Below are 57075 nucleotides of genomic sequence, written 5' to 3'. Positions count from 1 at the left end.
CGAGTTAGTGCACGAACCGATGAACACGCGATCAAGCTGGATATCGGTAATCGCCTGATTGGCGGTCAAACCCATGTACTTCAGCGCACGGGTGATCGAGTCACGCTTGACCAGATCAGCTTCAGCTGCCGGGTCCGGCACATTCTGATCAACAGCCAGGACCATTTCCGGCGAAGTGCCCCAGCTGACTTGCGGCTTGATGTCTTCGGCACGCAACTCAACCACGGTGTCGAAGTGAGCGTCGGCGTCGGAGACCAGATCGCGCCACTGCGCCACGGCCTGCTCCCACTGCGCGCCCTGTGGCGCGAATGGACGACCCTGAACGTACTCGATGGTCTTGTCGTCGACCGCCACCATACCGACGCGGGCACCCGCCTCGATCGACATGTTGCAGATGGTCATGCGGCCTTCCAGCGACAAGTCGCGGATGGCGCTGCCGGCAAACTCCAACGCGTGACCATTGCCACCCGCGGTGCCGATTTTGCCGATCACGGCCAACACGATGTCTTTAGCGGTAACGCCGAACGGCAATTTGCCTTCAACGCGCACCTGCATGTTCTTCATTTTTTTCGCGACCAAACACTGTGTGGCCAGCACGTGCTCGACTTCCGAGGTACCGATACCGTGCGCCAATGCGCCGAAGGCACCGTGAGTCGAGGTGTGCGAGTCACCACAAACCACAGTCATGCCTGGCAAGGTAGCGCCCTGCTCCGGGCCTACAACGTGAACGATGCCCTGGCGAATGTCGTTCATCTTGAATTCAAGAATCCCGAAATCGTCACAGTTCTCATCCAGTGTTTGCACCTGAATGCGCGACACTTCGTCGGCAATCGCCTCAAGACCGCCCTGACGCTCGGCCTTGGTGGTTGGCACGTTGTGATCCGGCGTCGCGATGTTGGCGTCGATGCGCCACGGCTTGCGGCCAGCCAGACGCAAACCCTCGAAGGCCTGCGGAGAGGTCACTTCGTGAAGGATATGGCGGTCGATGTAGATCAGCGACGAACCATCGTCACGGCGTTTTACCTCGTGCATTTCCCAGAGTTTGTCGTAAAGCGTTTTGCCGGCCATCAGCGTGTTCCTCATCAGCATATTTCTGTGCTTCAGGAGTATCCCTTTAGCTTATGTGGCCAATTTTATGGGGTTGGTTTAAATTACTCAAATTCATATTTTTCATCGATTGGATTACTAGCAGGAATACTTGAATGGACCTGGCCGCGCTTAATGCCTTTATCGCCATCGCCGAATCAGGCAGCTTCTCCGAGGCCGCCGAGCGCCTGCATTTAACCCAGCCCGCCGTGAGCAAGCGCATTGCCAGCCTGGAGCAGCAACTCAAGGTGCGCTTGTTTGATCGCCTGGGCCGTGAAGTGAGCCTGACCGAGGCCGGCCGGGCCCTGCTGCCGCGTGCCTATCAGATTCTCAACGTACTGGAAGACACGCGCCGCGCCCTGACCAACCTGAGCGGCGAGATCAGCGGTCGCCTGACCCTCGCCACCAGTCACCACATCGGCTTGCACCGCCTGCCGCCGCTATTAAGGGCTTTTACCCGCAGCCACCCGAAAGTCGCGCTGGATATTCAGTTTCTCGACTCCGAGGTCGCATACGAGGAAATTCTGCACGGCCGCGCAGAAGTGGCGGTCATCACCCTGGCCCCGGAAACGCAGGCGCCCGTGCAGGCTGTTCCGGTCTGGGACGACCCTCTCGATTTCGTCGCAGCACCCGAACATCCACTTGCCGCTAAACCCGCGATCACTCTTGCCGATATAGCGGATATTCCGGCGGTATTTCCGGGCGAAAACACCTTCACTCATCACATTGTCCGGCGCTTGTTTGAAGCTGAGGGCCTGACCCCAAACATCGCCATGAGCACCAATTATCTGGAGACAATCAAAATGATGGTTTCTATTGGGTTGGCCTGGAGCGTACTGCCACGCACGATGCTGGATGATCAGGTGACACGCTTACCGCTGCCGGGTATCCAGTTATCCCGAAAACTAGGCTACATCCTGCACACCGAGCGCACCCGTTCCAACGCGGCACAGGCATTCATGAATCTTCTCGATGCCCAGCGGGACGGTGTTGCATAATCATTCAGCGAACAGCTAACGTTGCTAAAAATTTGTGAACAATAAATTGGTGCATATGCCCAAACACCCTCTCTTCCTTCGGCAAACCGGGCAGCACAACTCCCCTGTAAAAGGCGGTCTATGAGCAACCGCCCCGATATCGAATACCCGGACCCCTTCTTTGAGCCACTGAATGACGGCGAGTTCGAGAGTACCTGGGAACAATTTCCGCACCTGCTCAAGGCGCTGAATAGCGCACACATGGGTGCGTGGCACTGGCACGTAAACAGCGGCCGGATCACCGGTTCGCGCGCCTCACAGGCGATCTTCGGGATTGACACCGACAAGCAGCGACGCAAACGAATCGACTACTTCAGCCTGGTGCCGCAGGCGGATCACAAGCACATCAGAGCTCTGTTCACTGATATCTGCCGGGGTAATCTCAGCGAGCAGACCGTGCGCCACCGGATCATGTGGCCCGATGGCAGCCTGCATTGGCTGGAGATCAACGCCAGCCTGAAACGCGACGAAGATCAAATCGCCCTTTTCGGCGTGGTGCGTGACATCACTCATCAGCAGGAACAGGCACATGCACTGGCTGAATCCTCAAGAAGTTTTGACAGCCTGTTTCAGCTGAGCCCGGACTCAGTCGCACTGGTGCGCAAAGCGGATTCGGTCATCACCGCGGTCAACCAGCACTTTGAAAACAGCTTTGGCTGGACGAGCCAGGAGATATGCGGCCAGTCCACCATTGACGCGAAGATCTGGACCGAACCCAATGACCGCGACACGTTGCGTGACGCACTCGAATCAACCCTCGAGCCGCTGAGCAAGAATGTCACCCTGCGTCGCCGTGATGGCAGCCTGACTGATGGCATTCTCAGTGTTCAACTGATCGAGATTGATCAGATCGACTACGTGCTGTGCACCTTCACTGACACCTGCGAAAAAAAGCGCACCGAACAAGCACTGCGCTTCAGTGAAGAAAAGTTCGCCAAGGCGTTTCAGTACAGCCCGGACGCGGTGGTAATCAGCGAGAAATACAGCGGCAAACTGATTCAGGTGAACCCGAGTTTCGAGCGCCAGTTCGGCTGGAGCAACGCCAATGCCATCGGCAAAACAGCCAGCCAACTCGGCGTCTGGCAGCACCCACAAGACCGCATGAGAATGATCGAAGCACTTGAGGCGAACAGCCTGCAAGAGTTCGAAGTCGAGCTATGCGACAAACAAGGCAAGCCGAGCACCAAGCTGCTGTTCGGCGATGAAATCGAGCTGAACAATCACGACTGCCTGATATTGACCATTCGCGATATCAGCCGGCAAAAAAGCCAGGAACGCGCCCTCAAAGACAGCCAGGCGCGCCTTGATCTGGCGCTGGACTCGGCCAACCTTGGGACCTGGGACTGGCATATTCCGAATAAAACCCTGTTTGGCTCGCAACGCGCCGCGATGCTGCACGGCCTCCCGGCAGAGGAATACCAGGGTCCGTTCAGCACATTCTTTTCTCACGTCCATGCCCAAGACCAACAACGCATGTACCAGGACTATCGCGCGTTGCTGGCGAGCGATCAGCCGACCTATCAACTGACATACCGCTCGCAACTGCCCGACAGTTCCACGCGTTATCTGGAATGCATCGCCCAACTCAGCCGCGACGCAGCTGGCAATCCGCTGCGCCTGACCGGCGTGGTGATGGATGTTACCGAGCGCACGTTGCGTGAGCAGACACTCGCCGCATCAGAGGAGAAATACTCCGCACTGTTTCAGGCAAGCCCGGAGCCGATCTGCGTATCGCGGGCGGAAGATGGCACGATGATCGAGGTCAACCCCAGCTTTTGCAGGACATTTGGCTGGAGTCAGGCTGAGCTGATTGGCAGCAAAAGTACCGACCTGAAGATCTGGCGCAGCCCCGATCAACGCATTGAACTGCATGAGCGATTCATGCGCGACCATGAACTGAACAACGAAGTCGTTCAGTTCATTACCCGCTCAGGCAAAGAGTTGACCTGCATTCTGTCGAGCCGACTGATCACGGTCGACCAACATGAATGTATCACCACCACTTTCCGCGACATTACCGATCAACAGGCCGCAGAAGCCGCGCTTGAAGCCAGCCAGGACAAGTTTGCCAAAGCGTTCCATTCAAGCCCGGACGCCATCACCATTACCGAGCGTGCGACCGGTCGCTACATCGAAGTGAATGAAGGCTTCCACCGCCTGACCGGGCATCGCAGTGAAGATATTATTGGCCTCACCGCCAACGATATTAATATCTGGGAAAGTCAGGCAGAGCGTCAACGCGTGCTCGACAGAATCCAGAACGCGCGCAGCACCGTGCACATGGAAATGCGCTGCCGCCATCGTGACGGCAACATCATCCCGGTCGACATCTCGGTTCAGACCATCGAGCTGAACAATGTGCCTTGCCTGCTGATGACGGTACGCGACCTTTCCGAGCTCAAGGAAGCGCAGGCTCAGGTCCAGCATCTGGCTTACCACGACTCGCTGACCAACTTACCCAACCGCGCATTGCTGATGGATCGCCTGAGCCAGCAAATTGCCCTGCTCAAACGCCATGACTTGCGCGGCGCCCTGCTGTTTCTCGACCTTGATCACTTCAAACACATTAACGACTCTCTCGGCCATCCGGTTGGCGACAGCGTGCTGAAAATGGCCACTGCGCGCCTTGAAGCCAGCGTGCGCATGGAAGACACCGTGGCGCGACTCGGTGGTGATGAGTTCGTGATTTTGTTGTCTGGCCTGGAAGGCGATATGAGCCGCGTAACCGAGCTGGTTTATCGCCTGGCCGATGGTTTCCGCTCTCTGCTGGCCGAGCCGATGCTGATTGACGGACACCGGCTCCAGGTCACACCCAGCATCGGCATGGCGCTGATTCCGGATCACGGCCAGACCCCGGCCGATTTGCTCAAGCGTGCCGACATTGCCCTCTATCGCGCCAAAGACCTGGGGCGTGACACCGTGCAGATGTTCGACGCCTCCATGCAAGAAGTTGCCAGCGAACGTCTGCGCCTTGAAAGTGATTTGCGTCTGGCCTTGCAGCGCTCCGAGTTCGAGCTGTACTTCCAGCCACAGGTGGACGCACTGACCAACCAGATCATTGGCGCGGAAGCATTGCTACGCTGGAATCATCCGGTACTGGGCGCTCAGTCTCCTGCCCGGTTCATTCACATTCTCGAAGAAAGCGGGTTGATTCTCGAAGTGGGCAGCTGGGTTCTCAACGAGGCCTGCGCCAGCTGCGTGGCGTTGATCGAGGAAGGCCTGATCGCGCCCGAGAACTTCAGCCTCTGCGTAAACATCAGCCCCCGCCAGTTCCGCCAGAAAGACTTCGTCCAGCGTGTCGAGAACTGCCTGCGCCAAAGCAGCTTGCCGATGCTCAAGCTGGAGATTACCGAAGGGATTGTGATTCAGAACATCGAAGACGCGATCGCCAAGATGAATAAGCTCAAGAAGCTGGGCATCAGCTTCGCAATGGACGACTTTGGCACCGGCTACAGCTCGCTGACCTACCTCAAAAAGCTGCCGGTTGATGTGATCAAAATCGACAAGTCGTTCATTCAGGACTCGACCAGCGACCCGAACGATGCAGAGATTATTCGCGCCATTATTGCCATGGCTCACAGCTTGGAGCTGACCCTGATTGCCGAAGGTGTTGAAGAACAGGAGCAACTGGACTTCCTGCTCAAGCAGAACTGCAACCTGTATCAAGGTTACCTGTTCAGCAAGCCACTGCCACTCGACGCATTCCGTCAGCTGTTACGCGACGCGCAAAACACGCTGATTCACTAAGCAAATCCCTCTCACGAAAACGCCCCCGACAATGCGGGGGCGCTGCTTTGCCTGAGTGCCTCAGACGCTTAGCTGTTCAGCGCTTGAGTCGCACTGTTGATGGCGATGCGCTTGGGCTTGGCTTCTTCTGGCACAACACGGACCAGGTCAATATTAAGCAAGCCGTTGATCAGGCTCGCCGAGCGTACTTCAATGTGGTCCGCGAGACGGAACGGCAACTTGAAAGCCCGTTGGGCAATGCCCTGATACAGGTAGCTGACACTCTCGGTTGGCGCTTCACGCTTGCCACCGGTTACTGTCAGCACACTGCGCTCTACCTGCAACTCGAGGTCTTCATCTTGAAAACCGGCTGCGGCAACCACAATTCGGTATTGATCTTCACCGTGCTTTTCAACGTTGTACGGTGGGTAGCTGCTCCCGCCTTCATTGCGCATGGCCGACTCAAACAAATCATTGAAGCGGTCAAAGCCAACGGACTGACGCAGCAGCGGGGTCATGGAAAATGCAGTGCTCATGTGTTTCTCCTGATATTCAGCGAGGGTGATCAATTAACTGCTTGCACCCACAAAAAAGTGGCTTTAGTACAAGCTGACGAGACCCGACTTCGGCATCTCTCAGGAATAAAAATGTGGACGGCAAAATCATTTTCAAGAGCTGGCTGTAAAATTTTTTACCTAGACTGTTTGCTCACTCAACCGCACAAGGAGGCTTCATGCACAGCAAAGTCATGTTGATTACCGGGGCCAGTCGCGGCATTGGCGCCGCCACTGCAAGGCTCGCCGCCGCGCGGGGTTACGCCGTGTGCATCAACTACCGGCAACAGCAGGACGCAGCAACACAACTGGTTGCTGAGATCCGCGCAGACGGCGGCGAAGCATTTGCCATCCAGGCTGATATCAGTGACGAGAACCAAGTTGCGGAGCTGTTCAAACAGTTCGACCAGCAGTTCTCGCGGCTCGATGTACTGGTCAACAACGCGGGCATGCTGGAATCGCAAAGCCGCCTCGAAGCGATCGACGGAGCGCGTCTGCAGCGGGTGTTTGCCGCCAATGTTTACGGCAGTTTTTACTGCGCACGCCAAGCCATCCAACGCATGTCGACACGCCGTGGCGGTAATGGCGGCGCGATCATCAACCTGTCGTCTATTGCCGCCAAACTTGGCGCACCAGAGGAATACATCGACTACGCCGCCGCCAAGGGCGCGATTGACAGCATGACCGTGGGCCTGGCCAAAGAACTGGCCGCTGACGGCATTCGGGTCAACGCTGTTCGCCCCGGCGTGATCGACACCGAGATTCATGCCAGCGGCGGCGAGCCGGGACGCGTTGAGCGTGTCAGCAAGAGCATCCCGATGCAGCGCGGCGGCCAACCCGAAGAAATCGCCGAGGCAATTTTGTGGCTGGCCAGCGATGCGGCGTCTTACACCAGCGGGGCGTTACTCGACGTAGCCGGCGGGCGCTAGAAATCGCCGAAAACCTGACGACTCAAGGCTCTATGCGCATTGCGCCTGGGCTTGCAGTGCATGCTGCGCGTGCAGGAAGCGTTCGCGGTCGAGCTGTACCGCGAACAACTGATCAATGCGCTCGCAGTCCGTCTCGCGGCGCAACACGTTGAACAGCTCGACAGCTTCGGGATAGGTTTTAGTGAGCAACGCCAGCCATTGCTTGAGCCGCCCCGGCGCCGAGCGCTGGGTCATTTTGTAGCGCGCCTGCACCCAGAAATCGGTGAGTAACGGCATGAACTCGGCCCAGCTCATTTCGGTGACCGGCAGGCCCGCGCGCACCTGAGAAATCTGCCGGGCCAAATCCGGGCGCGCAACGAGCCCGCGACCCAGCATGATGTTATCGACACCACTGATCTCACGGCAGCGCTGCCAGTCTTCAAGACTCCAGACTTCGCCATTGGCAAACACCGGCACGCTCACGACATCCTGCACGCGCGCCACCCATTCCCAATGCGCCGGAGGTTTGTATCCTTCGACCTTGGTACGGGCGTGAACAACGAGCTGTTCGGCGCCACCCTCGGCGAGTGCACGCGCGCAGTCCATAGCGCCATCCTTGTGCTCGAAACCAAGGCGCATCTTGGCGGTGACCGGAATGTTCGCGGGCACGGTTTTACGCACCTCGCACAAGATCTCGTGAAGCAACTCCGGCTCTTTCAGCAGCACCGCACCGCCACGGGATTTATTGACTGTCTTGGCTGGGCAGCCGAAGTTCAGGTCGATCACCGGAGCGCCCAACTCGCAAGCCAGCGCGGCGTTATCAGCCAGGCATTTGGGATCGGAGCCCAACAATTGCACCCGCAGCTGGGTGCCCGCTGCCGTGCGCGAGCCGTTGTGCAATTCTGAGGCGAGCTTGTAGAAGGTCGCCTCCGGCAACAGGCGCTCCGTGACACGGATGAATTCAGTCACACACCAGTCGATACCCCCGACGCGCGTCAGCACATCGCGCAGAATATCGTCAACCAACCCCTCCATGGGCGCCAAAGCGATTTGCATAGCTGTACTCTCAAGAACCTGTCGCGCCTTGCGCTGCGCAGCAGGGGCGTATTGCGTTAAATGACAACTCTGCGGAGCAATTCCACGGACTTATCGAAGCGAATGCTGCACACTAACCCGACGCTGATCCCGGAGGATATTTATGCGTTTATCGCTGCTGCCTGTATGCCTGCTCACCCTGATGGTCAGCACGGCTGACGGCGCCCAAATATTCGAGCAACCTGGCCTGAAACCCATGCCCAACAAAGCTGCGCACGTCGTGTTCAGTCGCGACCGAAATGCGCCCACAGCCTGCGACGTAGCCATTCTGGTCGGCGGTTTGCACGGCGCCGAACTGGGCATCGGCGAATCGGTGACCCTGAACATTGAAGCCGGCGAGCAAAACATCCTGATGATGACCTCACCTGCCGGCTACTGCGGCAATCTCAATCTGCGCAACAGCCAGTCGCTGATCATTGCGCCGGGAGAAACGCGCTACTTCCAGATCAAGGTCACCAACGACTCGATCTTCATCGCGCCAGAAACGCAGTAAACGCGCGCTTACAACTCCAGAGGATAAGGCTGGCGCAGTGCCTTGCCGTAGCCCTCGATAAACTCGCGCGGCATGCGCTTGGGCTTACCGCTCGACAACTCGATGCAGACAAAAGTGGTCTTGCCGCGCAGCAGGGTCATGCCGTCTTCGGGGCGCACGATCTGGAACTGACGGTCCATCTTCAAACGCTGGTCAGACTCCACAATCCACGTCGCGACCTGCAGCTGCTGATTCTCATAGGCACTGGCCAGGTAATCGATCTCGTGCCGCACCACCGCCATTGCCCGGTTCAAGCGCTGGTACTCAACCAGATCCAGCCCCAGATACTGCGTATGGCGCCACGCGCAGCGCTCCATCCACGTGATATACACCGCGTTATTGGCGTGCCCCAGACCGTCGATATCATCGGCGGTTACCGCAATATCGATCACGAACGGATTATCAAGATCCCAATTCATCCCTGCCTCCCTTCTCGCCCTTCACGCTCAGCGCTGCGGCCCACAAAGAGGCCTCTACGCATGAGCGCTGCATGGACACGATAGCTTCACAGGCATGTGCCTGCACCTACGCGCAACACTGCCAGAGCCCTTGTACCAGCACAACTGCGATATGTACGGGGATAAAAACAGCAGACAAACAAAAGGGCCATTCCGTTAAGAATGACCCTTTAAAAAACCCGCACAGCGGGTAAAAATTGGCGTCCCCTAGGGGACTCGAACCCCTGTTACCGCCGTGAAAGGGCGGTGTCCTAGGCCACTAGACGAAGGGGACAAAACCTTCGAAACCAAGCCAGCTAATCGCTGACTCGTGGCAGTTAGCAAATCAAATGAATTGAACCGCTAAAAAATTGGTGGAGATAAACGGGATCGAACCGTTGACCTCTTGCATGCCATGCAAGCGCTCTCCCAGCTGAGCTATACCCCCAGATTTATCGCCTCTCGGCTCACAACACCTTGCGGCACTGCGTTTTAAAATGGCGTCCCCTAGGGGACTCGAACCCCTGTTACCGCCGTGAAAGGGCGGTGTCCTAGGCCACTAGACGAAGGGGACAAAACCTTCAAACTCGACCCGTTCAATGAACCGATCGTGGCAAGCCTTACGGCTTTAAAGAGATTGGTGGAGCTAGACGGGATCGAACCGTCGACCTCTTGCATGCCATGCAAGCGCTCTCCCAGCTGAGCTATAGCCCCATCTCAAGGACGGGGCGCATATTAAGTGCGCCCCCGCCTACTGTCAACAAAATTTTAGACCTTTTGAAGATTCTTTATGCTGACAGAACAACCACTTACCCGCTTTTAGCAGTTTCAGCGATAAACCTTCCGCGCCGCATGCCTTGTCAGGCAATGTTGCTCAGAAGCTTTTCCCACTCTTTGTTTTCTTTTTTCGACACGCCGCCCAGCAACTCAATTGCCTGACGCAGGCGGAAGCGAGTCAAATCCGGGCCGAGAATTTCCATGGCGTCGAGTACAGAAACCGAGCTGCTCTGGCCGGTAACGGCGGCAAACATCAGCGGCATGGCATCGCGCAGTTTCAACTCAAGCGACTCGACCACGGCCTGAATGCAGCCCGTGATGTTGTCCTTTTGCCACTGACGCAGCGCTTCCAGCTTCCACAGAATCAACTGCATAAGCTGACGCACCTGATCGGCCGAGAGCTTCTTGTGCTCGAACAGCTTGGCATCCAGATTAAGCCCGCCCGAGAAGAAGAAAGCTGCCAGCGGCGCAATCTGACTGAACGTCTCGACGCGGCCCTGAACGTGCGGGGCAATCTGCATCATGTAATCGGAGTTGAATGCCCACTTCTGCGCGCCTGCCGCAAAATCCTCGACGCTCAGCTCACGCATCCACTGGCCATTGAGCCAGGACAGCTTCTCCAGATCGAAGATTGGCCCACCGAGCGAAACCCGCTGAATGTCGAAATTGGCGATCATCTCGTCCAGCGAGAATTTCTCGCGCTCATCCGGCATCGACCAGCCCATGCGGCCGAGGTAATTGAGCATCGCCTCTGGCAGGTAGCCCATGCGCTCGTAGAAGGTGATCGAGGTCGGGTTCTTGCGCTTCGAGAGCTTGCTCTTGTCCGGGTTACGCAGCAGCGGCATGTAGCACAGTTGCGGCTTTTCCCAGCCAAAGTATTCGTAGAGCAGAATCAGCTTGGGCGCCGATGGCAGCCATTCCTCACCCCGCAACACGTGCGTGATGCCCATCAGGTGGTCGTCAACCACGTTGGCGAGGAAGTAGGTTGGCAGACCGTCTGTCTTCATCAGCACCTGCATGTCCATGCGGTCCCACGGAATCTCGACTTCGCCACGGAGCATGTCCGGCACCACGCACACGCCTTCAGTCGGCACTTTCATGCGCACAACATGCGGCTCACCGGCTTCGATGCGCGCCTGCGCTTCGGCATTGGAAATGTGCATGCAGTGGCCGTCATAACGTGGCGTCTGCTTGGCCTCCACCTGTTCAGCACGGACCTTGTCCAAACGCTCGGCACTGCAAAAACAATTGAACGCGTGGCCCTGGTCGATCAGCTGCTGGGTGTATTGCTTGTAGATATGCCCACGTTCGCTCTGCCGATACGGGCCATGCGGGCCACCGACATCCGGGCCTTCGCTCCATTCAATACCCAGCCAACGCAACGCATCGAAGATCTGCTGTTCGGATTCGCGAGTTGAACGCACCTGATCGGTGTCTTCGATACGCAGGATGAATTCGCCGCCATGCTGGCGGGCGAAACACAAGTTGAACAGCGCGATATAGGCAGTGCCTACGTGCGGATCGCCGGTGGGGGATGGCGCAATACGGGTACGAACGGTGGTCATAGCGGCTCTCGGGGGATAAACGCAAGAAGGTGCAATGGGTTGAATCACAGAGGCGCGCCCTGCTCAGCCAGAAACAGCCAGCAGCGCAGCGCTTAACCGTTGCGCGGCAAGCCAGCCGCGCACAGGGACTCAACAACCTGAATCAAGGCTTGGATATTAACAGGCCGGGGGGCTTGGGCTCCAGTTCAAAGCCATCAAGCGCTTGCAGCGCATTGATCAGAAAGTCGAGAAAGGCTTTGACCTTCATCGCCTGAAACCGCCGCGACGGATACACCGCATACAACTCACCCACGGGCAATTCCGCTTCCGGCAATACCTCGACCAGTCGCCCTTCGGCGACTGCCTGCGCGCAGATCATGTCCGGTAAACCGGCAATCCCGGCACCGGCAAGCACGGCCTCGCGGGCGAAGGTGATGTTGTTGCAGGTCATCACACTGTGGCAGGCAATGCTTTGCCCCAGCAGCGGCCAGTAGCGCGGTGAGTCATGACCGAGCACGATGGCCCGGTGTGATGCGAGATCACTCACCGTTTGCGGCACACCATGAATGGCCAGGTATTCGGGACTGGCGCACAGACTTCTCGGCGTTTCCAGCAGCTTGCGGGCAATCAGGGTCGAGTCTTGCGGCTGACCGACCAGCAAGGCGATATCGACGCCCTCCTCGACCGGATCGACATAACGCGCAGTCAACTCCACTTCGGCGGTGATCTGCGGATACTGGCGCATGAATGCACCAATCGCATGCGCCAGAAACAGTTGTCCGAACTCTATCGGCGATGAAATGCGCAGCAAACCGGAAGGCTCGCGCTGCAACTGCATGACTGCCTGCTCAGCCTCGGCGAAATCAAACATGATCTGCCGGCAACGGTCGTAATAAGCCTGGCCCACCTCGGTGAGACGCAATTTACGCGTGGTCCGGTTGAGCAGACGCACGCCCAACCGGTCCTCTAGCAACGCCAGACGCCGACTGACAGTCGACTTCTGCATGCCCAACCCTTTCGCGGCCAGGGTAAAACTGTGGCACTCCACAACGCGCGTGAAGATCAGAGCATCATCGAGCCCCATTATTGTTCCCCATAAGCAACAAAGTTTCTGAATTCTACCCGCTACAGCTTCTTAAGGAACACTGTTAGATTCTAAGAACTAATACCTATAACTTGAGTTTGTTCATGCCTGCCCAGCTAAAACGTCGCTTATCCCTGTTTGTATTGTTGGTTGCCCTGATAGCTGCGGCGCTTCTGGCTCACTGGTTGCTGATTGGTCGATACGTCGAGTCAACTGACAACGCATATGTACAAGGTGAAATCACCCGCGTCTCCAGCCAGCTCAACGCACGCATTGATCAAGTACTGGTAAAAGACAATCAGCACGTCGAAAAAGGCCAACTGCTGGCCGAGCTTGATTCCAGCGATTTCGAACTTGCCCTCACCCGCGCCCGCGCCGCCCTTGCAACCCGCGAAGCACAACTGGCGCAAACCCAGAGCACGCTCAGCCAGCAGTCGAGCATGATCGCTGCCAGCGCTGCCGAGGTGGCCTCGACGCAAGCCTCGCTGAGCCGCGCCAAGGTTGACTTGTCCCGCGCTAAAACCCTGCGCAAGCCTGGTTATGTGTCTGAGGAACGGGTCACCACACTCGACGCCGACCAGCGCATTGCCAGCTCACAAGTCACCAAGGCCCAGGCAGACCTGCAAGCCCAGCGCCAACAGGTGAATACCCTACAAGCCGAGATCAAGAGCCTCAACGCACAAATCTCCAGCGCCCGCGCCGACATTGCGAAAGCCGAACTCGACCTCAAGCGCACCAAGATCTACGCCCCCATCAGCGGCTTTATCGGCCAGCGGGCAGCGCGCAACGGCCAATACACTCAAGTGGGCGGCTATCTGCTGTCGATCGTGCCGGATCTCGACATCTGGGTGCAGGCCAACTTCAAGGAAACCCAGATTGGTCACATGCAGGTTGGCCAGCAGGCCGAACTGGTGTTCGACAGCTTCCCCGATACGCCGATCGAAGCCACGGTACAAAGCCTGTTTGCCGCTTCCGGCGCTCAGTTCAGCCTGCTACCGCCAGACAACGCCACCGGTAACTTCACCAAGGTTGTGCAGCGCATTCCGGTTAAGCTGACATTCGCTGCACACAATCCGCTGCAAGGCAAAATCCGCCCCGGCATGTCCGTTGAAGTCAAAGTAGACATCAAGGCAGACGTGCAACATGGCGGGTGATCAGCTGGTTCGCCCTACCGGCGAGCCGAGCAGGCGTGACTGGATTGCGGTAATGAGTGTGATGCTCGGCGCGTTTATGGCGGTGCTGGACATTCAGATTACCAATTCCTCGCTCAAAGACATTCAGGGCGCACTGGCAGCCACGCTGGAAGAAGGATCGTGGATTTCCACCTCGTATCTGGTGGCCGAGATCATCATGATCCCGCTCACAGCCTGGCTGGTGCAATTGCTCTCGGCGCGGCGTCTGGCCATCTGGGTTTCAATCGGCTTTCTGTTCTCGTCTCTGCTTTGCTCGATGGCGTGGAACCTCGAAAGCATGATCGTGTTCCGCGCCATGCAGGGGTTTACCGGCGGCGCGCTGATCCCGCTCGCCTTCACCATGACCCTGATCAAACTGCCGGAACATCACCGTGCCAAAGGCATGGCGCTGTTTGCCATGACCGCGACCTTTGCGCCCTCCATCGGGCCGACACTCGGCGGCTGGCTGACCGAGAACTTCGGCTGGGAATACATCTTCTACATCAACGTGCCGCCCGGCCTGTTGATGATTGCAGGCTTGATGTACGGCCTGGAAAAGAAAGCGCCGCATTGGGAACTGCTGAAAAGCACCGATTATGCCGGCATCGTCACCATGGCCATCGGGCTCGGTTGTTTGCAGGTATTCCTCGAAGAAGGCCACCGCAAAGACTGGCTGGAATCCAGTTTGATTGCAGGTTTGGGCGCTACCGCCAGCATCAGCCTGATCGCGTTTGTGATTTTGCAGTTCTCCAAGCCCAACCCGCTGATCAACCTGCGCGTGCTCGGCGAACGCAATTTTGGCCTCACCAGTATTTCCAGCGTCGGCCTCGGTATGGGCCTGTATGGCTCGATCTACGTTTTGCCGCTGTATCTGGCGCAGATACAGAACTACAACGCGCTGCAAATTGGCGAAGTGATCATGTGGATGGGCATTCCCCAGCTGTTCCTGATTCCGCTGATTCCCAAATTGATGAAGTTCATCACCCCGAAAATCCTCTGCGCTCTGGGCTTTGGCCTGTTCGGCGCGGCCAGCTTTTTTTCCGGCACGCTCAATCCGGATTTCGCCGGCGAGCAGTTCAATCACATCCAATTGGTCCGCGCCCTTGGCCAGCCGATGGTGATGGTCACGGTATCGCTGATTGCCACCGCCTATATTCGCGCCGAAGATGCCGGCTCGGCCTCGAGCCTGTTCAACATTCTGCGCAACCTCGGCGGTGCAATCGGCATTGCCCTGCTCGCCACGCTGCTCGACAGCCGCGCCAAAGTCTATTTCGATTACTTGCGTGAAGCACTGGTACCGACCAACCCGCAAGTGGCCGAGCGCATTGCGATGCTCACCAGCAAGCTGGGCAGCGAACAGGCCGCCTTGGCGCAGATCAGCCAGATCACCCACCAGCAAGCCGCGATAATGGCCTACAATGACGCCTTCCATTGGATTGGCATTGCCCTGTGCGTCAGCATGACCGCGGTGCTGCTGACCAAAAGCCTGCCCAAAGCCGCCACCAATTCAACGGCAGCCGCCGCCCACTGACGGCGCAGGCCCGGAACTACTTTTAACCAGCGCGCCCACTTGGGCGCGCGCTTGTTTTAGGTCAATCATGCCCACTGCAACTCCCCGCGCGCGCAGCCTGCTGCTGATCGGCGCGTTCGCCGTCATTTATCTGGGCTGGGGTACAACCTACCTGGCCAACCATTTCCTGCTCAAAGAACTGCCGCCATTCGTGTTGGGCTGCCTGCGCTTTACGCTGGCAGGCAGCCTGGCGTTTATCTGGGTTGTTCTCAGCGGCCAATTGCAGCTGCAACGCAGCGATCTCGGCGGGGTCTTCATCGGCGGTCTGGCGCTGATTGCAGTCGGTCAGGGCGCATTGATTTACGCCAACCAGTTCTTGCCGACCGGCGTGGTGGCGATGCTCTACACCACCCTGCCGCTTTGGAGTGTGGCGCTGGAATGGGTACTCGGAGAGCGCCCGCCAGTCTGGGTGCTATTCGGGTTGGCCATTGCGTGCACCGGCATTGTGTTGCTGATGAGCAATGGTCTTGAGACCAGCGCATCGGGGCCGCAGTTGTTTGCCGGTCTGGTTGTCGTCAGCGCCACGCTGATCTGGGCATGCGGCGTGTGGATGTTGCGCAAAAGACCGGCGTTTCGCTCCAGCTGGCTCGGTTTGAGCCTGCAAATGCTGGTGGGTGCGGTGTTGCTGGGCTTGTTTGGCGTGCTGCATGGCGACTGGCAGCACCTCGATTTGGCCGGGCTGAGCCAACAGTCATGGTTGTGGATGGCATATCTGGTGCTGCCGGTCAGCCTGGGCGTTTATCCTGCCTACTTCTGGCTGCTGCGCGAAGTACGCCCGAGCCTGGTATCGACCTTTGCCTTCATCAATCCGGTAGTGGCGCTGCTGCTTGGCTATCTGCTGCTGGGCGAGCAACTCAGCGCACTGGCCATGCTCGCTTGCGTCATCACGTTGGGCGGGGTGATGCTGATTATTCTCGGCAGGCGCTGACAGCCGCATCGCATAGCGGCTGTCAGGCGAGACAGAGGCGTCACTTTTACCAGTGACGCTGTCGCGTGCGACTGTCTCCGCGAAAACCGAGCAGCCAGCCAATGGCGCGCAACAGGCCCTCTATCAGCCAAGCCAGCAACAGGGCGCAAGCAATGCCCCAGGCAATAGCTTCGGGGGCCAGAAGCACCTGATAACGATATGCCGCGTAGGTTTCATTGAGCAGCGCCGGATCGGCGCGTGTCAGCAAGTGCCAGGCTTGGGCGTACCACGGACCCTGCATGGCCTTGGCCTCGGCCTCTAGCAGGCCGGCGCGCGAGACCAGCGTACTGACGCTTTGCGCATCATTGCGCATAACCGGGTCTTTACTCTCGCGGTAGTAAGCGATGAGCTTGTTCAGATCGCCGCCGAAAAACCGGCTGGCAGTGGCGCGAAAACCCTGAATACTTTGCGTGGATTCGGTCAGGTGCGCATCGACACGCTTACTGTAGTCCGCCATAAAACCCGGGATCTGAACCCCGATCAACAACCCCAGAGCGAATAATGCCAAGCGCAGATAGCTCATCAACATGCACGTCCCCCTGTCCTGTTATCCACGAGCGTCTTTACCCACAATGGGCCTGTCATTCTAGGCGCTCAGCCCCTGAGCAATGCACTCACCGCCGCGCCACAGTCGCCATTCACCTGGCTGATAAACCTGCCAGCGTTCGTTATCGGTCAAGGCCTCGGTTGCCAGCACGGTGACCACATCATCCGGCGTGGTTTCCGCCTGAAAATCCACCTGCAAGTCCGCATCACGCAAGTGCGCAGGGCCAAATGGCGCCCGCCGCGTTATGTGCGCAAGCTTGGTCGAGCAGAAGCTGAACAGCACATCGCCATCGCTGAGCAGACAGTTGAACACACCTAGACGACGATATTCCACACAGGCCTCAACCAGCACCGGCAACAGTGTTTCTAGGCTGGTGGGCCCCGTACATTGCGAGCGTAGACGATTTAACAGGTCACAGAACGCCGCTTCACTGTCGGTGTCACCCACCGGGCAATAAAACGAGGGTTCAGGATTGAAATTGGCGAGCTGACCATTGTGCGCAAAGCACCAGTTGCGCCCCCACATTTCGCGCACAAACGGATGCGTATTGGCCAGGCACACCTTGCCGACATTGGCCTGACGGATATGCCCGATTACCACTTCACTCTTGATCGGGTAGCGCTGAACCAACTGCGCTACCTCGGACTCACTGCTCGCACGCGGGTCTTGAAAAAGGCGCAGGCCGCGCCCCTCATAAAAACCGATGCCCCAGCCATCGCGGTGCGGTCCGGTGCAACCGCCACGCTGCATCAGCCCGGTAAAGCTGAAGACGATATCGGTGGGTACATTGGCACTCATGCCCAAAAGCTCACACATGGCTAATTTCCTTGCGCCAGGCATCACAAAGTCGCGGCGTGACAAACACTTCGGCGGATAAAACCCGAGCGCTAATCAAAGCATAAAAGTAGATACAATCTACAGACCAGCGGCCAAGCCGCCAAAAGGATGCAGCCGGCCGGTTGCCGGCTGCGACTTAGAGACGCGGCTCGATGCGCCCGCCAGTATTCGCGGCCTGCGGTCGTCCTTCAGCCATGATTTCACGCAATGTAGGAGCGTCTTCATCAGCCTCTTCGACCGGGTTGGCAGGCTGCTGCCGGTTGCGCCACCAGCGCTCGATGGGCCAGCGCACAGCAACGAAAACCAGGTAGACCGCGAGAGCAATCATGCCGTAGAGCGCAAGGTCCGCCACCGCACGCCAGGCGTTGTTGCCCACATTGAACAGCATATCCAGCGCGATAACTGCGATAGCAGGCGCAAACAACTCACGGGCCGGATCAACAATAGTCGGACTGAGCAGCAGCACGGCCATGACCACACGCAATGGTTCGCGCACATAACGCCACATCCAGCCAGTCATGCGCAGCCAGACCAACAGGCAGCCCAGCGCAGCAATTGCGTAGGCGGCCCAGGCGAGCAGGTTGTCGTTCTCAATCATAATGCTGCGGTTTCCTGACATGGCGAGGGTCACTAATAGCGGCTTATGATAGCGACTTTTAATCGATCCGGCGCGCCTGCTGTTGATCAACCCTGAATCTGGAGCCGTACTATGCTGCCCGCACCCATCGCAAAATCCAATCAAGGGGCTGATCCTTACAGCTGGCTGGAGAACCGCGACAGCCCCGAAGTACTTGACTATCTCAAGGCAGAGAACGCCTACCTTGAAGCCCAGTTGGCGGAGCAGCGCGAGTTGCGCGACAACCTGTTCGATGAGATCAAGGGACGTATTCGCGAAACCGATTTATCGCTGCCCTCGCCTTGGGGACAGTATCTCTACTATCAACGCACCACGGCAGGCGATGAATACCCGCGCCATTACCGCTGCAAGCGCCCGGCCGACGACTCACTGCAAGTCGACAGCGCCTCGGAACAACTGCTGCTGGACCCTAATGAATTAGCCGGCGGCGGCTTTTTGTCGCTGGGCGCGTTCAGCATCAGCCCGGATCACCAGCGCCTGGCGTATAGCCTCGACACCAGTGGCGAGGAAACCTATCAGCTGCGGGTCAAGCAACTCGACAGCGGCGACACCCTCGAGCTGCCGTTCGAACAATGCGATGGCAGCATGACGTGGGCCAATGACAGCCAGACCCTGTTCTTCGCCACCCTTGATGAAACCCACCGCCCGCACCAGCTGCACCGCCACAGACTCGGCGAAGATGGCAGCGCACTGGTCATCGACGAGCCGGATGGGCGCTTCTTTGTCAGTTGCTATCGCAGCAGTTCCGAGCGCCAGTTATTGCTGATGCTCGGCAGCAAAACCACCACCGAAGTCTGGACGCTCGACGCGCAAACACCCGAGCAGCCATTCAGCTGCGTGGCCCCGCGCGAGGAAGACCACGAATACGAGGTGGATCATGGCCAGCTCAACGGCCAATGGTGCTGGTTTATCCGCAGCAACCAGAGCGGCATCAACTTCGCCCTTTACACCGCCGCCGAGAACACGCCACAGCGCCAGCACTGGCAAACACTCATCGAGCACAACCCGCGAGTCATGTTGGAAGGCGTAAGCCTTAACCACGCGGCGTTTGTTCTGAGCCTGCGTGAAGCCGGGCTGCCGGTGGTCGAAGTGCATCCGCAGGAATTGCCCGAGTACCGTATCCAGCTGCCAGATGCGGCGTACAACCTTTATGTGCAGGACACGCTGGAGTTTGCCAGCAACACCATTCGCCTGCGCTACGAGGCACTCAATCGCCCGGCACAAATCCGCCAACTGACGCTGACAAACGGCGCACAGCAGGTGCTCAAAGAGACGCCCGTCGAAGGCCCATTCGATGCCGATGCCTATGTCAGCCAACGCATCTGGGCCACCGCTTCTGACGGTACTCAAGTGCCCATCAGCCTGGTCGCCAAACGCGAAGTTCTCGGCCAGCCTGCACCGTTGTATCTATACGGCTACGGCGCTTACGGCGAATGCCTAGATCCGTGGTTCTCGCACGCACGTCTGAGCCTGCTTGATCGCGGTTTCGTCTTCGCCATCGCCCACGTGCGCGGCGGCGGCGAATTGGGCGAAGCGTGGTATCGGGCAGGCAAGCTCGAACACAAACACAACAGCTTCAGTGACTTTATCGCTTGCGCCGAGCACCTGATTGCCGAGGGCTACACCAGCAGCCAGCAGCTAGTTATCAGTGGCGGCAGCGCCGGTGGCTTGTTGATGGGCGCCGTGCTGAATCAGCGCCCTGAATTGTTTGCGGCGGCCATCGCCGAAGTGCCGTTTGTGGATGTGCTCAACACCATGCTCAACCCGGATCTGCCGCTCACCGTTACCGAGTACGACGAATGGGGCGACCCGAATCAGCCCGAGGTGTACGCGCGCATCAAAGGCTACGCGCCATATGAAAACGTCAGCGCCCAGCCCTACCCCGCCATGCTGGTGGTCGCCGGCTACAACGACAGTCGGGTGCAATATTGGGAGGCCGCCAAGTGGGTCGCACGCCTGCGTGTGCGCAAGACCGACGATAACCTTTTGCTGCTGAAAACCGATCTGGATGCCGGGCATGGCGGCATGAGCGGCCGGTATCAGGCGTTGAAGGATGTCGCACTGGAATACGCATTCATCTTCAAGGTGCTGGGTCTTTAGCCTGCTCGCTGTTGCGCTGGCGCTGCTGCTCAAGCAATTGCAGGTCTTTATCCGGCGGCGCCAGGCTTTCGACAGGCCGGCGCAATGGCGTCTGCGCTGCTGGCTTATCGGTTAGCGACGGGCTGATCAACGGGGGATTGTTCGGCGCAGTCGAAGGCATGCCGCGTGGCGTAACCGGTGTATAGGGTTTCGGATTGGCCGTACCGGCGCCGCCACTGCCGCCGGAGACCGAAGGCATTGGATAAGTCTGCGCAACAACACCTGCACTCGCCCCCAGCAACGTAAAGGTGCACAACATTACGGCTAAGGCTTTCACGGCAGTACTCCCAAGGCTTAAGCCAAAATTGACAGGTACATTGCAGTTTAGGCCCAAGCCACCAAAAAGCCGCAATACAGTTGTTCTCCCGGCGCCAAGGGCGGACTAAACTAAGCCCATATACGCACCGCCACGGACAGACTAATGAGCACCGACAACCCCACCGCTAAGCTAGACCGCATCCTCGCCGACGCCCAGCGCAGCCGCGAAGCCGGTTACCGCGACAAGGCCCTTAAGATGTATCCGCACGTGTGCGGGCGCTGTGCCCGGGAGTTCTCCGGCAAGCGCCTGAGCGAGCTGACCGTTCATCACCGCGACCACAACCATGACAACAACCCGCAAGACGGCTCCAACTGGGAACTGCTGTGCCTGTTCTGCCATGACAACGAGCACTCGCGCTATACCGACCAGCAATACTTCAGTGAAACCACCGCAGGCAGCTCCGGCCCGAAAGTGACTCACAAAGCCTTTGCCGACCTGGCTGCATTGCTGAAAAGCAAAGAGTAAGCCCAAAGCGTTGTCAGGCCGTATAATTGCGCCCTTTGCATTCAAAGGGCACCCTCGGTGGCAAACAAACGATTCAGCTGCATCGGCCTGTACAACCCCAAGTCGCCAGAAAATGTCGGCGCGGTGATGCGTGCAGCTGGCTGCTACGGCGTCAGCAGCGTGTTTTATACCGGCGTGCGCTATGACCGCGCGCAGAGTTTTATCACCGACACCAAACGCGTCCATCTGGATATCCCACTGATCGGCATTGATGACCTGAAGAAAATCGTCCCTTTAGGCTGTACGCCGGTGGCTGTCGAACTGGTCGAAGGCGCACAAGCGTTGCCGACCTACACCCACCCGGATCGGGCGATTTATATCTTCGGCCCGGAAGATGGTTCGCTGAACCAGGAGATTCGTGACTGGTGTGAGGATGTTATCTACATCCCGACCGAGGGCTGCATGAACCTCGCGGCGACGGTGAATGTGGTGCTGTATGACCGGATGGCTAAAGGGTTGAATACCAAGTCGGGGCCGCTTTATTACTGAGCAGTGGGTGTTTTTTTGATTGGCGGCATGGCGGCCAGATGGGTTCGTTTGGCGGCATAGGACATGGCGGTCTAGCGGGTTCACTCGGCAACGTCGGCGCCTGTGCGATCGCCCGACGGATTGCGTTGCTTCGCGCCGCTATCCATCCTCCGTATGCGTTAGAACTACACCGAATTTTCGAATGGTGGGCTGCCGGAGGTTGGAATCCGCACCGCGGCTTCCGACATGGCGATCTAACTGATTCACTCGGCAGCGTCGGCGCCTGTGAGATCGCTTGACGGATTGCGTTGCTGCGCGCCGCTATCCATCCTCCGGGTGTTTTGCCTTTGGGGGCTTCTCGGTTTTTTGAACGCTGGCGCTAAGCTGGGATTGTTGTATTTCTTTAGTCAGCCTTTCGCCTTTACGGCGAGTGACTTTCTCTTTGTTTGCGCAAAGAGAAAGTAACCAAAGAGAAAACGCACCCGGCATACGGGTTTTGCTGCGCAAAACTTCCCTCGCTCCGGCGCCGCTCCGTTGGTCGCCACCAAGGGACGTCCCTGTCCCTTGATGGCTCATTTGGCGTCCTTGCCAAATGCCCAACTCCACAACACCTACACTCAGCCTCCTGACGGGACCGGGCGACCGAGTTGTTTGTGCCGAATGCGCTATGCAGGGGTTGAAGCAAAGCTGTGTTTACAGTCTCTAATGCGATATTTCAGACACCGCCAACGCCCCTTTCCAGCAGGCCAAATGCAATCGTTGTGCAGTGGGTCGAGCAGCATGGATGCTGCGAGAGTCGCGCTGGGCCAAGGACGGCCCATCGCGGCGTGCCCACGGAGCAACGATGGAATGCGGGAAGCCGAGCGCAGCGAGGCCCAATGGAGGGGCATAGAATTTTGGGTTAGTTTTGAAACGCGCGTAGCAGTCGCTTGGCAAAAGTGACTCGCCGTAAAGGCGAAAAAGGGACCAAAGAACACCAACAATCCCAGCTTAGCGCCACCGTTCAAACGCAATAAAGCAAACCCCGAACGAATGGAGGATGGATAGCGGCGCAAAGCAACGCAATCCGTCAGGCGATTGTGCAGGCGCCGATGCAGCCGAGTGAACCCGTCAGACCGTCATGTCGGAAGCCGCGATGCGGATTCCAACCTCCGAAAAACCACCATTCGAAAATCGGCGCAAGACCCAAACATACGGAGGATGGATAGCGGTGCGCAGCAACGCAATCCGTCGGACGATATCGCAGGCGCCGATGCCCTCGAGTGAACCCGCCGGAATAACCATATCGGAAGCCGCAAGCGGATTCCACCCCAACACAAATCCACAAAAAAAGGCCACCTCGCGGCAGCCTTTGTCCCGTCATCAACGGTTATTTGAGCAGCTTGGTGTCCAACACGTCTGACGGCTTGCCCATCACGCTCTCGCTGATATCAATCAGATCTTTGGTAGTGACCTTGTCCAGCCGCATCAGGCCGCGTGCGACGTCGTCGAGTGAGCGGCCGTTGGCGTCCTTGGTGGCTTTGCGGATTTCGCGGTCCAGGTCCTGGAACAGCAACACCGCCCGTGCGGTTACCGGGCCAGTTGAGTTTTCGGTGCGCAGGCTTTTTACCGGGCGGCTCCAGTCAATCAGCTTCTTGCGCACGATCTGGTAGCGATCTTCGCTCATGCCGCCGGCGCGGCGCATCAACTCGATGGCGTAATACTCGGCCAGACCTTCGCTGATCCAGTCACTCTTGTCGGCGTCGTTAATGCGGCTGAATACATGCACCAACTCATGCACCAATGAACTGGTGCCGTTCTCGCTGACCAGCGGACGATCCGCGTGCATGAAGTACGAGTTGGACGCCGACAGGCCACCGCGCCACATCGGATCACCCGCCCCTACAATCAGCAACTTGGCGGGATCACGCGGGAATACCGACTGCATTTCCGGCCAGATGAACGTCAGCAACGTCAGCACATCCATGCGATGCATGCCTTCGTCTTTTGGCGCTGCCACGGTTACATCGGTCAGGCCCAACTGCGCGCGGCGCGAGCCGATTTTACCGGCCAGCATCCAGCCCGTCGGGCGGTCGAATTTACGCAGGGGGTTATCAATGCGAAATTTGTTCTTGCCGATGCGCGGCCAGCCAGTTTCGACTGCAGGCCAGCCCTTGGGCAGATCAAACTGCAGGCGCGCTACCAGCTCGGTCTTGTCATGAATGCTCATCGCCGCGCTTGGCACCAGATTGTCGCCGCGAAACAGCGCCCAGTCCGGTGTCATGCGGGCATCGAAGCGCTTGTTGTCGCGCTCGTGGCTGATCTTTACCCGGTAGGTCAGCTTCGACTTGCCCTTGCCCGGTTTCCAGATCCCTCGTTCGGGGCTTTCCTGAGTCCACTCGCCATCTGCAGCTGTAAAGTCGCTGTAGGCACCATTTTTACCGAGATTGAACGACAGGCTATTGATCGGCTCGCCGTCCTCGAACGTCATGCTGACTTCGGCCTGATCGGTCTCTGGCAAGAAACTTACGTTGTAATCGAGATCAACTTTTTTAGCGGCCCAAAGTGGCGCGCTGATGCCCAGCAGTGCAACAGACAACAGAGTACGACGAATCGACATTGCAAGCAGCTCCAGAACAGACTGATCAGATAGAGGTAGACCTGCAGCGCCCCGCACAGTTGCAACGTGCGGGCGCCGCAAAGCATTTAAACAGCGAGAAATGCGCCGGTATCAACCCGCGCGGAATATCAGGTGATCCTCCCAGTCATCCTCGGGCACGCTTTGCTCGCTCAGCATGCGCCCGGACTGGGAAATACGTTCGATGTGCACAGCCTCAGGATCGCCGCAGACCAGATGATGCCAAAGCGGCAGATCCTTGCCTTCGCTGACCAAGCGGTAACCACAGGTCGGCGGCAACCACTGGAACTGATCGGCCTGAGCGGGGGTTAGCTGAATGCAGTCCGGCACGAATTGGGTCCGGTTAGCATAGTCGGTACAGCGGCAGGTCTTGAGATCGAGCAGTTTGCAGGCGATGCGCGTGTAAAAAACACTGCCATCGTCTTCATCTTCAAGCTTTTGCAGGCAGCACAGGCCGCAACCATCGCACAGCGATTCCCACTCCTGCTGATCGAGCTGATCAAGCGTTTTGCGTTTCCAGAAGGGTTCGACTTTAGCTGCCATGGTGTTAACGACGCGAGTACAGAGAATGGGTCGGCAGTCTAGCGTGCCACCTCGATGCGGCCAAGATGGCGAAACCCGCTCTGCGCAATAAAAGTATAGCGCCTGAGCCGAAAAGCTCCGTTTGCGCCTGGCAGCACCTGAAAACCTAGTAACCGCGCGCGAAATCCACAGCGCCGTGAAGCCGCTCGCTGTTATTGAAACGCTGCAGGTTGTCGATGAACAACTGCGCCATCAGCGCTGGCTGAGTCGGGGCCGAGCTGTGGCCGGTGAGCAACAGATTGGGCGCATGCCAAAACACATGCCCCGCTGGCAAGGGTTCCTGACGACAAACATCAATCACCGCCGCCGCAATTTGCTGTTGTTGCAAGGCGTTGACCAGATCCGCATCCACGACCGCCACGCCGCGCCCCGCATTGATAAAGACCGCACTCGCCTGCATCGCAGCGAATGCCTTTGCGTCGTAGATATTCTGTGTTGCGGGCGTGTCGGGCAGCAGGTTGACGACATAGTCGGCGCTGGCTAATTGCGCCGTCAGGGCATCCATTGCCAACACTTTGGAAAATGGCGCTTGCTGGCGAGCCTGACTGGCAATGCCGGTCAACTCGACGCCAAACGGTTGCAGAAACTCTGCAACCGCCTGACCAATATCGCCACAGCCCACAATCAACACCTTGAGCCCGGCAAGACTGCGTGGCAGGCGGTTATCCCAGTGCTGTTCAGCTTGCGCCGCACGCCGGGCAAACAGGCTGCGCTCGTGCGCAAGCATATGCGCCATTACATATTCGGCCATGACCTGACCAAATATGCCAACCGCACGGCTTAGCTGGTAATCCTTGGGCAGATCTGCCGCCAGCAGCGGCGTGATGCCGGCCCATGTGGATTGCAGCCATTGCGGCTTGTGCCCGCCACGCAACAGAGCGGCGAGTAAATCGGGCTGCCCGAGCCAAATGTCACAACCGTCGGCCAATGCCAGCAGCGCGTATACATCCGCCGCGGCGCGCACCTCGATGTGCCCGGTGGCAGGTGCCAGCAGCTCGGCGTAACGCGCATGTTCGGCTTCGGCAATCAGCAGGCGCATGGGTTATACCGGATCGTTGCGACGCAGCAGTTCTTCGGGCAGGTGCTCGATGTAGTCGTCTTCCGGTGGCGGCATTTGCAGGTGATAACCCTGCTTGTCGAGATTGGCCAGCACTTCGTTGATGTCTTCACGGGCCAGCGCACGCTCGGGCGTAAGGACCATGCTGAACGCCAGCGTCGGCGTACCAAAAGCGGCCATCAAAGTTTCAGGCACGCGCTTGAGCTCATCGCTTTTCAGTACATAAAGGTACATCTCGTTTTTACGCGAGCTTTTGTAGATCGAACAGATGCGTTTCACGCCGTTTCTCCAGCGGTGTTGTTGCTGATTTTATCGAGGCAATCAAGCAATGCCTGACCCATTAACTCGCGGCGCCAGCCACGGAGCGAGTCGGGCAATTGATAGGGGCCGTTGGGGTAGCCGGACTTGAGCAAAGCTTCGAGAATTTTCTTGCGCAGCATCAACTCGGGGGCAATGTTCAACCGCTCAGCTTCGTGCTGACCCACCACGCGCAGCTTCTTGAGAATGCCCGACGCTTCAATCGGCAAGGGTTCTGGCAGTGCCTCGGGCCAACTCGGCTCAGGTGTCGAGCCCGCTTCACGAATCAGGTTGAGGAGAAATTCGCCATCCTGACGCACGGTTTTCGGGTGCATCTCTTCGATACGCGCCAATGTGACCAGATTATCCGGCTGCGTGCGGGCCAATGGCCATAAAGAATGCTCACGCAAAATGCGATTGCGCGGCAGGTTACGCGCACGCGCCTCATGCTCGCGCCATGCACAGAGCTCACGCAACACGGCGAGCTGCTGGCGATTGAGTTTCCAGGCCAGCTTGGCGTCTTTATAAAGCTCATCGGGCGCGACTTCGCGGCTCAGATTAGCCACCATCTCGGCGCCATCTTCCAGCACCCACTCGGCCTTGTCGGCCGGCAGGCGCGATTGCAGCTCTTTATAGACATGCGCCAGATGCACCACATCTTCTGCGGCGTAGCTGATCTGGGTGTCAGACAGCGGCCTGCGCAGCCAATCGGAGCGGGTCTCGCCTTTGGGCAATTCGATGTCCAGCAGCGTCTGCACCAGACGCGAATAGCCCATCGAGAAACCGATATTCAGATAGCCGGCAGCAATCTGGGTGTCGAACAATGGCACAGGCACACTGCCGGTGAGACGCATGAAAACCTCAAGGTCTTCGCTGCACGCATGCAAAACCTTGGTCACTGCCGGATTTTCCAGCAGAGCGGCAAACGGCGACCAGTCAGTGATCTGCAGCGGATCAATCAGATAAGCGTCCTTACCCTCGCTGACCTGGATCAGGCCGGCAATCGGATAAAAGGTATCGACCCGCATAAACTCGGTGTCCAACGCCACAAAAGGCAAGCCCTGCCAGTGCGCGCAATGTTGCGCCAGACTTGCATCGTCCAGAATCCACTGAATATCAATCGCCACACGGCTCTCCCCATAAAGAATGCGACGCAGTATATATGCCCGCGCCCTCCGCGGGGCAGCAACTGCGGCAATGCAGCCACAAGCCTGCAAAATCAGTCGCCAGCGCCCGCAAACGACTCAAGCCTTAAAAATGGCCACTGGCTATTCCACAGCATAGGCAATTCACCGCCATCAACGCCGCGCGCCCATCGGCAACTGGCCTATACGCCCTGAATACTGGCGCAGCACACTTAGCAATGGTTATCACAGCCGCGCATGGATTGTGTAACCTGCGAGCGGACCTCTGTCTTCACCACAAGGAATAACAACAATGAAAAAAGTGCTCGGCCTGCTGCTTCTGCTGATTGCCGCCGGTGCGATATTTCTCGTCATCACGCCAAGCCCGATTGATCCGCTGGCCTGGGATGCACCGACCGCACCGACACTCACCGGCGTGCTGGAACCGAATGACACGCTGATGAAGGCCGAACTCGTCGGCAAAGGCAAACTGCATGGCCCGGAAGACACAGCAGTAGATGCTCAGGGCCGGGTCTATGCAGGCCAGGCAGACGGCACGATTGTGCGCATCGACAGCAATGACAAGGTTGAGCTATTCGCCGACACCCAAGGCCGGCCGTTGGGCATGGACTTCGATGCACAGGGCAACCTGATCGTCGCTGACGCCTATAAAGGCCTGTTATCGATTGATCCGCAGGGCGCGATCAAAGTGCTCACCACCGAAGCCGACGGCCTGCCATTCGCCTTTACCGACGACCTCGACATTGCCAGCGACGGGACGATTTACTTCAGTGACGCCAGCTCACGCTTCGAACAACCCGATTACTTGCTCGACCTGCTGGAAGCCCGCCCGTGGGGCCGCCTGCTGAGCTACTCGCCAAGCACCGGCAAAACCCAGGTGCTGCTCAAAGACCTGTATTTTGCCAACGGCGTGGCCCTGTCGGCCAAAGAAGACTTCGTACTGGTAAATGAGACGTATCGTTACCGCATCACCCGTTATTGGCTCAAGGGCGACAAGGCCGGACAGCACGAGGTGTTCATCGACAACCTGCCGGGGCTGCCGGACAACCTTGAGGGCGATCGCGCCGGTACGTTCTGGGTGGCGTTGCCCTCCCCGCGCAAATCCGACGCCGATTTTCTGCATCAGCACCCCTGGCTCAAAGCACAGATCGCCAAGTTGCCGCGCGCCATGTGGCCGAAAGCGACGCCTTACGGGCTGGCGATTGCGATTGACGAGCAAGGCCAGATTATTCAGAGCCTGCACGACACCAGCGGCAGCCACTTGCGCATGATCACCTCGGTAAAACCAGTGGGCGACTATCTGTATTTAGGCAGCCTGGAGAACGACCGAATCGGCAAACTGAAGATCCGCTAAGTCGCGCCACCAAGCCAGCCACACGCCCTGTGTGGCGGGCAGTTTTACTCAAGCAACACGCCTCACTTGCCATTCGGCAAGCTTCTCACGCACGCATTACCGCTCATCAGTCGCACCGCCGGTATCACCTGCAGATGCAGGGCCCGAGCAGCAATCGCGACTACGCTTAATCCTCTGTACTAGGCACTTTTGCTCATGGCGCAGTCCCGGCGTTGGCACGCAGACGCTGCAGCCGCACAACCGAGCAAAGGGACATATCTTAGAAAGTGCCGCATTCTGCCTGGGTAGAACGCAAAGGTAGTACCCGCAAATCAGAAGGTACAACCCGACAAAAGGCAGCCATCTTTTGGGTTGCACCTAGTTGCACCTTTGTAACCACTGGGTTTATTCTCGCGCCTGCTTTGCAGCGCATAAACACAATAGGACTCCAGATGGCCACTACAACACTTGGCGTTAAACTAGACGATGCAACCCGCGACCGCCTCAAGCAGGCCGCGCACGCCATCGACCGCACTCCTCACTGGCTGATCAAGCAGGCGATCTTCAACTATCTGGAGCAGCTCGAAAACGGCCTTTCGCCAACCGAGATGTCAGCTGTCAGCGCCGCCGCACTGGGTGATGAGTCCCCGGAATTGCTGAGCGAACAAAGCCTGCAGTGCTTCCTCGAATTTGCCGAGCACATCCTGCCGCAATCGGTTCTGCGCGCCTCGATCACCGCCGCCTACCGCCGCCCTGAAGAAGAAGTGGTGCCGGTATTGCTGGAACAGGCTCGCCTGTCCAAAGAAATGGCCGATGGCTCACAGAAGCTGGCGCTGAAAATCGCTGAAAAACTGCGCAACCAGAAGAGCGCTGGCGGCCGCCAGGGCCTGGTTCAAGGCCTGCTGCAAGAATTCTCGCTGTCGTCGCAGGAAGGTGTAGCCCTGATGTGTCTGGCTGAAGCGCTGTTGCGCATCCCGGACAAAGGCACCCGCGACGCCCTGATTCGCGACAAGATCAGCAACGGTAACTGGAGCACCCACCTCGGCCAGAGCCCGTCGATGTTCGTCAACGCCGCTTCGTGGGGCCTGTTGATCACCGGCAAACTGGTGTCGACACACAACGAAGCCGGCATGAGCTCGACCCTCAATCGCCTGATCGGCAAGAGCGGCGAGCCGGTGATCCGCAAAGGCGTGGACATGGCGATGCGTCTGATGGGCGAGCAGTTCGTCACCGGCGAAACCATTGGCGAAGCACTGGCCAATGCAACCAAGCTCGAAGACAAGGGCTTTCGTTATTCCTACGACATGCTCGGTGAAGCCGCGCTCACCGAAGAAGACGCCAAGCGTTATCTGGCCTCGTACGAGCAAGCCATTCACGCCATCGGTAAAGCCTCGCACGGTCGCGGCATTTACGAAGGCCCGGGCATCTCGATCAAGCTGTCGGCGATTCATCCACGTTACAGCCGCGCGCAATACGAGCGTGTGATGGACGAGTTGTACCCGACGCTGCTGAGCCTGACTCAACTGGCCAAGCAGTACGACATCGGCATCAACATCGACGCCGAAGAAGCAGACCGTCTGGAGCTGTCGCTCGACCTGCTCGAGCGCCTGTGCTTCGAGCCGTCGCTGAGCGGCTGGAACGGTATCGGCTTTGTGATTCAGGCCTACCAGAAACGCTGCCCGTTCGTTATCGACTACCTGATTGATCTGGCCAAGCGCAGCCGTCATCGCCTGATGATTCGTCTGGTTAAAGGCGCTTACTGGGACAGCGAGATCAAGCTGGCGCAGGTCAATGGCCTCGAAGGTTATCCGGTTTACACCCGCAAGCCTTACACCGATGTTTCCTACATCGCCTGCGCGCGCAAACTGCTCGCGGTGCCGGAAGCCATCTACCCGCAGTTCGCAACACACAACGCCCACAGCCTTTCGGCGATCTATCACCTGGCTGGCCAGAACTATTACCCGGGCCAGTATGAATTCCAGTGCCTGCACGGCATGGGTGAGCCACTTTACGAGCAGGTTGTCGGCAAGATCAGCGACGGCAAACTGAACCGTCCGTGCCGTATTTATGCACCGGTTGGCAGCCACGAAACACTGCTGGCTTATCTGGTACGTCGCCTGCTGGAAAACGGCGCCAACACCTCGTTCGTCAACCGCATTGCAGACCAAAGCATCTCGCTCAAAGAGCTGGTGCTGGACCCGGTCACCCAGATCGAGCAAATGGCTGCGCACGAAGGCGGCCTCGGCCTGCCGCACCCGCGCATCCCGCTGCCGCGTGATCTGTACGGTGACAAACGCGCCAACTCCAGCGGTCTGGACATGGCCAACGAACACCGCCTTGCCTCGCTGTCTTCGGCGCTGCTGAGCAGCACCAACAACGCCTACATCGCGCAGCCGATGCTGGGTTGTGAAGCCTCGACTGCCAGCGCCGCGCAAGCGATCAAGAACCCGGCCGAACACCGCGACATCGTCGGTCAGGTCATTGAAGCCAGCGTTGAAGATGCGCACAACGCCGTGCTGTGCGCCGTGTCGAGCGGCCAGATCTGGCAATCGACCCAGCCTGCCGAGCGCGCGGCTGTGCTTGAACGTGCAGCCGATCAGATGGAAGCAGAAATGCAGCAACTGATGGGCCTGCTGGTGCGCGAGTCCGGCAAGACCTTCAACAACGCGATTGCCGAAGTTCGCGAAGCCGTCGACTTCCTGCGTTACTACGCGGTGCAAGCGCGTGATTTCTTCGCCAACGACAGCCACCGCCCACTGGGCCCTGTGGTGTGCATCAGCCCGTGGAACTTCCCGCTGGCGATTTTCAGTGGTCAGGTGGCGGCGGCATTGGCTGCCGGTAATACCGTGCTCGCCAAGCCAGCCGAACAAACGCCGCTGATCGCCGCACAGGCGGTGCGCATTCTGCGTGAAGCCGGCGTACCGGAAGGTGCGGTCCAACTGCTGCCGGGCCAAGGGGAGACTGTTGGCGCGGCATTGATTGCCGACGAACGTGTTCGCGGCGTGATGTTCACCGGCTCCACCGAAGTTGCGCGAATTATTGCGCGCAACCTCGCCGGCCGCCTGGACGCTCATGGCCGGGCGATTCCGCTGATCGCAGAAACCGGCGGTCAGAACGCAATGATCGTCGACTCCTCAGCGCTCACCGAACAGGTAGTCATCGACGTTGTTACATCGGCATTCGACAGCGCCGGTCAGCGCTGCTCGGCGATGCGCGTTCTGTGCGTACAGGACGACGTGGCCGATCGCGTGCTGGAAATGCTCAAAGGCGCCATGGCGGAATACACCATGGGCAATCCTGAGCACCTCAACACTGACATTGGCCCGGTGATTGATGCCGAAGCCAAAGGCAACATCGAGCGCCATATTCAGGGCATGCGCGACAAAGGCCGCAAGGTATTCCAGTTGGCTCGGGTGGCCGGTGATGTGATGCAGCGCGGTACTTTTGTTACCCCGACCCTGATCGAACTCGAAAGCTTCGCCGAACTTGAGCGCGAAATTTTTGGCCCGGTGCTGCACGTCGTGCGCTACCAGCGTAACGAACTGCCTGCCCTGCTCGACCAGATCAATGCCAGCGGTTATGGCCTGACGCTGGGCGTGCACACGCGCATCGACGAGACCATCAGCCAGGTTGTCAGCACCGCCAAGGTCGGCAACATGTACGTTAACCGCAACATTGTTGGCGCCGTGGTTGGCGTGCAGCCGTTCGGTGGCGAAGGCCTGTCTGGCACCGGCCCGAAAGCGGGCGGCCCGCTGTATCTGTATCGTCTGCTGTCGCAGCGCCCACAAGATGCACTGGTGCAGCAACTGCGCAGCGATGCCCCAGACGCAACGCCAGCGCAACTGCCGGCCACCCAGAGCAAGGCATTTGCTGCGCTGTGCGAATGGGCTGCCAAAGAACGTCCTGAGCTGGCAACCCAGGCCGAGAAACTTGCAGCACTGGCGCAAAGCGGTATCAGCCAACTGCTGCCTGGCCCGACCGGTGAGCGTAACTCGTATAGCCTGATTGCCCGCGAGCACGTGCTGTGCCTGGCCGATGACGAGCAAGACTTGCTGGTGCAACTGGCGGCGGTACTGGCTGTGGGCAGCATTGCTCTGTGGCCGGAAAACCACAGTGAGCTGCACGCCAAGTTACCGAAAGAGGTGCAGCAACGCATTCAGCTGATCACCGACTGGACCACCTGCGAGAACGCGTTCGACTCGATTATCCACCACGGTGACTCCGACCAGCTGCGCGAAGTCTGCCTGCAGGCAGCCCAGCGTCCGGGTGCAATCATTGGAGTTAATGGCCTTAACAAAGGCGAGACCGACATTCCGATGGAGCGCCTGCTGGTCGAGCACTCGTTGAGCGTCAACACCGCAGCAGCAGGCGGCAACGCCAGCCTAATGACCATCGGCTAAACCGCGCAACACAGCGTGTGCGGACACAATCTGCACACGCAATCTCCCGCAAAGCTGCAACGCTGAACGGGAGTTTCCTGAAGGCACTTTGCTGCCAGGCGCTAACTCATCAGGTCGGCGCAGAAGCCCGAGCGCCTCGTCTTCGTAACCGAAGGCGCGGCGCTCGCTTCACATCTGTATCCCACATTTAGCCCTCGGGCGCCCAGCACAATCAGCCGAATCTGTTCCTCGTCCGGCCAAACCCTGCCTCGAAAAAAGCCCTGCGCGCTCACACACTGTTAATGCAATGATTAGTTTGAAGGCTACGCGCGTTTCTGGGCAATCCAGATGGTGTGCCGTGTGCCGCGATTACCGTGGGCATAGACCTGCACCGGCTCGACACTGAAACCGGCAAGGCTGACCATTTCAGTAAACTTGCGATCCGCCGATGAAGACCACACTGCCAGCATGCCTCCCGCGCGCAATGCACGATGGCACAGATGCAATCCGGCGGCCGAGTAGAGCCAACTGTTGGACTTCTGCGTCAGACCTTCGGGGCCGTTATCCACATCGAGCATGATCGCGTCGTAGGCAGCGTTCTGGCTTTTCAGTACCTCGGCGACATCGCCCTGAATCAGCCGGGTGCGCGGATCATTCAACGGGTAGGAGGACTTGGCGCCCAGCGGCCCACGATTCCACTCGACCACGCCCGGCACCAACTCGGCCACAGCCACTTCGGCATCTGTACGCAAATGCGCCAGCGCCGAAGCCAGTGTGAAACCCATGCCGAGCCCGCCGATCAGTACGCGGGCATTGGCGCGTGAGGCAATTTTCTTGCAGGGGATGGCGGCCAGCGCGTCTTCAGAGCCATGCATGCGCGTGTTCATCAATTGGCCGCCATCGCCACCGGCAATTTTGATGACAAAGTCATCGCCGTATTCAAACAGGCACAGCGCACCTTGCGTGCCAGGGATTTCAGCGGTATCCAGCAGCACAAAACGCTTCATGGCAGGCTCTTATAACAGTGGGATCGACCCGAAGCGCGCACCATACAGCAGCGTCGCCAGCGCTGCACAGGTTAGCTGATGAATATCAGACGGTGACCGGCTCGACTCCGTGAATCCAGTCGCGGGCCTGCTGCAACTGGCTCAGCTCAAAATGGCGAACCTCTCCCGGAATCATTGGCTTGACCATTTTACTCAGCCAGCCAATCCACTTCTGGTCTGCGACCACCGCCACCTGGGAAAAATGCTTGAGGTGTTTGGGCGCGAACTTGAAGTCCTCCCAAAGCGCCGACGGTTCGATCGAACCAATACTGCGCACAATCTCGATCAGCTTGATTGTGCCGTACTGATCAATCAGCGCCTCCATCTGCTGGGCGACCTGATCGAAATCGGCGCGGCTGAAATCGCCATCCAGGGTGAACTCGAGGATATTGCTGTTCTCTACGTGCGTGAGGGTCAGCATGACTGTGTCTCCTTATCCATGGGCGCCTGAGCAAACGGCTCGGCGGCGCTAAGACTGAATAACGGGCTGTGTACTTTTAAGGTTTGCAGAGCAAGCACAACCCGTTAACTTTGACCACATAGACAACGGGTAGTTTGCTTTATAGAGAGTAGAACCCGCCCACGCCCCGAACAATCCAGCCGGAGAATTGCCCGCATGGCTATCGCCCAGTTGATCAGCGCAGTTGAACTTGAGCAGTTGCTTGATGATAAAAACCGCAAAGTAGTTGTCATCGATTGCCGCTTCGCCCTGGAAGACCCTGCCTACGGTCTTGCCAGTTTTCAGCAGGAGCATATTGCCACGGCCCATTTTGCCGATCTGGAGCAGGATCTGTCCGGGCCGGTCAGCAAGGGCGTTACCGGTCGCCATCCGCTGCCAGACCCGGCAACACTGAGCGCAAAGCTGCAAGCCTGGGGTGTGGATGACGACTCGCAGATTGTGCTGTACGACGATGGCCCAGGTGCATTTGCAGCACGCGCCTGGTGGTTGCTGGCGTGGCTGGGCAAACGCAGCGGCGTGGCATTGCTCGACGGCGGTTTACGCGCCTGGCGCGAGGCAGGCTTGCCGCTGACTGCTGAAGCGAACCGCGTCGAGCCTGGCAATTTTATTGCCCGCCCGGATAACCAACTGCTGATCAGCGCAGCGCAGTTGCAGCATCGCCTGCAAGACACCCAATTGACGCTGTTGGACGCCCGCGCCCTGCCGCGCTTTCGCGGTGAAGTCGAACCGCTCGATCCGGTTGCCGGGCATATCCCTGGCGCGCAGTGCGCGACCTTCACCGAAAACCTCGATGCACAAGGCCGTTTTCTGGCGCCGGCGCAATTGCAAGAGCGCTTCGCGACATTGCTCGGCAGCCGGCCTGCCAGTGATCTGGTTGCCTATTGCGGCTCCGGTGTAACGGCATGCCACAACTTGTTCGCCCTGTGCCTGGCTGGCTACCCGCTTGCGCCACTCTACGCCGGCTCCTGGAGCGAGTGGATCACCCAACCGGAGCGTCCCGTGGCAGTGGGTGATTAAAGGGCTTACAGGCGCTTGTGCTGGCATATAGACATGCCGACTTTACCCGTCGTGCTAAGCACGATGCGCTATATAGGCAATAACCTAAAGCTGAAAACAATTTAAAAACAGTCCTTTACAGCACAAAGGTCGCACTACACTTGAGAATGAGTGGCTAACCCCACTCCCGGTGGGGCAATAGTAAAAGAATCAAAAGCTGCCACGCGCCCTGCTCCACCGGTCCATTTTCTCGAGGTTGATATGGGTATTGCAGCGAGTGAACTCTGTCAGCACGTAATCCGGCCGACCCTGATCTATCTTGGCCGCCATTGTGCCGCCGCCGAAGCCCTGCTGTTAGGCGCGGCGGCTTGTCAGTCGGGGCTGGGAACCGCACTCGACTGCCGCCACGGTCACGGCTTGTATCGCATTGCCGAGCGCAGCCATCAAGAGTTGTGGGACCGCCATCTGGCCCATGATCCGGATCTGGCCAGCCAGATTCGCGGCCTTGCCAGCCAGCATGCCTTTCTTGCCTCGCCGCATATCGAGCTCACAGTCAACCTGCGCTACGCCACAGCCATTGCCTGGATGATGATTGAGGTCAAGCGCAACGACTTACCCGATGCGGCCGACTTGCTGGGTCTTGCACGAATTTGGCGCGAGGTATTTCACCCGCACGGCAGGCAACGCGACTTTATGGATGCCTGGCAACGTTGCGTGGGCAATGTGCAAACGCCGTTATCCGCCGCGTGAACCACTGGAAAGATCAGAGAACAAGTGTTCACATTTTAGTAGATGACGGCACTTTGCCTCTATTATTCCCGAGGATTGCTACAAAACAGAACACGTCTAAATCTTGGCAAGCACCGCCAAAGGCTGGTAGTTTTGCCGCCCCTGCTTCCATCTGGAGTCATCCGTGAGCAATAAAATCCTAAAAAGCACTCTCGCACTCGCCATTTCAGCTGTCTCGAGCTACAGCCTGGCCAGCGGTTTCGCCATCAACGAACAAAGCATCAGTTCGTTGGGTATGTCCAACGCCGGCCGTGCTTCCAGCGCAAGCGATGCCAGCACTGTTTATGGCAACCCGGCTGGTATGGCGCTGATCGAGCGCGAGCAGGTTACCGCAGGCGCCGCTGTTATTTTTGCCAAGGCCGACATCACCAATGCAAGCGGCTTCCCTGGCGGCAGCAACGATGGCGACATGGTTCCGACCGTTGCCATTCCGATGGGCTACTACGTTAAGCCGATCGACGAAAACTGGGCATTCGGTCTGGGCGTATATGTCCCGTTCGGCCTGGCGACTGACTATGAAAACGGCTTTGCCGGTCGCTACTACGGTGACAAGAGCGAAGTGAACGTCATCACCATTCAGCCAACTGTCAGCTATCGCTTCAACGATCAGCTGTCGATCGGTTTTGGTCCGACGATCAACCGTATCGAAGGTGAACTGACGTCAGAGGTGCCAAACCTTGCACCGGCAGGCGCTCCAGATGGCGAAGTTGATATCAAGGGCGATGACGTCGGCTACGGTTACAACTTCGGCCTGATGTACGAAATCACCCCGTCGACCCGTCTTGGCGTTACCTACCACTCGAAGGTTGAGTACAGCCTCGAAGGTCACACCACTGTCAGCGGTGTTGGTGCAGTGGGCACCTCAGCAGGTCGTTACGGCGCATCTCTCGATGTGACTACGCCTGAAGCGGTCGACTTCTCCCTCACTCACCAGTTGAACAACGGCTGGACCGTGCACGCAGGCGCGACCTGGACTCGCTGGAGCCGCTTCGACAAGCTGGTGGTTGAGAACGATCAAGTGGGCGGCGCCTACGGCGGTGCTCTGACCACGATCACCGAAGAAGAAAACTGGCATGACACCTGGGCAGTTGCTGCTGGCGCTGAGTACCAGTTGAACAAGCAGTGGGTATTGCGCACCGGTATCGCACTGGATCAGGCTCCGACCAACAACACCGACCTGTCCCCGCGCATCCCAACTGGCGACCGCACGATCTACAGCATCGGCGCAGGCTGGAGCCCGAACGACGACATCACTGTTGACGTCGCGTACTCCTACCTCAACGAAGAAGATGTACACATCGATCGCGTAAGCGCTACTAAAGGCTCGTACAGCGCCACGTACCGTAACAGCGCACACGCGCTGGGCGCTCAGGTTACTTACCGCTTCTAATCGAAACGGTTAGCCAGCCACTTTGGCGGTCAGAACAAGCACAATAATCGTGCCGCCAGAGTTAACCGTTTTGCCTACTTCTGCGCACTGGCAATCGCCTTCTCGACCGCAGCAATCAACTGCGGATCATCCGGTTTTATACTGCTGGGAAAGCTCGCCACAACCATGCCCTTACGATCAACCACGTACTTGGTGAAGTTCCAGCGCGGCGCCTGACTCTGCTCGGCAAGCCCCTTGAACAAGGCGACTGCATGCTCGCCCGTGACCTGCTGCGGCTGGGTCATATCGAATGTCACACCGTAATTCACAAAGCACACCTTGGCGGTTTCCCTGGCATCGGCAGACTCCTGTTTGAAGTCATCCGAGGGCACGCCCAGCACTTTAAGGCCTTGCTCGGCATAGCGCTGTTGCAACGCCTCAAGCCCTTTGAACTGCGGGGTATAACCGCAGAAGCTGGCCGTATTGACCACCACCAGCGGTTGACCGCCGAAGGTCTTGCAAAGGTCGATGGTGTCTTTACTGCGCAAACGCGGCAGTTCGCCCTGCAACAGTTGCGGGCAGCTATCGGCATAACTCATCGAGCTTACGCCAACGGCCAAAGTTGCTGCGACCAGCCATGCCTGTATTTTCATCGACCACGCTCCTGCCACTAATAGCCCCGCACATGGCGAAGCCCTTCTAAACATAATAGAGCACCAGGCCGATAAACAGAGCCTGCTGAGCGTGAACTTAGCCGACTGACTCCAGGCGCTGAGCGGCACGCTGCTGCCAACTCAGGTAGCCAACCAGAGCGATGATGACCACCAGAAATATCTCGCTGGTGCCCACCGTGCCCAAACCCAGCCCACCTTTGGCGACCGAGTGAGACAGCCAGTCGCCGCAGGATGCACCAAACGGGCGAGTCAGGATGTAGGCAATCCAGAATGTCGCAACCGAGTTAAGGCCGAACAGGTAGTGAGCAATCGCAACCACGCTGATAGCCGCCGCAAATAACAGCGCCGACACGGCATAACCAAGGCCCATTTCCTCCCCCAACAAGTCGCCAGCTGCGGTGCCAAGCGCGAACGTCACCAGAATCGCCAACCAATAGAAATACTCGCGCCGGCCCCGGTAAATGCTCAGAATCGACAGGCTTTTTTCGCTGGCATACCAGCAACTAAAGGTGACCAGCAATGCCACACTGAACAGCACCGTGGTGGTGACCAGAGATACGCCGTAGGTATCCACCAAACTGTCACAAATAAGCGTGCCGACGATACTCACCAGCACCACCGCCAGCCAATATTTCCAAGGCACGTAACGGTCTGCGCGCAGCTGAATGGCGATGGCCAAAACCAGCACCGCACTCATCAGTACAGAGGTCAGCGGCAGGCCGAAATGCAGTTTGAAGATCAGGTAATCCGCACCTGTTTCACCCACGGTGGTCGACAAGATCTTGATGATCCAGAAGATCAGGGTGACCGCAGGGACTTTGTTCAGCAGGCTGTTAGCAGACGCGCTTGCATCGCTCATGATGGGCTCACGACAGTCATAAAGTGGATGATCCAACTGCGTCAAACGATGGCCTCCGGCAGAACGCCAGCGCCCACCGCGCAGTTCATACACAGCCAATCTATTCGCCCTCAGGTGAATTTTATGTGCTGAGAATGTGAACGATTGCTGGTTGGCAACGTGGCTGCGCACCTCTTCAACCGGCAAGAATGAGCGCAACCGCCAGCACCCGGCCAACGGTTGCTGGCGTTCTTAGTGGCTCATTTGCGGCTTTACGGCTTTTGGCCGGGCAGTCAGCCAACCCAGCCCCAGAATCACGCTCAGGCAGGCGAGATAGGCCAGCACTTGCACGCCTGAAGGCTGCGCGGTGTAGCCGATCAGGGTGTGCAGCAACTTACCGGTGATGCTGTGCTCGCTCAGCAGTGCAGAAGTGTCCCACAGCGTGTCGCCAAGGGCTGGCAACCAGTCTGCCGCCACCAGAAACCCGGCACACTGGCTGGCCATACCGGCAGCCATCAGGATTACCAAGGCATTGGTTACCTTGAACAAATGGCGCATGGCCATGCGCATCAGCCCGAAGTAGATCGCCACGCCAACTGCAATCCCGGCGGTGATACCCAGCAGCCCGCCCGCCATCATTGGCCAGGCCTGCCCCGGCTCGCTCACCGCGATGCCATACAAGAACAGCACGGTTTCCGAGCCTTCACGCAATATCGCCAGCGCCACAACAATTGCCATGGCGGCGAGGGATTTATTGCCGGTGACAACCGCCTGCCCCATCTCATTCAACTGGGCAGACATTTCCCGGCCATGCTGGCCCATCCAGATGCTGTGCCAGCCAAGCATGACCACCGCGATCAGCATCACCAGGGCATTGAATACTTCCTGGCCCATGCCGCTGGCCAGCTCACTGAGCGCATCGGCAAACAACGCCAGTAACCCGGCGCCGCCGATCCCGGCAAGCACACCGCCGCCGACCCAACGGCCGCGCCCGGCAACGCCGCGTGTGGCCGCCAACACGATCGAGACAACCAGTGCGGCTTCAACAATTTCACGAAACACGATCAACGCGGTAGAGAGCATGGGTCAGGCACCGCTTACTGGACGATCAATTGAGTCTTCGACGCCGCTTCGTGGTACTCGTCATAAAAGCTGTAAGTACCGGCCTTGAGCGGGCCGATGAAGAAGTTTACGGTCTTGCCGCCTTTGGCCAACTTGCCGCCCTTGAAGTCATCGCTGATGAATTCGGCCGTGGTAGTGTCCTGATTGGTCAGGGTGATCTTGACCTTGGTGTCTGCAGGGATAGTCAGCGGCGCGGGTGAAAACTGGTGATTCTTTACCGTCAGTTCGTACGCGCTGTCCTGCGCGAAGGCGCTGGATGCAGCGACACTCAACAAGGCGCAGGTGGTGATGACTAACGAGTTAATGAGACGTTTAAATTTCATGATTAGCATTCCTATTAAGTGAATGCGCGCAATATGACCGTGGCGGTGTGAAAGATTCGTTGATTAGTCGTCAAGAAAGCGCAAACAAGGCGCGGCAAAACGCAGAAAGGTACGACGAGCTGAACTACTCAAAGCTCAATGCAGTGGCCGAACGCCCTTCATAGAAGCGCAGGATTTGGGGCTTGAAGCGCGTGTACACCTCGGCGGGCAACCAACGTTGGTGCAGCGCCATGAAGGCCTGACTGTTACGGGTAGCCTCGCGAACGGCTTGATCAATCCGCTTGGCCATTTCCAGCCCCCACGGAGTACGCGGGCAGTAAACCCCAACTGGCAGTAACTCCTTGCTCTCTTTCAGCGGCACACTGATCAACGGGTCACTGAGTGTGTAGTTGCTGGCCACTTCGCTGTAGGCCATCGGGTAATCGAAGGCGTAATCGAGCCGGTGGTAGCTGACCATCAGCAACAGGTTTTCGCCGGACAGGCTGCCGGTCAATTCTTGCAGGGTTCCGCTGTCACGCGCTTTGATCAATTGCGCGCTGATGTCATCCGGGTATTGTCGGGCAGTGGCAATAGCGCCACGCAGATAAGGGTTGGCAAACAGCCAGTCGAGGCTTACCTCGCCATCCTCTAAAAGCAGTTGATTCAGGGTTGGCTGACGTACCAACAGATGCATCGGCGTGGATAACAGATACGGAATGAAATAGCCCTGCTTATCGCGTGCCGGGGTTTGCAGAAGGCCATTGCTGCAAAGCTGCAATTGTTTGCGCAGGCTTTGGCGCATGCGCAGCAAAGACATCACCTGATAACGCACCTGCACCTCGGGCATTTGCGCATCGATAAGCTGGGTGGCTTCGTACAAAGCACCGGAGACCGGTTGGCCCCCTTCAACATTGAAGATGCCGGGCATCGGCACAATTGCCCAGTTCAGCGACTGTGGTTGCGGCTGCGCCTGCAAGGGCTGGCAACTCAAAACGATACCCAACAGGAAGGCTAGCGGTAACCGCATCAAGCGAGTGCTCTGAATTATTATTGTGGACTATCGGGGGATGCACTCAGCAGCTAAATGGCCAAGGCGACTAATACCCCACATTCTATCAATTCAAGCACAGCGCCAGCGGTATCACCCGTCATTCCTGCAATTCGCCGGATCATTGCACGCCGCAGTACCAATAAGACAAAACCAGCGACCAGCAGCCCAACCCCACCCGCAGCGCCAAACAGCAGCACCAGCACAGCGGCGTTGAGCAGCAACACCCGCGTCATCATCGCGCCCGGCAAATTCGCCGCCAGCGTCGCGCCCAAGCCATTGGCTCGCACATACGGCGTGGTCATGAACAACAATGGCATGGCGCAGCGGGCAATCCAGGGTGCAAGCAGTAACCACATGCCATGCCCCACCTCAATCAGCGCCACCAGTGCAGCGAACTTGAGCAACAGCACCACCACCAGCACGGCTACGGCTACCGGACCGCTGCGCGGGTCTTTCATGATGCTCAGGGTGCGCTCGCGATCGCCCAACCCGCCAACCCAGGCATCAGCGCAATCGGCCAGCCCATCGAGATGCAAGGCGCCGCTGATTGCCACCCACACCGCCAATAACAGAGCGGCCTGAAGCAAGCTGTAGGTGTTCGCCAAGCACCATTGAACAAACACCAGCAAGGCGCCGATGAGCAACCCAACCAGCGGATACCAAAGCAGTGAACGGCCCAGTTGCTGATCACTCGGCATCGCTTGTAAACGTACCGGCAGGCGCGTGAGAAACTGCACGGCGATCAGCAGAGGCAAGCTCAGACCAGACACAAACGGCCCTCCGTGTTGCGCTGCAGGTGCACACACTCGCCATGGCCAACCACTACTTGCAGCATCTGCTCACGCGGCAAGCCACGGGCGAACGCAGAGAGCAGACGTATCACTCCACCATGCGTCACAAGCAAAACGCGTTCTCCGTCAAAGCGTGCTTGCAGGCGATCCAGGGCGCCGAACACGCGCGCAGAAAACTCTGCAACGGGTTCACCGCCTGGCGGTGTATAGGCATAGGGATCGGCCCAGAACTGCCCGAGTTGCTGCTCATGGGTAAGCATCAAGTCGGCAGGGCTGCGCCCTTCCCATTCGCCAAAATGCAGTTCTTGTAAATCTGCCTCAATACTCAAGGGCGCACCGCTGCTTTGCGCCAGCGCTTCGGCGAATAAACGACAGCGCTGCAAGGGCGAACTGACCAGTCGATCCCAACGCGGCAGTTGGCTGGCCGTGGCGTGCATCTGCTCCCAGCCCAGTGCTGTGAGTGCATCATCAATGCTGCCGCGCAGCCCGCCACCGCGTTCGGTTTCACCGTGGCGCAGCAAGTCGATCAGCAGATTCATCAGCTGCGATTCGCCACAGCGGCCTGATCAAAGGTGGCCATTTCGCCATGGAGTTTACAGGCCATTTGCAGCAGAGGCGTTGCCAGTGCCGCACCACTGCCCTCGCCCAGTCGCAGCCCCAATTGCAGCAAAGGCGTGGCTTCAAGTGCTTGCAATACCCGGGCATGGCCGGGCTCTGCACCTTGATGAGCAAACAGCAACCACGCCCGGCACGATGGATTGAGACGCACGGCAAGCAAGGCGGCAACGCTGCAAATAAAGCCATCGACCAGCACAGTGATTCCGGCTTGTGCGGCGGCGAGATACGCCCCGACTAACGCTGCAATCTCAAACCCGCCCAGGCACTGCAAAATCGCTAACGGATCGTCCAACTGCGGGCGATGCAGCGCCAGCGCAGCTTCGATCACCGCAATCTTGTGCAGCACCCCGGCGTGATCCAGCCCAGTGCCCGGGCCGGTCAAATCTGCCACGGGGCAATCCAATAAAGCGCAGGCCAGCGCCGTAGCCGAGGTGGTATTGGCGATGCCCATTTCGCCGCCGATAAACAGCTGAGATTTCGGAACATCCGCTTGCAGAGCGGCGTCACGTCCAGCAGCCAATGCCGCCCTGCACTGTTCCATGTTCATGGCGCGGGTGTGGGCGAAATTTGCCGTGCCCTTGCCCAGCGCCAGATGCTTCACGCCCGCCAGTTCAGGCAATGCTGTAGCGGTGCCCAGATCAATCACCTGCATGTGCGCGCCAAGGCTGCGCGCCAGCACGCTGATCGCCGCACCGCCATTAACAAAGTTTGCCAGCATCTGGCCAGTAACAGCTTGCGGGTAAGCCGATACCCCCTCGACGGCAATACCGTGATCACCAGCAAAGACGCAGATCGAAACCGCATCAACCAGCGGCAGCTCACGGCCCTGCATACCGGCGAGTTCAATTGCCAGTTGCTCCAGCTGGCCGAGCGAGCCGCTGGGTTTAGTCAGCACCTGCTGGCGGGCTTGAGCTTGTGCACGCGCGGTCTGATCAATTGCTTTCGCTGGTTGTTGCCACCACGCCTGACTACTCATAACTGCCCTTTTAAAACCATCGGTAAACCTGCCACACAAAAGACCACACGCTCGCTGCGCTCGGCCAGCGCCTGATGCAACCAGCCGGCTTCATCCACAAAACGCCGGCTGAGTTGGCCCATCGGTACCACGCCCAGACCGGTCTCGTTACTCACCAAAATAATCCGCCCGGGCAAATCGGCCAGCGTCGCCAGCAGTGCATCACGCTCGTCTGCCAGACGCTGCGGATCATCAAGCAGCAACAAATTACTCAGCCACAACGTCAGGCAATCGACCAGCAGGCAACGCTGCTCAGCGGCGTTTTCACGCAGCACACGGGCCAGCTCCAGCGGCTCCTCACACAATTGCCAATGGCCGGGGCGACGTTCACGATGATGACGAATACGCTCACTCATCTCGCCATCCAGCGCCTCGCTGGTGGCGATATAAGTCACCTGCAGCCCGCTCTCAGATGCCAGCTTTTCAGCCAATTTGCTCTTACCGGAACGGGCGCCGCCGAGAATCAAATCAACCATGGACAGCACTCGCTGCAGGCAGGCCGCAAAGTGCGCGCAGTTTTGCAGTATCCAAGTGTTCGACGACCATGTCCGCCAGCCGCTCGATATCGCGCTCGCGCAGAGCGTGGTAATCAACCGCCTCGACCTCACGCAAACCAGCCCAACCGAGCAACGCCGTGGTAGCAGCAGTGGACTCGAACAAGCCGTGAAGATAGGTGCCCAACACGTTTCCATCGGCGCTGATGGCGCCATCGGTGCGGCCGTCATCCAGGTTCACGGCGGGTTGCAAAAGCCCGGCGCCCGTGGTCACTCCCGCATGAATTTCATAACCGCTGACAGCGGCACTTTCGAGGCACAGGCGGCCCTGCACATTGCGCAGTTGCTTGTGCTCGCGCAGCACCGTGTCAATCTCAAGCAACCCCAAACCCTGACTACTGCCCGCCGGGCCTTCGATGGCATCGGGGTCATCAATCGACTGACCAAGCATCTGCATGCCACCACAAATGCCGATGACTTTTCCGCCATAACGCAGATGCTTGCTGAGCGCTTGATCCCAGCCCTGCTCGCGTAAGAACTGCAGGTCGGCACGCACGCTTTTCGTGCCCGGCAAAATAATCAGATCTGCCGGCGGAATGGCCTGACCGGGGCCGACAAATACCAACTCGACTTGCGGATGCAAGCGCAGCGGGTCGAAATCGGTGTGGTTGCTGATGCGCGGCAGCACCGGCACAACCACCTTGAGTTGCTCGCAGGCTTTGACGCTTTGACGTTGGTCGATTGCGTCTTCGGCTTCAAGATGAAAATCCATCAAGTACGGCAGCACACCCAACACCGGCTTGCCGGTGCGCGCCTCCAACCAGTCGAGGCCGGGCTGCAGCAATGCAATGTCGCCACGAAAGCGATTGATCACAAAACCCTTTACCCGCGCCTGCTCGCTCAGTGAAAGCAGCTCAAGCGTGCCCACCAGATGCGCAAATACGCCGCCCTTGTCGATGTCTGCAATGATGATGACCGGGCAATCCACAGCCTCGGCAAAGCCCATGTTGGCGATATCACCGGCGCGTAAATTAATCTCGGCAGGCGAACCGGCGCCTTCAACCATGACCACCTGATAAGCCGCGCTGAGGCGTTGGTGAGACTCGAGTACGGCATTCATCGCGACCTTCTTGTAGTCGTGATAAGCCACCGCATCCATGTTGCTCAGCGCCCGCCCATGAATAATCACCTGCGCGCCAACATCACTGTTGGGTTTGAGCAGAATCGGATTCATGTCGGTGTGCGTGGCCAGCCTCGCCGCCTGTGCCTGCACCGCCTGCGCACGGCCAATCTCGCCGCCGTCGGCAGTCACCGCACTGTTCAACGCCATGTTTTGCGGTTTGAACGGCACGACGCTAACGCCCTCGCGCACCAGCCAGCGACATAACGCCGTTACCAGCGTGCTCTTGCCGGCATCCGAGGTTGTGCCCTGCACCATCAGGGTATGAGCTGTTTGGGTCATCTTAATCTCTGCTGAAATTCGCTCAAGCCGCGTGCCAGCCGCTGCCAGCCAGGCTCATCGGCAGGCAGGCCAAAACGGATGCCTGGAGGTGTATTGAAGAGCCGCACCAGCACGCCGCGCTCGGCCAGAAACCCATGCAACTGCTCGGCATCGGCCAACTCGACCCGCTGAAACAATGCGCAGCCGCCGCTTGGTTCAAGGCCGTTAACCGTTAGCAGTTGCTGCAAACGCGCGCTGTCGATCAACAGCCGCTGACGTTGCAGGTGCTGAGCGGGTCTGTCGGCCAGCACGCTGCTGGCAATTTGTCGGGTGGGCCCGCTGATGGTCCAGGGCCCGAGTAACGCATCGAGCGCCGCCAGCACTTTGGGCTCGGCCAACACAAAGCCCAAACGCGCACCGGCCAAGCCAAAGAACTTGCCCAGCGAACGCAGCACGATCAAGCCGGGCTTCGCTGTTTGCGGCGCCACACTCAGCTCGGGGGTGCAGTCTATAAAGGCCTCATCGACCACCAGCCAGCCGCCTCGCCCGGCAAGCTGTCGATGCCAGCCCAACAACTGCTGCGGTGAATAGAAGGTTCCGGTCGGGTTGCCCGGATTGATCAGCACCAGCACATCGACTTGCCCGACATAAGCGTCGATTGCCGATGCTTCGATTTCGTTAACCTGATGGCCTTCACGCAGCCAGGCGGCGGCGTGCTCGGCGTACGCAGGCGAGACAATCGCCACCTGCTGGTTTTTACGCATGCGTGGCAGCGCTTGAATTGCCGCTTGTGAGCCGGCCACCGGCAATAGTTGCGGCGCGCTGTAAAACGCGCAAGCCGCCGCCTCAAGGCCGTCATCCAGCTCGGGTAAACGACGCCATGCATCAGCGCTGACCGTCGCCAGTTTAGGCGTATACGGGGCAATACCGGTCGACAAGTCCAGCCACAGCGAAAGCGCTATGTTGTACTTCTGCGCAGCTTCGCGCAGCCGGCCGCCATGCTCAAGCAAGGGTCAGCTCGACGCCAAGTACGATAAGCAACCACAACAGCACCCCGGCCCAGACGCGATTCATTGCTCGTTCGATATCACGTGCCCGCGGCTGCGGGCCGTCGCCCAACTCGGGCCGCTCATGCAACTCGCCGTGATAATAAGCAGGCCCGCCCAAGGTGACATTCAGCGCTCCCGCACCAGCAGCCATTACCGGCCCGGCATTGGGGCTGTCCCACAGTGGCGCCTGGGTTCGCCAGCAGTGCAGCGCCTGCCGCGTGCGCCCGCACAGCGCATAAGTCAGGGCTACCAGACGCGCGGGAATATAGTTGAGCAAGTCATCTATCTTGGCCGCGGCCCAGCCGAAACGCTCGAAGCGCTCGGTACGATAACCCCACATGGCATCGAGGGTATTACTCAGCCGGTACAACACCACGCCGGGAGCGCCCGCAACTAAAAACCAGAACAGACTGGCAAACACCGCGTCACTGCCGTTCTCAAGTACTGACTCGGTGCCTGCACGGGCCACCCCGGTCGCGTCCAGCTCACGGGTATTGCGGCTGACCATATAACCGACACGCTCACGCGCCAGCGACAGATCACCCAGACGCAATGCTTTAACCACTGCATGCGCATGCTCGCCAAGGCTTTTCAGGCCGAGGGCGAAATACAGGGCGAAAATCTCCACACACCAGCCAAACGCCGGGACCTGCGCAAGCAGGCCGACCACCAACGTAATCGGCAGTACAGCGATGCACCACGCGCTCACGCCATGGCTGCGCCAACCGCCACCCGACTGATTGAAGCGCTGCTCGATACGCTCCGCCATCTGGCCGAAAGCGACTAGCGGATGCCAGCCCTTTGGCTCACCGAATACTGCATCCAGCGCGACACCTGCTGCGCTCGCAAGGAACAGGCTCATAGGCATCGCGCCCGATTATTTGACGCAGACAAGGCGTTCATTACTGGTGTTTTCCCCATTGATTGTTGAACAGTAGCTCACTCAGCGGCCGGGTCTTTGCCCAACCTTCCTGGACCAGCATTGGCTTACTGTAGAACTCGGCAACCGGCCCCAGACACAGAACCCCAAGGGGTTTGCTGCCAGTCGGCATGCCTAGCAATTGCGCCATTGCCTGTGGCTCAAACAGTGAGACCCAACCCATGCCAAGATTCTCGGCACGCGCTGCCAGCCATAGATTTTGAATGGCGCACGACATGGATGCCAGATCCATTTCCGGCAATGTCCTGCGGCCAAACACGTGAGTTTCACGTCCATCCATCAATGCGACAACCAAAACTTCGGCGCAGTCGGCAATTCCCTCCACCTTGAGGCGCATGAATTCATCGCTGCGCTCCCCTAACGCCTGCGCGGTTCGTAGCCTCTCCTCCTCAACCAGCGCCTGAATCTTCCCCCGCAACGCGCGGTCGGTAATGCGAATAAACCGCCACGGCTGCATCAACCCAACACTCGGCGCCTGATGAGCCGCCTCCAGCAGATTCGCCAGAATTGCCGGGGGCACTTCGCCGCCGACAAAGTGGCGCATGTCACGCCGCTCGGCAATCACCCGATAAACCGCGTCGCGCTCTTGCTCGGTGAAGTGTTGATCGCTCATGTTGGCTCCCTCAACTCACCGTCATGGCCGCAATAAAGCGGCAGCAGCCGCAGGATTGGACGGCATATAGAAGTGGATATACGAGGCGCTCAGGCGGCCCTCGCGATACACCGGCTCTGCCGCGCGTTTGTAATTCGGGCATTCACCCAGGGCCAGCGGTTGCAGTGCAGTGTGCATGCTGGAGTGGTGAAAAGTGTGGCCGCGCAATACGCCTTCCGGCAGTTCGACCGACTGCAACGCCAAAGCCGTCAGGCGCTTTTGTAAGGTTGCCTGTCCTTTGAGAACCCCGAGCATGGCGGCGCCATGACCGTCCTTGTCGGTCAGCCTTTCAAGTAAATACAGCATGCCGCCGCACTCGGCGAGTATTGGCTTGCCTGCCGCGTGATGGCTTTTTATGGCTTGCGCCATTGACTGATTGGCGGCTAGTTGCGGCAGATGCAACTCGGGATAACCGCCCGGCAAATACAGGCTGTCGACCTCGGGCAGATGCTGATCAGTGACCGGCGAGAACAGGCACAACTCGGCGCCCATCGCCTGCAACAGATCGAGATTGGCCTGATAAATAAAGGCGAACGAACTGTCGCGGGCCACGCCAATTCTGACCCCGGCCAACAGCGGCTGAATATCCCTCGGTGGCGGCGCCGCAAAGCTGACGGCAGGCGGCAACTCGACCGACGCGCTGGCTTGCAGGGCATCGGCGGCAGCGTCGAGTCGGGCATCGAGATCATTCAGCTCATCGGCCTGAACCAGGCCCAGATGCCGACTCGGCAACTCGAAGCCGGCACTGCGCGGCAAGCCGCCGTACCAGCGAATTGATGTTGGCAGAGCGTCGCGCAAAATCTCGCCGTGACGGGCACTGCCCAGACGATTGGCCAGCACCCCGGAGAATGGCAAGTCTGCCTGATACGTCGCCAGACCATGTGCCAGCGCGGCGAAGGTTTGCGCCATGGCCGAGGCATCAATCACCGTCATCACCGGCACGTCGAAATGTCGCGCCAAGTCCGCGGCCGAAGGGTTGCCATCGAACAAGCCCATGACGCCTTCGATCAAAATCAGATCAGCTTCCTCCGCAGCCTCCCACAACAGGCGACGGCTTTCGGCTTCGCCGACCATCCACAGGTCCAGCTGATAGACCGGCTGGCCAGAGGCGCGAGCCAGAACCATCGGATCGAGAAAGTCAGGCCCGCATTTGAACACCCGCACGCGCTTGCCGGCGCGCCTGTATAACCGCGCCAGCGCAGCAGTGACGGTCGTCTTGCCCTGCCCCGAGGCTGGCGCTGCGACCAACAGAGCCGGACACTTGCGAATACTCATAGCTTGTCACCTTCTCCAATTATGACGCCGACGTAGAATGCTCAACGCCCTCGTCTCGCCGCTAAGCCGCCTAGTATTCGACTCCGGGCTGGGCCTTCACGCCGTTTTTGTAGGCGTGTTTGATCAAGCCCATTTCAGTCACGGTATCGGCCGCCTCGATCATCGCCGGCGGTGCGCCGCGACCGGTTACAACAACGTGCTGCAACATCGGCCGGGCTTCAATATCGGCAAGCACTTCGCTCAATTCCAGATACCCGTACTTGAGCGCGATATTCAGCTCATCAAGCACCACCAAGCCAATCTCAGGGTCGCTCATTAGCTCTACAGCAATTGCCCAGGCTGCCTTGGCCATGCTGATATCACGCTGGCGATCCTGGGTTTCCCAGGTAAAGCCACCGCCCATCACGTGGTAGCGGACCTCTTGCGGAAAGCGCCGGAAGAACGCCTCTTCGCCAGTGGTCGCCGAGCCCTTGATGAACTGCACGATACCGACCTTGATCCCGTGACCCAGCGCACGGGCAACCATGCCGAATGCCGAACTGCTTTTGCCTTTGCCGTTGCCGGTATGTACCAGCAACAAGCCATATTCGTCCTGCGCCTGAGCGATGCGCTCATCAATCAGGGCTTTTTTTCGTTCCATTCGCGCCTTGTGCCGGGCGTCGCGTTCTGCAGATTCACTCATGACTTCACCTCACTCTTTTGCTTGAAGTGGCTGCCCTGCCCGATCAACACAAACAACAGCGCCGCAACGCCGATGTACCAGGCCAGCGTGCCCAGATAACGCGGCAAGTAAACGCTGAAACGCTCCAACAACATGCTCAAAGTCGGATCTGCATAGCGGCCGGAGAAAAACAGAAACCCGCCGCCCGAGAACAGGTAGCAGACTGATGCACTGATAATCACCGTAACGGCCAACAGCAGCAGGCTGGAAAATTTGTCCTGATGCATGCGCGCGTACAGGCGCCCGCCAAACCACAGCGAGGCATAGGCTGGAACCAGCATCCAGTATGCCGGGGACATGCACCAGTCGCTGACGCCAGCCCACTCAATTGCCGCAAAGTCGAGCAAGGACGCCTCAATAAACAACGCCGGAAAAACCCAGCGAGGCTTAAGCAGAACACCCGCCAGAAAGAACACGGCCCACGAGGCGCTGGGCAAATTCACGGTCGCAAAATGATGGCCCCGGGTAATTGCCATTAACACCGCCAGCGCCAGGCCGATCAGCAATTGATTGCGTGTGCTCAGGTTCATCGTTAACTCCTTGAATCGCTTGGCAGCAAAACGGCTGCGCCGCCGTTAAGCCGCGCAACCGTTTGCACAGGGTTACAGGGCTTGGTAACGCACGGTGAAATACACCGCCTGGCCCGGCTGGTTATAGCCGTCAGCCGTCTCGTAATCGGCATCAAACAGATTGGCGATGCGACTTTGCAGGCGCCATTCTTCCGTGAGGCGATACTCGCCGCGCAGGTCGACATTGGCGTAACCGGATAGCTCGGTGGTGTTGGCCAGATCGTCATAACGCTGGCCTTCCGCGTGCACGCTGGCGCCCACACTGAAGTCGCCAAAACGACGATCCAGATCCAGGTTGAACAGTTGCTTGGCCCGGCGTGCGAGTTCGTTGCCGTCATTGGCACCGCCAGAGCTGTCTTCCGGGTCCATCAAGGTGTAGTTGGCATTCCAGTCAACGCCCATCCACTGGCTGGCAAGTACCAGCTCGACGCCGCGAATCGTCGCCTCGGCAACGTTTGCCGGGCCTTGAATCGAGGAGTCGTAGGCAATCAGGTCATCAATGCGTGTGCGGAACGCATTAACTTGCCACTGGCCCCAGCTGTGCTCTCCGACCAGGCCGAATTCCAGGCTTTCGGAGGTTTCCGCATCGAGGTCAGGGTTGCCGTAGTTGGGGTAGTACAGTTCATTGAAGGTCGGTGCCTTAAACGCCGTGCCGAAGCTGACAGTGCTGCGCAGCCAGTCGGTCAGTGCGTAGCCGTACGCAATGTTGCCGGTGTCGTGACGGCCAAACTGCTGGTTATCGTCCTGGCGCAGCGACAGTTGCCAGTCGTGGCGGCCCACATTGCCCAGATATTGCACGAAAACGCCGTTGTTATCGCGCGAGTCTTCGGCATAAGCGGTGCTGCCGTTAACCTCATCAAGCTGATAATCGGCGCCAACGGTCAGGGTCTGGCCAGCGGCGACGGCAAAGTCGTTCTGCCAGCTCAGGCTGTCGCGACGGGTGTCGAAACGCGAGTAGAACGCGGCGTCCTGATAGGCGTCGGATTTATCTTCGCTGCGCCCGGCTTGCAAGGTGACCTGCCAGGGTTCCAGCGGCGAAAAACGCGCCCGCGTACCAAGCACCCGGGTTTCGCCGTCGGCATTGGCATTGAAACCCGAGGTCCGTGCACGGTTCACCGAGTCGTAATCGTTGTGCGACTTGGCCTGCAAAATGTTCGCGTCCAACTCCAGCCCGTTGTCGAAACGGTAACCACCGCTCAACGAACCGGCGAGATTGCGATAGCCGTCGTCATCACTTTCATAGCCGCTGGTGCCGACCGACTTGACGTTGATGCCGTCGGTGTCCGAGCTGCTCATGCTCAGGTTGTACCAGCCCTTATCGGTGCCGCCCGCTACCCCGGCGCTGCCGGTATAGGTGTCATGTGTGCCGATACCCGCCGAGAAAAACGGTTTGGGGCTACCGTCGGTGCCTTTGCGGGTAAAAATCTGGATAACCCCGCCAATCGCCTCGGAGCCATAAAGGCTTGAGCGTGGCCCGCGAACAACTTCGATACGATCAATCAGCTCTATCGGCAGGTCTTGCAACGCCGCCCCGCCCGAAGTGGCTGAGCCGACTTTTACGCCGTCGATCATGACCAGTACGTGGTCAGACTCGGTGCCGCGCATAAACAACGAAGTGCTTTTGCCGGGGCCACCATTGTTGACCAAATTGACGCCAGGCACGCGCTTGAGCAACTCGGGCACCGAGCTGACCTGGCTTTGTTCGATTTTCTTGCGATCAAACACCGTGACCGCAGCCAGATTTTGCTCGGCCGTTTGCGGGGTGCGCGTGGCAGTGATGACCAGGGGTTCGAGTTCGCTGCTGTCGGCAGCGTGAACCTGAGTTACAGCGGCGCACAGCAAGGCAACTGCTGGCGTGAAAAAGGACTTACTCATTTCTAGGTATGCTCCGTCGCTCTCACCCGTGCGACATAGGCTTAGGGAGACATACGGAGAACAGACGCGCACGCGCAACAACACAGGGCCGCACGTACGCCAGACAAAGCCCTCCGCTATGCCGTGAACTGCGACAGGCCGGTCTCCGGGCTTACGAGTTATCTGCTGAGGATCAGCACACCAGCGAACGCACCTTCCCATGCTGAGCACAGTGGTTGAAAAAGCGTTGGCTTGACTCGTCTACCGTTGCGGGGGCAGCGTCGGAATTGTCAGATCGATATCTGGCGCACCGACTTCCCTGTTTCACCCCTGACTAAATGTCGGGGCACCTGAAGCAAGGCGCGCAGAGTAGTGGCTTGATGCCAGAAGGTCAATTGCTACGATTAATGCCGCGGCATGAAACCGGCGGGTTTGGTCGCCAACCATTCGACGAAGGTTCGCAGGCGCTCATCGGTTAACAGCGCCTCACGGCTGTGATACGTCAGCGCCAGTTGCTTCTCGCTGAACAGCCGGTGGATCTGGTTATGGCAGGCCCGGCAGACCCAGAGCGTGGCGCTGATGCACTGTTGCTTGCTGAAGCGTTTTTGCACATACGCTTCGTCATGCAAGGCTTTGGGGATCAGATGATGGCGCGTCAACGCCGCCGCCCGCTGGCACAGCTCGCAGGCATCGGGTTGCGGGGGCAGACGAATCGGTTCGGGCATGATCGGACGCAGGTTTGCTCAGCGCTTGCGGCACAGCGTCAGGCCGTCGCCAATCGGCAGCAACGACAGATCAATTCGCGTATCGAGTTTAAGTGCGCTGTTGAGCATCTGGATCGCCCGCGTATCGGCGCTCTCAGCATCCATCTCAAGCACCCGGCCGCTCCAAAGGGTGTTATCGAACAGCAACAATCCGCCTTGGCGCAGAAGCCGCAGGCCGTGTTCGAGATACGCCGGGTAATTGGCTTTGTCGGCATCGACAAAAACCAGATCAAATGCGTCATCGGCAAGTTGCGCCAGCGTCCCCAAGGCCGGAGCCAGGCGCTGTTCGATGCGCGAATCGACTCCCGCCTCTTGCCAATAACGCTCGGCGATGCGGTTGTAGTCCGCAGCCAGGTCGCAGCAAATCATCTGCCCGTCAGCCGGCATTGCCTGCGCCATGCACAATGCGCTGTAACCGGTGAACGTGCCGACTTCGACGATGCGCTTGGCGCCGGTGAGCTGCACCAGCAACGCCATGAACTGACCTTGCTCGGGCGCGATTTGCCAGCGCGCAGTGGGCATTTGCGCAGTCTCGTCGCGCAGACGCTTTAACAGCGGCGTCTCGCGCAGGGAGACATCGAGCAGGTAGTCATAGAGTGAATCGTCGAGATTCAAGGTTCGATTGGTCATATCGCAAAACCCGTTCTATCAAGGGTTGTGAGCAATATCCGCAGTGAACACGCGCTTGGCGTTGAGGTAGGCGCGCTGCCAGTAAACATTGCTCAGGCTATCAAGACGCACGGTACCACCACTTGAAGGCGCATGTACAAAGCGCCCTTCGCCGACATAAATACCGGCATGGCTGACCTTGTTGCCGCCAGCGGTCGCGAAGAACACCAGATCGCCACTTTGCAGGGCATTGCGCGAAACACTCGGGCCACGCAGATTGATCAGTTGCGAGGTGGTGCGCGGCAATTGGATACCCGCAGCATCGCGGTAGACGAAGCCGATAAGGCCGCTGCAATCAAAACCGCCTTGCGGGGTGTTGCCACCGTAAACATAAGGCGTGCCGACCAAGCCGATGGCGCGCATCAGTACATCATCTGCATTGCCGTTGAAACTGTGGCTGACTGTAGGCTGAACCGGTTGGGGAGCCGGCGCCTGGCTGGCGCAACCGGCCAGCAAAGCGAGAACAAGTAATAGTGCGTTACGGGTCGTTGCTACCATGCGAGTTCGATCCTGAGCCTTGCAAAATTACTGAGTCGAGCTAAGAGCGATGCGACACACGTGACCGAGAGGCTAGTACAGGCTGGTCGCGATTGCCACGATCGGCCTTGCTGCTAGCTACACGAGAGGCCGCACTGGCTCCGCCGAGAAAGCGCTTGGCACCAATGTAATGGCGGCTCCAATACGCGCTGTCCAGCTTGGAAATACGGATTGTCTTGCCGGTACGCGGAGCATGAATGAAGCGCCCGCCGCCGATATACAGCCCCATGTGGCTGACCCGACCGCTGCCGTTGTGGTTGAAGAACACCACATCCCCTGCCCGCAGACTGGAGCGCGCAACAGTTGGCGCTTTGGTCGAGTGCAGCATTTGCTGAGTCGTGCGCGGCAAGTGAATGTTCGCCTCGCTGCCAAACAGATACACGATCAGACCGCTGCAATCGAAACCGCGATGAACACTGGTGCCGCCCCAGCGGTACGGAATCCCTAACAATTCACGGGCGCGATCAACAATGGCATCGGCCTTGGGCAACTCAACCTTGACCGCTCGGGCTGCCGGGGCTGCATGAGCCTGGAATGCGGTGCTCACGGTCAAAGAGAACAACAAGAATGATTTTATTAAAAAGTGACGCATAAACTTAACAACCTGAATCTGGCAGCATACCAACGACGACGCTGCAAAAATTTAATGTGATCGCGGCTCACCACCTAAGACCGCACCTTGTTGAAAGATAAAAGCGGCCAAACACAAATGAAAAAAGGCGCCTAAGCGCCTTTGAAAAACACTACCGAACGGAGGACTGTTCTGTGGAAGCCATTGCCAGAACTCGTTTGGCTTCAAGATAATTTCGCTTCCAATAACTGTCCTTCAGGCTGTCGATCCGCACACCGTTGCGGCGGCTTGCGGAGTGGATGAATTGATCATCCCCCAAGTAAATACCAGCGTGGCTGACACGGCCCCGGCCATTGGTGCTGAAAAACACCACATCGCCCGGTTCAAGCTCACTGCGCTTAACGACAGGTGCATCTACTTGAATCATTTCACGCGTCGAGCGCGGCAACTGCAGGCCCGCCTCTTCTTCAAACAGATAACCGATAAAGCCACTGCAGTCGAAGCCGGTTTGCACCGAGCTACCGCCCCAGCGATAACGAGTACCCAGAAGTGAACGACCGTGAGAGAGAATGCTGTCTGCCAGTTCAGGCAGTTTGTAGGCTGTTTCATCACTGAATGATGGAACGTTTTCCGGCTCTGGCAACGAGTCCAAATCAATTGCAACCGTCGGGGCTTTGACTGCCTCCGTCATTGGCGGTTGCTGAGGCGCCTGGCTTGCACAAGCAGCCAGGAGGACAGTGAGTGCAATCGGCACGAGGGGCGATAGGCGTTTTAGCATAGGGCGCGTACGTGTCAAAATTCAGATATTCGCGAAACTATGCCTTCTATAGCGCCCATTTGCAAATTCTATTGAACTAAATGTGACTTACCAGTGCCGGCAAAACATCTAAGGCAGTTCCTTGCAGGTGAATATCGACGGTTTCGCTAAGCGCGGTTACGGTCGGATTGACCTCTACGGTGAAGCCTCCGGCGAAGCGCGTACGCACGATTGGCTCGGTAATATAGCCGAAGCTTGCCGTGGTGCCGACACTCATTACCAGGTCAAAACCCTGCATCATTTGCTCCTGCAATTGCGCTAATGCGCGCGTTGGCAGCATTTCCTCGAACAGCACCACTGG

At 58.5% G+C, this 57075-nt stretch carries 55 protein-coding genes, 4 tRNA genes and 1 riboswitch (2 of these 60 running past the window's edge); of the genes, 15 read left to right on the top strand and 44 right to left on the bottom strand.

The features are described 5' to 3' along the window. Positions 1–1068, bottom strand: partial view of a 3-isopropylmalate dehydratase large subunit gene (gene leuC, locus FEZ62_RS17760; RefSeq protein ID WP_172929280.1) — the 5' portion only. It extends 360 nt beyond the left edge of the window; only the first 1068 of its 1428 coding nucleotides appear in the window; the start codon lies at positions 1066–1068; the stop codon falls past the left edge of the window. A gap of 134 nt (positions 1069–1202) precedes the next feature. On the opposite strand from leuC, the gene FEZ62_RS17755 reads away from it, so the two are divergent. Together FEZ62_RS17755 and FEZ62_RS17750 are read left to right on the top strand one after the other, a co-directional pair. After that, complete coding sequence (locus FEZ62_RS17755) at positions 1203–2084, top strand: LysR family transcriptional regulator (RefSeq protein WP_172929279.1); 882 nt, start codon at positions 1203–1205, stop codon at positions 2082–2084. Positions 2085–2204: 120 nt separating this feature from the next. After that, a complete protein-coding gene (locus tag FEZ62_RS17750) occupies positions 2205–5870 on the top strand; it encodes a bifunctional diguanylate cyclase/phosphodiesterase (protein WP_172929278.1) in 3666 nt (1221 codons plus the stop codon). Positions 5871–5938: 68 nt separating this feature from the next. Here the strand turns inward: FEZ62_RS17750 and FEZ62_RS17745 are convergent, their stop codons facing one another. After that, complete coding sequence (locus FEZ62_RS17745; RefSeq protein ID WP_172929277.1) at positions 5939–6385, bottom strand: Hsp20 family protein; 447 nt, start codon at positions 6383–6385, stop codon at positions 5939–5941. A gap of 197 nt (positions 6386–6582) precedes the next feature. On the opposite strand from FEZ62_RS17745, the gene FEZ62_RS17740 reads away from it, so the two are divergent. After that, positions 6583–7332 (top strand): SDR family oxidoreductase, encoded by a 750-nt coding sequence (locus FEZ62_RS17740; RefSeq protein ID WP_242454987.1) that lies wholly within the window; start codon positions 6583–6585, stop codon positions 7330–7332. Positions 7333–7362: 30 nt separating this feature from the next. Here the strand turns inward: FEZ62_RS17740 and FEZ62_RS17735 are convergent, their stop codons facing one another. Continuing rightward, entirely contained in the window at positions 7363–8367 is a 1005-nt protein-coding gene (locus tag FEZ62_RS17735; protein ID WP_172929276.1) for a tRNA-dihydrouridine synthase, read from the bottom strand. Between the two features lie 142 nt (positions 8368–8509). Between FEZ62_RS17735 and FEZ62_RS17730 the strand changes: the two genes are divergently transcribed. After that, positions 8510–8899 (top strand): hypothetical protein, encoded by a 390-nt coding sequence (locus tag FEZ62_RS17730; protein WP_069899080.1) that lies wholly within the window; start codon positions 8510–8512, stop codon positions 8897–8899. Positions 8900–8907: 8 nt separating this feature from the next. Here FEZ62_RS17730 and FEZ62_RS17725 read toward each other — a convergent pair whose 3' ends face one another. From FEZ62_RS17725 to FEZ62_RS17695, 7 genes are all read right to left on the bottom strand, one after another. After that, complete coding sequence (locus FEZ62_RS17725) at positions 8908–9357, bottom strand: thioesterase family protein (protein WP_069899082.1); 450 nt, start codon at positions 9355–9357, stop codon at positions 8908–8910. Between the two features lie 237 nt (positions 9358–9594). After that, positions 9595–9670 (bottom strand) — tRNA-Glu (locus tag FEZ62_RS17720). Between the two features lie 77 nt (positions 9671–9747). Then, a tRNA-Ala gene (locus FEZ62_RS17715) sits at positions 9748–9823 on the bottom strand. Positions 9824–9873: 50 nt separating this feature from the next. After that, positions 9874–9949: transfer RNA gene (locus FEZ62_RS17710), tRNA-Glu, on the bottom strand. Positions 9950–10013: 64 nt separating this feature from the next. Beyond that, positions 10014–10089 (bottom strand) — tRNA-Ala (locus tag FEZ62_RS17705). Positions 10090–10235: 146 nt separating this feature from the next. After that, complete coding sequence (gene gltX / locus FEZ62_RS17700; protein WP_172929275.1) at positions 10236–11717, bottom strand: glutamate--tRNA ligase; 1482 nt, start codon at positions 11715–11717, stop codon at positions 10236–10238. A gap of 142 nt (positions 11718–11859) precedes the next feature. Beyond that, positions 11860–12780, bottom strand: coding sequence for a LysR family transcriptional regulator (locus FEZ62_RS17695; protein WP_069899086.1), 921 nt, complete (start codon positions 12778–12780; stop codon positions 11860–11862). 104 nt (positions 12781–12884) lie between these two features. On the opposite strand from FEZ62_RS17695, the gene FEZ62_RS17690 reads away from it, so the two are divergent. The 3 genes from FEZ62_RS17690 to FEZ62_RS17680 all read left to right on the top strand — a co-directional run bounded on the left by FEZ62_RS17690 (position 12885) and on the right by FEZ62_RS17680 (position 16450). Further along, positions 12885–13934 carry an HlyD family secretion protein gene (locus tag FEZ62_RS17690; protein ID WP_069899088.1) on the top strand — a complete coding sequence of 350 codons (1050 nt, stop codon included), beginning with the start codon at positions 12885–12887 and terminating at the stop codon, positions 13932–13934. Next, a complete protein-coding gene (locus tag FEZ62_RS17685) occupies positions 13924–15483 on the top strand; it encodes a DHA2 family efflux MFS transporter permease subunit (protein ID WP_069899090.1) in 1560 nt (519 codons plus the stop codon). The genes FEZ62_RS17690 and FEZ62_RS17685 overlap by 11 nt, the downstream gene beginning before the upstream one ends. Before the next feature lie 67 nt (positions 15484–15550). Continuing rightward, complete coding sequence (locus tag FEZ62_RS17680; protein WP_172929274.1) at positions 15551–16450, top strand: EamA family transporter; 900 nt, start codon at positions 15551–15553, stop codon at positions 16448–16450. A gap of 46 nt (positions 16451–16496) precedes the next feature. Here FEZ62_RS17680 and FEZ62_RS17675 read toward each other — a convergent pair whose 3' ends face one another. The 3 genes from FEZ62_RS17675 to FEZ62_RS17665 form a co-directional block, all read right to left on the bottom strand. Then, on the bottom strand, positions 16497–17018 hold the full coding sequence (locus tag FEZ62_RS17675) for a DUF2937 family protein (RefSeq protein WP_172929273.1): 522 nt from the start codon (positions 17016–17018) through the stop codon (positions 16497–16499). A 57-nt stretch (positions 17019–17075) separates the two neighbouring features. After that, on the bottom strand, positions 17076–17852 hold the full coding sequence (locus tag FEZ62_RS17670; protein ID WP_069899096.1) for a class II glutamine amidotransferase: 777 nt from the start codon (positions 17850–17852) through the stop codon (positions 17076–17078). A gap of 157 nt (positions 17853–18009) precedes the next feature. Next, a complete protein-coding gene (locus FEZ62_RS17665) occupies positions 18010–18471 on the bottom strand; it encodes an MFS transporter (protein ID WP_178115980.1) in 462 nt (153 codons plus the stop codon). 111 nt (positions 18472–18582) lie between these two features. Between FEZ62_RS17665 and FEZ62_RS17660 the strand changes: the two genes are divergently transcribed. After that, complete coding sequence (locus FEZ62_RS17660) at positions 18583–20610, top strand: S9 family peptidase (protein ID WP_172929272.1); 2028 nt, start codon at positions 18583–18585, stop codon at positions 20608–20610. On the opposite strand, the gene FEZ62_RS17655 is transcribed toward FEZ62_RS17660, so the two are convergent. After that, complete coding sequence (locus FEZ62_RS17655) at positions 20591–20926, bottom strand: hypothetical protein (RefSeq protein WP_172929271.1); 336 nt, start codon at positions 20924–20926, stop codon at positions 20591–20593. The genes FEZ62_RS17660 and FEZ62_RS17655 overlap by 20 nt on opposite strands. 144 nt (positions 20927–21070) lie before the next feature. On the opposite strand from FEZ62_RS17655, the gene FEZ62_RS17650 reads away from it, so the two are divergent. Both FEZ62_RS17650 and FEZ62_RS17645 read left to right on the top strand, forming a co-directional pair. Next, positions 21071–21433, top strand: a complete 363-nt coding sequence (locus FEZ62_RS17650) for a YajD family HNH nuclease (RefSeq protein WP_069899102.1) — start codon at positions 21071–21073, stop codon at positions 21431–21433. A gap of 57 nt (positions 21434–21490) precedes the next feature. Beyond that, complete coding sequence (locus tag FEZ62_RS17645; RefSeq protein ID WP_069899104.1) at positions 21491–21961, top strand: RNA methyltransferase; 471 nt, start codon at positions 21491–21493, stop codon at positions 21959–21961. 1348 nt (positions 21962–23309) lie between these two features. Here the strand turns inward: FEZ62_RS17645 and FEZ62_RS17640 are convergent. The 5 genes from FEZ62_RS17640 to rnd form a co-directional block, all read right to left on the bottom strand. Then, positions 23310–24539 carry a hypothetical protein gene (locus tag FEZ62_RS17640; protein WP_172929270.1) on the bottom strand — a complete coding sequence of 410 codons (1230 nt, stop codon included), beginning with the start codon at positions 24537–24539 and terminating at the stop codon, positions 23310–23312. A 111-nt stretch (positions 24540–24650) separates the two neighbouring features. Continuing rightward, complete coding sequence (locus tag FEZ62_RS17635; RefSeq protein ID WP_069899108.1) at positions 24651–25100, bottom strand: YcgN family cysteine cluster protein; 450 nt, start codon at positions 25098–25100, stop codon at positions 24651–24653. Between the two features lie 145 nt (positions 25101–25245). Further along, positions 25246–26178 (bottom strand): D-2-hydroxyacid dehydrogenase, encoded by a 933-nt coding sequence (locus FEZ62_RS17630; protein WP_172929269.1) that lies wholly within the window; start codon positions 26176–26178, stop codon positions 25246–25248. A gap of 3 nt (positions 26179–26181) precedes the next feature. After that, positions 26182–26475, bottom strand: a complete 294-nt coding sequence (locus FEZ62_RS17625) for a YcgL domain-containing protein (protein WP_069899112.1) — start codon at positions 26473–26475, stop codon at positions 26182–26184. Then, positions 26472–27620, bottom strand: coding sequence for a ribonuclease D (rnd, locus tag FEZ62_RS17620; RefSeq protein ID WP_172929268.1), 1149 nt, complete (start codon positions 27618–27620; stop codon positions 26472–26474). Before rnd ends, FEZ62_RS17625 begins: the two co-directional genes overlap by 4 nt. Positions 27621–27930: 310 nt before the next feature. Between rnd and FEZ62_RS17615 the strand changes: the two genes are divergently transcribed. Together FEZ62_RS17615 and putA are read left to right on the top strand one after the other, a co-directional pair. After that, complete coding sequence (locus FEZ62_RS17615; RefSeq protein WP_069899116.1) at positions 27931–28992, top strand: SMP-30/gluconolactonase/LRE family protein; 1062 nt, start codon at positions 27931–27933, stop codon at positions 28990–28992. 431 nt (positions 28993–29423) lie between these two features. After that, on the top strand, positions 29424–33371 hold the full coding sequence (gene putA, locus FEZ62_RS17610) for a trifunctional transcriptional regulator/proline dehydrogenase/L-glutamate gamma-semialdehyde dehydrogenase (protein WP_172929267.1): 3948 nt from the start codon (positions 29424–29426) through the stop codon (positions 33369–33371). Positions 33372–33673: 302 nt separating this feature from the next. Here putA and FEZ62_RS17605 read toward each other — a convergent pair whose 3' ends face one another. Next, a complete protein-coding gene (locus FEZ62_RS17605; protein WP_172929266.1) occupies positions 33674–34357 on the bottom strand; it encodes a hypothetical protein in 684 nt (227 codons plus the stop codon). An 85-nt stretch (positions 34358–34442) separates the two neighbouring features. After that, positions 34443–34817: an STAS/SEC14 domain-containing protein gene (locus FEZ62_RS17600; protein ID WP_090508652.1), complete on the bottom strand. Its 375-nt coding sequence runs from the start codon at positions 34815–34817 to the stop codon at positions 34443–34445. Positions 34818–35012: 195 nt separating this feature from the next. Between FEZ62_RS17600 and FEZ62_RS17595 the strand changes: the two genes are divergently transcribed. From FEZ62_RS17595 to FEZ62_RS17585, 3 genes are all read left to right on the top strand, one after another. After that, the gene (locus FEZ62_RS17595) at positions 35013–35873 is read left to right on the top strand and encodes a sulfurtransferase (protein WP_172929265.1); all 861 of its coding nucleotides are present in this window, start codon (positions 35013–35015) and stop codon (positions 35871–35873) included. 240 nt (positions 35874–36113) lie between these two features. After that, on the top strand, positions 36114–36602 hold the full coding sequence (locus FEZ62_RS17590; RefSeq protein ID WP_090508654.1) for a hypothetical protein: 489 nt from the start codon (positions 36114–36116) through the stop codon (positions 36600–36602). 163 nt (positions 36603–36765) lie between these two features. Beyond that, entirely contained in the window at positions 36766–38031 is a 1266-nt protein-coding gene (locus FEZ62_RS17585; protein WP_069899125.1) for an outer membrane protein transport protein, read from the top strand. 74 nt (positions 38032–38105) lie between these two features. Here FEZ62_RS17585 and FEZ62_RS17580 read toward each other — a convergent pair whose 3' ends face one another. The 23 genes from FEZ62_RS17580 to FEZ62_RS17470 form a co-directional block, all read right to left on the bottom strand. Further along, positions 38106–38663, bottom strand: a complete 558-nt coding sequence (locus tag FEZ62_RS17580) for a glutathione peroxidase (protein WP_172929264.1) — start codon at positions 38661–38663, stop codon at positions 38106–38108. Positions 38664–38760: 97 nt separating this feature from the next. Further along, positions 38761–39543: a hypothetical protein gene (locus tag FEZ62_RS17575; RefSeq protein ID WP_172929263.1), complete on the bottom strand. Its 783-nt coding sequence runs from the start codon at positions 39541–39543 to the stop codon at positions 38761–38763. A 231-nt stretch (positions 39544–39774) separates the two neighbouring features. After that, complete coding sequence (locus tag FEZ62_RS17570) at positions 39775–40605, bottom strand: FTR1 family protein (protein ID WP_172929262.1); 831 nt, start codon at positions 40603–40605, stop codon at positions 39775–39777. A 14-nt stretch (positions 40606–40619) separates the two neighbouring features. Continuing rightward, the gene (locus FEZ62_RS17565) at positions 40620–40967 is read right to left on the bottom strand and encodes a cupredoxin domain-containing protein (protein ID WP_172929261.1); all 348 of its coding nucleotides are present in this window, start codon (positions 40965–40967) and stop codon (positions 40620–40622) included. Between the two features lie 124 nt (positions 40968–41091). Continuing rightward, positions 41092–41973, bottom strand: a complete 882-nt coding sequence (locus FEZ62_RS17560) for a hypothetical protein (RefSeq protein ID WP_172929260.1) — start codon at positions 41971–41973, stop codon at positions 41092–41094. A gap of 53 nt (positions 41974–42026) precedes the next feature. After that, a complete protein-coding gene (locus FEZ62_RS17555; RefSeq protein WP_172929259.1) occupies positions 42027–42767 on the bottom strand; it encodes an adenosylcobinamide-GDP ribazoletransferase in 741 nt (246 codons plus the stop codon). Beyond that, entirely contained in the window at positions 42755–43327 is a 573-nt protein-coding gene (gene cobC / locus FEZ62_RS17550) for an alpha-ribazole phosphatase family protein (RefSeq protein WP_172929258.1), read from the bottom strand. The genes FEZ62_RS17555 and cobC overlap by 13 nt, the downstream gene beginning before the upstream one ends. Then, a complete protein-coding gene (cobT, locus tag FEZ62_RS17545; protein WP_172929257.1) occupies positions 43327–44382 on the bottom strand; it encodes a nicotinate-nucleotide--dimethylbenzimidazole phosphoribosyltransferase in 1056 nt (351 codons plus the stop codon). The genes cobC and cobT overlap by 1 nt, the downstream gene beginning before the upstream one ends. Further along, complete coding sequence (gene cobU / locus FEZ62_RS17540; protein ID WP_172929256.1) at positions 44379–44897, bottom strand: bifunctional adenosylcobinamide kinase/adenosylcobinamide-phosphate guanylyltransferase; 519 nt, start codon at positions 44895–44897, stop codon at positions 44379–44381. Before cobU ends, cobT begins: the two co-directional genes overlap by 4 nt. Further along, on the bottom strand, positions 44890–46377 hold the full coding sequence (locus FEZ62_RS17535) for a cobyric acid synthase (RefSeq protein ID WP_172929255.1): 1488 nt from the start codon (positions 46375–46377) through the stop codon (positions 44890–44892). Before FEZ62_RS17535 ends, cobU begins: the two co-directional genes overlap by 8 nt. Then, positions 46374–47366, bottom strand: a complete 993-nt coding sequence (gene cobD, locus FEZ62_RS17530; protein ID WP_172929254.1) for a threonine-phosphate decarboxylase CobD — start codon at positions 47364–47366, stop codon at positions 46374–46376. The genes FEZ62_RS17535 and cobD overlap by 4 nt, the downstream gene beginning before the upstream one ends. Further along, on the bottom strand, positions 47359–48267 hold the full coding sequence (gene cbiB, locus FEZ62_RS17525; RefSeq protein WP_172929253.1) for an adenosylcobinamide-phosphate synthase CbiB: 909 nt from the start codon (positions 48265–48267) through the stop codon (positions 47359–47361). Before cbiB ends, cobD begins: the two co-directional genes overlap by 8 nt. 40 nt (positions 48268–48307) lie before the next feature. Further along, positions 48308–48958: a 5,6-dimethylbenzimidazole synthase gene (gene bluB / locus FEZ62_RS17520; protein ID WP_172929252.1), complete on the bottom strand. Its 651-nt coding sequence runs from the start codon at positions 48956–48958 to the stop codon at positions 48308–48310. 21 nt (positions 48959–48979) lie between these two features. Further along, on the bottom strand, positions 48980–50272 hold the full coding sequence (locus FEZ62_RS17515) for a cobyrinate a,c-diamide synthase (protein ID WP_172929251.1): 1293 nt from the start codon (positions 50270–50272) through the stop codon (positions 48980–48982). A 70-nt stretch (positions 50273–50342) separates the two neighbouring features. Next, the gene (gene cobO / locus FEZ62_RS17510; RefSeq protein WP_069899150.1) at positions 50343–50954 is read right to left on the bottom strand and encodes a cob(I)yrinic acid a,c-diamide adenosyltransferase; all 612 of its coding nucleotides are present in this window, start codon (positions 50952–50954) and stop codon (positions 50343–50345) included. Continuing rightward, positions 50951–51523, bottom strand: a complete 573-nt coding sequence (locus FEZ62_RS17505) for a hypothetical protein (protein ID WP_172929250.1) — start codon at positions 51521–51523, stop codon at positions 50951–50953. Before FEZ62_RS17505 ends, cobO begins: the two co-directional genes overlap by 4 nt. 72 nt (positions 51524–51595) lie before the next feature. Beyond that, positions 51596–53437 carry a TonB-dependent vitamin B12 receptor gene (btuB, locus tag FEZ62_RS17500; protein ID WP_172929249.1) on the bottom strand — a complete coding sequence of 614 codons (1842 nt, stop codon included), beginning with the start codon at positions 53435–53437 and terminating at the stop codon, positions 51596–51598. 118 nt (positions 53438–53555) lie between these two features. After that, a riboswitch (cobalamin riboswitch) is annotated at positions 53556–53785 on the bottom strand. Positions 53786–53820: 35 nt separating this feature from the next. Then, entirely contained in the window at positions 53821–54141 is a 321-nt protein-coding gene (locus FEZ62_RS17495; RefSeq protein WP_172929247.1) for a hypothetical protein, read from the bottom strand. Positions 54142–54159: 18 nt separating this feature from the next. Next, positions 54160–54810 (bottom strand): class I SAM-dependent methyltransferase, encoded by a 651-nt coding sequence (locus FEZ62_RS17490; protein WP_172929245.1) that lies wholly within the window; start codon positions 54808–54810, stop codon positions 54160–54162. A gap of 18 nt (positions 54811–54828) precedes the next feature. Further along, positions 54829–55347, bottom strand: a complete 519-nt coding sequence (locus FEZ62_RS17485; protein ID WP_172929243.1) for a C40 family peptidase — start codon at positions 55345–55347, stop codon at positions 54829–54831. Between the two features lie 40 nt (positions 55348–55387). Continuing rightward, a complete protein-coding gene (locus FEZ62_RS17480; protein WP_335723251.1) occupies positions 55388–55933 on the bottom strand; it encodes a C40 family peptidase in 546 nt (181 codons plus the stop codon). Between the two features lie 196 nt (positions 55934–56129). After that, positions 56130–56735: a C40 family peptidase gene (locus FEZ62_RS17475; RefSeq protein ID WP_069899163.1), complete on the bottom strand. Its 606-nt coding sequence runs from the start codon at positions 56733–56735 to the stop codon at positions 56130–56132. Positions 56736–56811: 76 nt separating this feature from the next. Continuing rightward, positions 56812–57075, bottom strand: partial view of an NAD-dependent protein deacylase gene (locus tag FEZ62_RS17470; protein WP_172929240.1) — the final stretch only. Its footprint extends 495 nt past the window's final position; the window shows 264 of its 759 coding nt (coding positions 496–759); its start codon lies beyond the right edge, outside the window; its stop codon occupies positions 56812–56814.

The sequence above is a fragment of the Pseudomonas sp. MS19 genome (genome assembly GCF_013277615.1).
Taxonomy (GTDB): Bacteria; Pseudomonadota; Gammaproteobacteria; order Pseudomonadales; family Pseudomonadaceae; genus Aquipseudomonas; species Aquipseudomonas marincola.
This window is presented reverse-complemented; position numbering and strand designations above follow the sequence as displayed.

Coding starts and splice junctions, on each gene's coding strand:
- FEZ62_RS17755 (WP_172929279.1), top strand. CDS start 1,203: ATGGACCTGGCCGCGCTTAATGCCTTTATCGCCATCGCCGAATCAGGC.
- FEZ62_RS17750 (WP_172929278.1), top strand. CDS start 2,205: ATGAGCAACCGCCCCGATATCGAATACCCGGACCCCTTCTTTGAGCCA.
- FEZ62_RS17745 (WP_172929277.1), bottom strand. CDS start 6,385: ATGAGCACTGCATTTTCCATGACCCCGCTGCTGCGTCAGTCCGTTGGC.
- FEZ62_RS17740 (WP_242454987.1), top strand. CDS start 6,583: ATGCACAGCAAAGTCATGTTGATTACCGGGGCCAGTCGCGGCATTGGC.
- FEZ62_RS17735 (WP_172929276.1), bottom strand. CDS start 8,367: ATGCAAATCGCTTTGGCGCCCATGGAGGGGTTGGTTGACGATATTCTG.
- FEZ62_RS17730 (WP_069899080.1), top strand. CDS start 8,510: ATGCGTTTATCGCTGCTGCCTGTATGCCTGCTCACCCTGATGGTCAGC.
- FEZ62_RS17725 (WP_069899082.1), bottom strand. CDS start 9,357: ATGAATTGGGATCTTGATAATCCGTTCGTGATCGATATTGCGGTAACC.
- gltX (WP_172929275.1), bottom strand. CDS start 11,717: ATGACCACCGTTCGTACCCGTATTGCGCCATCCCCCACCGGCGATCCG.
- FEZ62_RS17695 (WP_069899086.1), bottom strand. CDS start 12,780: ATGGGGCTCGATGATGCTCTGATCTTCACGCGCGTTGTGGAGTGCCAC.
- FEZ62_RS17690 (WP_069899088.1), top strand. CDS start 12,885: ATGCCTGCCCAGCTAAAACGTCGCTTATCCCTGTTTGTATTGTTGGTT.
- FEZ62_RS17685 (WP_069899090.1), top strand. CDS start 13,924: ATGGCGGGTGATCAGCTGGTTCGCCCTACCGGCGAGCCGAGCAGGCGT.
- FEZ62_RS17680 (WP_172929274.1), top strand. CDS start 15,551: ATGCCCACTGCAACTCCCCGCGCGCGCAGCCTGCTGCTGATCGGCGCG.
- FEZ62_RS17675 (WP_172929273.1), bottom strand. CDS start 17,018: ATGTTGATGAGCTATCTGCGCTTGGCATTATTCGCTCTGGGGTTGTTG.
- FEZ62_RS17670 (WP_069899096.1), bottom strand. CDS start 17,852: ATGTGTGAGCTTTTGGGCATGAGTGCCAATGTACCCACCGATATCGTC.
- FEZ62_RS17665 (WP_178115980.1), bottom strand. CDS start 18,471: ATGATTGAGAACGACAACCTGCTCGCCTGGGCCGCCTACGCAATTGCT.
- FEZ62_RS17660 (WP_172929272.1), top strand. CDS start 18,583: ATGCTGCCCGCACCCATCGCAAAATCCAATCAAGGGGCTGATCCTTAC.
- FEZ62_RS17650 (WP_069899102.1), top strand. CDS start 21,071: ATGAGCACCGACAACCCCACCGCTAAGCTAGACCGCATCCTCGCCGAC.
- FEZ62_RS17640 (WP_172929270.1), bottom strand. CDS start 24,539: ATGTCGATTCGTCGTACTCTGTTGTCTGTTGCACTGCTGGGCATCAGC.
- FEZ62_RS17635 (WP_069899108.1), bottom strand. CDS start 25,100: ATGGCAGCTAAAGTCGAACCCTTCTGGAAACGCAAAACGCTTGATCAG.
- FEZ62_RS17630 (WP_172929269.1), bottom strand. CDS start 26,178: ATGCGCCTGCTGATTGCCGAAGCCGAACATGCGCGTTACGCCGAGCTG.
- FEZ62_RS17615 (WP_069899116.1), top strand. CDS start 27,931: ATGAAAAAAGTGCTCGGCCTGCTGCTTCTGCTGATTGCCGCCGGTGCG.
- putA (WP_172929267.1), top strand. CDS start 29,424: ATGGCCACTACAACACTTGGCGTTAAACTAGACGATGCAACCCGCGAC.
- FEZ62_RS17605 (WP_172929266.1), bottom strand. CDS start 34,357: ATGAAGCGTTTTGTGCTGCTGGATACCGCTGAAATCCCTGGCACGCAA.
- FEZ62_RS17600 (WP_090508652.1), bottom strand. CDS start 34,817: ATGCTGACCCTCACGCACGTAGAGAACAGCAATATCCTCGAGTTCACC.
- FEZ62_RS17595 (WP_172929265.1), top strand. CDS start 35,013: ATGGCTATCGCCCAGTTGATCAGCGCAGTTGAACTTGAGCAGTTGCTT.
- FEZ62_RS17590 (WP_090508654.1), top strand. CDS start 36,114: ATGGGTATTGCAGCGAGTGAACTCTGTCAGCACGTAATCCGGCCGACC.
- FEZ62_RS17580 (WP_172929264.1), bottom strand. CDS start 38,663: ATGAAAATACAGGCATGGCTGGTCGCAGCAACTTTGGCCGTTGGCGTA.
- FEZ62_RS17575 (WP_172929263.1), bottom strand. CDS start 39,543: ATGAGCGATGCAAGCGCGTCTGCTAACAGCCTGCTGAACAAAGTCCCT.
- FEZ62_RS17570 (WP_172929262.1), bottom strand. CDS start 40,605: ATGCTCTCTACCGCGTTGATCGTGTTTCGTGAAATTGTTGAAGCCGCA.
- FEZ62_RS17565 (WP_172929261.1), bottom strand. CDS start 40,967: ATGAAATTTAAACGTCTCATTAACTCGTTAGTCATCACCACCTGCGCC.
- FEZ62_RS17560 (WP_172929260.1), bottom strand. CDS start 41,973: ATGCGGTTACCGCTAGCCTTCCTGTTGGGTATCGTTTTGAGTTGCCAG.
- cobC (WP_172929258.1), bottom strand. CDS start 43,327: ATGAATCTGCTGATCGACTTGCTGCGCCACGGTGAAACCGAACGCGGT.
- cobT (WP_172929257.1), bottom strand. CDS start 44,382: ATGAGTAGTCAGGCGTGGTGGCAACAACCAGCGAAAGCAATTGATCAG.
- cobU (WP_172929256.1), bottom strand. CDS start 44,897: ATGGTTGATTTGATTCTCGGCGGCGCCCGTTCCGGTAAGAGCAAATTG.
- FEZ62_RS17535 (WP_172929255.1), bottom strand. CDS start 46,377: ATGACCCAAACAGCTCATACCCTGATGGTGCAGGGCACAACCTCGGAT.
- cbiB (WP_172929253.1), bottom strand. CDS start 48,267: ATGAGCCTGTTCCTTGCGAGCGCAGCAGGTGTCGCGCTGGATGCAGTA.
- bluB (WP_172929252.1), bottom strand. CDS start 48,958: ATGAGCGATCAACACTTCACCGAGCAAGAGCGCGACGCGGTTTATCGG.
- FEZ62_RS17515 (WP_172929251.1), bottom strand. CDS start 50,272: ATGAGTATTCGCAAGTGTCCGGCTCTGTTGGTCGCAGCGCCAGCCTCG.
- cobO (WP_069899150.1), bottom strand. CDS start 50,954: ATGAGTGAATCTGCAGAACGCGACGCCCGGCACAAGGCGCGAATGGAA.
- FEZ62_RS17505 (WP_172929250.1), bottom strand. CDS start 51,523: ATGAACCTGAGCACACGCAATCAATTGCTGATCGGCCTGGCGCTGGCG.
- btuB (WP_172929249.1), bottom strand. CDS start 53,437: ATGAGTAAGTCCTTTTTCACGCCAGCAGTTGCCTTGCTGTGCGCCGCT.
- FEZ62_RS17495 (WP_172929247.1), bottom strand. CDS start 54,141: ATGCCCGAACCGATTCGTCTGCCCCCGCAACCCGATGCCTGCGAGCTG.
- FEZ62_RS17490 (WP_172929245.1), bottom strand. CDS start 54,810: ATGACCAATCGAACCTTGAATCTCGACGATTCACTCTATGACTACCTG.
- FEZ62_RS17485 (WP_172929243.1), bottom strand. CDS start 55,347: ATGGTAGCAACGACCCGTAACGCACTATTACTTGTTCTCGCTTTGCTG.
- FEZ62_RS17475 (WP_069899163.1), bottom strand. CDS start 56,735: ATGCTAAAACGCCTATCGCCCCTCGTGCCGATTGCACTCACTGTCCTC.